The organism is Aeribacillus composti, assembly GCF_007827555.1.
Classification (GTDB): Bacteria; Bacillota; Bacilli; order Bacillales; family Aeribacillaceae; genus Aeribacillus; species Aeribacillus composti.
This window is the reverse complement of record NZ_VISS01000001.1, coordinates 172,825-217,035: the sequence shown is the minus strand read 5'-3', so window position 1 is coordinate 217,035 and position 44,211 is coordinate 172,825. Positions and strand designations below refer to the sequence as shown.

At 38.5% G+C, this 44,211-nt stretch carries 47 protein-coding genes, 1 pseudogene, 2 riboswitches and 1 other annotated feature (1 of these 51 only partly in view); of the genes and pseudogenes, 31 read left to right on the top strand and 17 right to left on the bottom strand.

All coding sequences use genetic code 11. The annotated features are described in order from the left end of the window. Nucleotides 1-131: 131 nt before the first annotated feature. On the bottom strand, nucleotides 132-1,073 hold the full coding sequence (locus tag FB379_RS01045; protein ID WP_063386558.1) for a 1,4-dihydroxy-2-naphthoate polyprenyltransferase: 942 nt from the start codon (nucleotides 1,071-1,073) through the stop codon (nucleotides 132-134). Nucleotides 1,074-1,314: 241 nt separating this feature from the next. Between FB379_RS01045 and FB379_RS01040 the strand changes: the two genes are divergently transcribed. From FB379_RS01040 to FB379_RS01020, 5 genes are all read left to right on the top strand, one after another. Further along, nucleotides 1,315-2,736 carry an isochorismate synthase gene (locus tag FB379_RS01040; protein ID WP_158640145.1) on the top strand — a complete coding sequence of 474 codons (1,422 nt, stop codon included), beginning with the start codon at nucleotides 1,315-1,317 and terminating at the stop codon, nucleotides 2,734-2,736. Continuing rightward, entirely contained in the window at nucleotides 2,726-4,456 is a 1,731-nt protein-coding gene (gene menD, locus FB379_RS01035; RefSeq protein WP_144596700.1) for a 2-succinyl-5-enolpyruvyl-6-hydroxy-3-cyclohexene-1-carboxylic-acid synthase, read from the top strand. The genes FB379_RS01040 and menD overlap by 11 nt, the downstream gene beginning before the upstream one ends. After that, the gene (gene menH / locus FB379_RS01030) at nucleotides 4,453-5,274 is read left to right on the top strand and encodes a 2-succinyl-6-hydroxy-2,4-cyclohexadiene-1-carboxylate synthase (protein ID WP_412674446.1); all 822 of its coding nucleotides are present in this window, start codon (nucleotides 4,453-4,455) and stop codon (nucleotides 5,272-5,274) included. The genes menD and menH overlap by 4 nt, the downstream gene beginning before the upstream one ends. A 12-nt stretch (nucleotides 5,275-5,286) precedes the next feature. Further along, a complete protein-coding gene (gene menB, locus FB379_RS01025) occupies nucleotides 5,287-6,105 on the top strand; it encodes a 1,4-dihydroxy-2-naphthoyl-CoA synthase (protein ID WP_063386561.1) in 819 nt (272 codons plus the stop codon). A 67-nt stretch (nucleotides 6,106-6,172) separates the two neighbouring features. Further along, a complete protein-coding gene (locus FB379_RS01020) occupies nucleotides 6,173-7,627 on the top strand; it encodes an o-succinylbenzoate--CoA ligase (protein ID WP_144596696.1) in 1,455 nt (484 codons plus the stop codon). Between the two features lie 7 nt (nucleotides 7,628-7,634). Here the strand turns inward: FB379_RS01020 and FB379_RS01015 are convergent, their stop codons facing one another. Beyond that, nucleotides 7,635-7,823, bottom strand: a complete 189-nt coding sequence (locus FB379_RS01015) for a hypothetical protein (protein ID WP_144596694.1) — start codon at nucleotides 7,821-7,823, stop codon at nucleotides 7,635-7,637. A 58-nt stretch (nucleotides 7,824-7,881) separates the two neighbouring features. Beyond that, the gene (yidD, locus tag FB379_RS01010; protein WP_375338802.1) at nucleotides 7,882-8,115 is read right to left on the bottom strand and encodes a membrane protein insertion efficiency factor YidD; all 234 of its coding nucleotides are present in this window, start codon (nucleotides 8,113-8,115) and stop codon (nucleotides 7,882-7,884) included. Nucleotides 8,116-8,233: 118 nt separating this feature from the next. Here yidD and FB379_RS01005 point away from each other — a divergent pair, with 118 nt between their 5' ends. The 4 genes from FB379_RS01005 (at nucleotide 8,234) to ytkD (ending at nucleotide 10,207) form a co-directional block, all read left to right on the top strand. Continuing rightward, nucleotides 8,234-8,707: an S-ribosylhomocysteine lyase gene (locus FB379_RS01005; protein ID WP_063386565.1), complete on the top strand. Its 474-nt coding sequence runs from the start codon at nucleotides 8,234-8,236 to the stop codon at nucleotides 8,705-8,707. Nucleotides 8,708-8,803: 96 nt separating this feature from the next. Then, on the top strand, nucleotides 8,804-9,247 hold the full coding sequence (locus FB379_RS01000; RefSeq protein ID WP_063386566.1) for a Dps family protein: 444 nt from the start codon (nucleotides 8,804-8,806) through the stop codon (nucleotides 9,245-9,247). A gap of 94 nt (nucleotides 9,248-9,341) precedes the next feature. After that, nucleotides 9,342-9,668: a hypothetical protein gene (locus tag FB379_RS00995; protein WP_063386567.1), complete on the top strand. Its 327-nt coding sequence runs from the start codon at nucleotides 9,342-9,344 to the stop codon at nucleotides 9,666-9,668. A 65-nt stretch (nucleotides 9,669-9,733) separates the two neighbouring features. Next, nucleotides 9,734-10,207: an RNA deprotection pyrophosphohydrolase gene (gene ytkD, locus FB379_RS00990; protein WP_063386568.1), complete on the top strand. Its 474-nt coding sequence runs from the start codon at nucleotides 9,734-9,736 to the stop codon at nucleotides 10,205-10,207. A gap of 161 nt (nucleotides 10,208-10,368) precedes the next feature. Here the strand turns inward: ytkD and FB379_RS00985 are convergent, their stop codons facing one another. The 3 genes from FB379_RS00985 to FB379_RS00975 are packed head-to-tail and all read right to left on the bottom strand — an operon-like array spanning nucleotide 10,369 to nucleotide 12,960. Beyond that, complete coding sequence (locus tag FB379_RS00985) at nucleotides 10,369-11,175, bottom strand: ABC transporter permease (RefSeq protein ID WP_063386569.1); 807 nt, start codon at nucleotides 11,173-11,175, stop codon at nucleotides 10,369-10,371. Beyond that, nucleotides 11,153-11,932, bottom strand: a complete 780-nt coding sequence (locus tag FB379_RS00980) for an ABC transporter ATP-binding protein (RefSeq protein ID WP_066249444.1) — start codon at nucleotides 11,930-11,932, stop codon at nucleotides 11,153-11,155. The genes FB379_RS00985 and FB379_RS00980 overlap by 23 nt, the downstream gene beginning before the upstream one ends. A gap of 44 nt (nucleotides 11,933-11,976) precedes the next feature. Next, complete coding sequence (locus tag FB379_RS00975) at nucleotides 11,977-12,960, bottom strand: ABC transporter substrate-binding protein (protein ID WP_144596692.1); 984 nt, start codon at nucleotides 12,958-12,960, stop codon at nucleotides 11,977-11,979. Nucleotides 12,961-13,079: 119 nt separating this feature from the next. Between FB379_RS00975 and FB379_RS00970 the strand changes: the two genes are divergently transcribed. From FB379_RS00970 to FB379_RS00955, 6 genes are all read left to right on the top strand, one after another. Beyond that, nucleotides 13,080-13,862 carry an alpha/beta hydrolase family protein gene (locus FB379_RS00970; protein WP_063386572.1) on the top strand — a complete coding sequence of 261 codons (783 nt, stop codon included), beginning with the start codon at nucleotides 13,080-13,082 and terminating at the stop codon, nucleotides 13,860-13,862. Nucleotides 13,863-13,926: 64 nt separating this feature from the next. Next, on the top strand, nucleotides 13,927-14,169 hold the full coding sequence (locus FB379_RS00965; RefSeq protein WP_063386573.1) for a DUF2584 domain-containing protein: 243 nt from the start codon (nucleotides 13,927-13,929) through the stop codon (nucleotides 14,167-14,169). Between the two features lie 284 nt (nucleotides 14,170-14,453). Continuing rightward, nucleotides 14,454-14,636 (top strand): transposase, encoded by a 183-nt coding sequence (locus FB379_RS19155; protein ID WP_063386574.1) that lies wholly within the window; start codon nucleotides 14,454-14,456, stop codon nucleotides 14,634-14,636. Beyond that, on the top strand, nucleotides 14,573-14,728 hold the full coding sequence (locus FB379_RS18390; RefSeq protein WP_157727914.1) for a hypothetical protein: 156 nt from the start codon (nucleotides 14,573-14,575) through the stop codon (nucleotides 14,726-14,728). Before FB379_RS19155 ends, FB379_RS18390 begins: the two co-directional genes overlap by 64 nt. 285 nt (nucleotides 14,729-15,013) lie before the next feature. Then, the gene (locus tag FB379_RS00960; RefSeq protein WP_242009265.1) at nucleotides 15,014-15,247 is read left to right on the top strand and encodes a hypothetical protein; all 234 of its coding nucleotides are present in this window, start codon (nucleotides 15,014-15,016) and stop codon (nucleotides 15,245-15,247) included. Continuing rightward, nucleotides 15,213-15,395, top strand: coding sequence for an IS3 family transposase (locus tag FB379_RS00955; RefSeq protein ID WP_094245283.1), 183 nt, complete (start codon nucleotides 15,213-15,215; stop codon nucleotides 15,393-15,395). Before FB379_RS00960 ends, FB379_RS00955 begins: the two co-directional genes overlap by 35 nt. A gap of 74 nt (nucleotides 15,396-15,469) precedes the next feature. On the opposite strand, the gene pckA is transcribed toward FB379_RS00955, so the two are convergent. Continuing rightward, nucleotides 15,470-17,059: a phosphoenolpyruvate carboxykinase (ATP) gene (pckA, locus tag FB379_RS00950; RefSeq protein ID WP_063386648.1), complete on the bottom strand. Its 1,590-nt coding sequence runs from the start codon at nucleotides 17,057-17,059 to the stop codon at nucleotides 15,470-15,472. Nucleotides 17,060-17,327: 268 nt separating this feature from the next. Then, a riboswitch (SAM riboswitch) is annotated at nucleotides 17,328-17,519 on the top strand. 205 nt (nucleotides 17,520-17,724) lie between these two features. On the opposite strand from pckA, the gene metK reads away from it, so the two are divergent. Continuing rightward, entirely contained in the window at nucleotides 17,725-18,930 is a 1,206-nt protein-coding gene (gene metK / locus FB379_RS00945; RefSeq protein ID WP_063386575.1) for a methionine adenosyltransferase, read from the top strand. A gap of 49 nt (nucleotides 18,931-18,979) precedes the next feature. Here metK and FB379_RS00940 read toward each other — a convergent pair whose 3' ends face one another. Together FB379_RS00940 and FB379_RS00935 are read right to left on the bottom strand one after the other, a co-directional pair. Further along, entirely contained in the window at nucleotides 18,980-19,510 is a 531-nt protein-coding gene (locus tag FB379_RS00940; RefSeq protein WP_066249451.1) for a phosphatase PAP2 family protein, read from the bottom strand. Nucleotides 19,511-19,682: 172 nt separating this feature from the next. After that, a complete protein-coding gene (locus tag FB379_RS00935) occupies nucleotides 19,683-20,210 on the bottom strand; it encodes a gamma carbonic anhydrase (protein ID WP_063386577.1) in 528 nt (175 codons plus the stop codon). A 68-nt stretch (nucleotides 20,211-20,278) separates the two neighbouring features. On the opposite strand from FB379_RS00935, the gene FB379_RS00930 reads away from it, so the two are divergent. After that, complete coding sequence (locus FB379_RS00930) at nucleotides 20,279-21,058, top strand: alpha/beta hydrolase (RefSeq protein ID WP_144596690.1); 780 nt, start codon at nucleotides 20,279-20,281, stop codon at nucleotides 21,056-21,058. Nucleotides 21,059-21,094: 36 nt separating this feature from the next. Further along, nucleotides 21,095-22,174 carry a tetraprenyl-beta-curcumene synthase family protein gene (locus FB379_RS00925; protein ID WP_063386578.1) on the top strand — a complete coding sequence of 360 codons (1,080 nt, stop codon included), beginning with the start codon at nucleotides 21,095-21,097 and terminating at the stop codon, nucleotides 22,172-22,174. Nucleotides 22,175-22,205: 31 nt separating this feature from the next. On the opposite strand, the gene mnmM is transcribed toward FB379_RS00925, so the two are convergent. Both mnmM and mnmL read right to left on the bottom strand, forming a co-directional pair. Then, the gene (mnmM, locus tag FB379_RS00920) at nucleotides 22,206-22,781 is read right to left on the bottom strand and encodes a tRNA 5-(aminomethyl)-2-thiouridylate-methyltransferase MnmM (RefSeq protein ID WP_066249456.1); all 576 of its coding nucleotides are present in this window, start codon (nucleotides 22,779-22,781) and stop codon (nucleotides 22,206-22,208) included. Next, the gene (mnmL, locus tag FB379_RS00915) at nucleotides 22,778-23,743 is read right to left on the bottom strand and encodes a tRNA modification radical SAM protein MnmL/YtqA (RefSeq protein ID WP_066249458.1); all 966 of its coding nucleotides are present in this window, start codon (nucleotides 23,741-23,743) and stop codon (nucleotides 22,778-22,780) included. The genes mnmM and mnmL overlap by 4 nt, the downstream gene beginning before the upstream one ends. Nucleotides 23,744-23,901: 158 nt before the next feature. On the opposite strand from mnmL, the gene FB379_RS00910 reads away from it, so the two are divergent. From FB379_RS00910 to FB379_RS00875, 8 genes and pseudogenes are all read left to right on the top strand, one after another. After that, complete coding sequence (locus tag FB379_RS00910; RefSeq protein WP_063386581.1) at nucleotides 23,902-24,165, top strand: YtzC family protein; 264 nt, start codon at nucleotides 23,902-23,904, stop codon at nucleotides 24,163-24,165. Between the two features lie 454 nt (nucleotides 24,166-24,619). Further along, nucleotides 24,620-25,009, top strand: coding sequence for a GntR family transcriptional regulator (locus FB379_RS00905; RefSeq protein WP_144596688.1), 390 nt, complete (start codon nucleotides 24,620-24,622; stop codon nucleotides 25,007-25,009). A 477-nt stretch (nucleotides 25,010-25,486) separates the two neighbouring features. Beyond that, the gene (locus tag FB379_RS00900; RefSeq protein WP_063386583.1) at nucleotides 25,487-26,638 is read left to right on the top strand and encodes a diglucosyl diacylglycerol synthase; all 1,152 of its coding nucleotides are present in this window, start codon (nucleotides 25,487-25,489) and stop codon (nucleotides 26,636-26,638) included. An 89-nt stretch (nucleotides 26,639-26,727) separates the two neighbouring features. Next, nucleotides 26,728-26,948, top strand: a binding site (T-box leader). 67 nt (nucleotides 26,949-27,015) lie between these two features. Next, nucleotides 27,016-29,430 carry a leucine--tRNA ligase gene (leuS, locus tag FB379_RS00895; protein ID WP_063386584.1) on the top strand — a complete coding sequence of 805 codons (2,415 nt, stop codon included), beginning with the start codon at nucleotides 27,016-27,018 and terminating at the stop codon, nucleotides 29,428-29,430. Between the two features lie 30 nt (nucleotides 29,431-29,460). Then, nucleotides 29,461-29,781, top strand: a complete 321-nt coding sequence (locus FB379_RS00890; RefSeq protein ID WP_063386585.1) for a rhodanese-like domain-containing protein — start codon at nucleotides 29,461-29,463, stop codon at nucleotides 29,779-29,781. Between the two features lie 213 nt (nucleotides 29,782-29,994). After that, nucleotides 29,995-30,180, top strand: a complete 186-nt coding sequence (locus tag FB379_RS00885) for a sporulation protein Cse60 (RefSeq protein WP_063386586.1) — start codon at nucleotides 29,995-29,997, stop codon at nucleotides 30,178-30,180. A 505-nt stretch (nucleotides 30,181-30,685) separates the two neighbouring features. After that, nucleotides 30,686-31,258: pseudogene (locus tag FB379_RS00880) on the top strand (NAD(P)-binding protein); the annotation flags it as partial. A 1,015-nt stretch (nucleotides 31,259-32,273) separates the two neighbouring features. Then, nucleotides 32,274-32,435 carry an IS3 family transposase gene (locus FB379_RS00875; RefSeq protein WP_158640144.1) on the top strand — a complete coding sequence of 54 codons (162 nt, stop codon included), beginning with the start codon at nucleotides 32,274-32,276 and terminating at the stop codon, nucleotides 32,433-32,435. Between the two features lie 43 nt (nucleotides 32,436-32,478). Here the strand turns inward: FB379_RS00875 and FB379_RS00870 are convergent, their stop codons facing one another. Further along, entirely contained in the window at nucleotides 32,479-33,753 is a 1,275-nt protein-coding gene (locus FB379_RS00870) for a BaiN/RdsA family NAD(P)/FAD-dependent oxidoreductase (protein ID WP_144596684.1), read from the bottom strand. A 208-nt stretch (nucleotides 33,754-33,961) separates the two neighbouring features. On the opposite strand from FB379_RS00870, the gene FB379_RS00865 reads away from it, so the two are divergent. Together FB379_RS00865 and FB379_RS00860 are read left to right on the top strand one after the other, a co-directional pair. After that, complete coding sequence (locus tag FB379_RS00865; RefSeq protein ID WP_144596682.1) at nucleotides 33,962-35,575, top strand: putative polysaccharide biosynthesis protein; 1,614 nt, start codon at nucleotides 33,962-33,964, stop codon at nucleotides 35,573-35,575. Between the two features lie 5 nt (nucleotides 35,576-35,580). Continuing rightward, a complete protein-coding gene (locus tag FB379_RS00860) occupies nucleotides 35,581-36,327 on the top strand; it encodes a pseudouridine synthase (protein WP_094245293.1) in 747 nt (248 codons plus the stop codon). 179 nt (nucleotides 36,328-36,506) lie between these two features. On the opposite strand, the gene FB379_RS00855 is transcribed toward FB379_RS00860, so the two are convergent. After that, nucleotides 36,507-36,728: a DeoR family transcriptional regulator gene (locus FB379_RS00855; protein WP_063386591.1), complete on the bottom strand. Its 222-nt coding sequence runs from the start codon at nucleotides 36,726-36,728 to the stop codon at nucleotides 36,507-36,509. Nucleotides 36,729-37,625: 897 nt separating this feature from the next. Between FB379_RS00855 and FB379_RS00850 the strand changes: the two genes are divergently transcribed. Then, complete coding sequence (locus FB379_RS00850; RefSeq protein WP_066249485.1) at nucleotides 37,626-37,892, top strand: hypothetical protein; 267 nt, start codon at nucleotides 37,626-37,628, stop codon at nucleotides 37,890-37,892. Between the two features lie 508 nt (nucleotides 37,893-38,400). After that, entirely contained in the window at nucleotides 38,401-39,171 is a 771-nt protein-coding gene (locus FB379_RS00845) for a trypsin-like serine peptidase (RefSeq protein WP_144596680.1), read from the top strand. 536 nt (nucleotides 39,172-39,707) lie between these two features. On the opposite strand, the gene FB379_RS00840 is transcribed toward FB379_RS00845, so the two are convergent. Further along, entirely contained in the window at nucleotides 39,708-41,009 is a 1,302-nt protein-coding gene (locus FB379_RS00840) for an NCS2 family permease (RefSeq protein ID WP_063386600.1), read from the bottom strand. 159 nt (nucleotides 41,010-41,168) lie between these two features. Here FB379_RS00840 and pepV point away from each other — a divergent pair, with 159 nt between their 5' ends. Then, a complete protein-coding gene (gene pepV / locus FB379_RS00835) occupies nucleotides 41,169-42,563 on the top strand; it encodes a dipeptidase PepV (protein WP_144596678.1) in 1,395 nt (464 codons plus the stop codon). A gap of 7 nt (nucleotides 42,564-42,570) precedes the next feature. Here pepV and FB379_RS00830 read toward each other — a convergent pair whose 3' ends face one another. From FB379_RS00830 to cysK, 3 genes are all read right to left on the bottom strand, one after another. Further along, nucleotides 42,571-42,885 carry a DMT family transporter gene (locus FB379_RS00830; protein ID WP_063386602.1) on the bottom strand — a complete coding sequence of 105 codons (315 nt, stop codon included), beginning with the start codon at nucleotides 42,883-42,885 and terminating at the stop codon, nucleotides 42,571-42,573. Beyond that, nucleotides 42,882-43,220: a DMT family transporter gene (locus FB379_RS00825; protein WP_130157146.1), complete on the bottom strand. Its 339-nt coding sequence runs from the start codon at nucleotides 43,218-43,220 to the stop codon at nucleotides 42,882-42,884. Before FB379_RS00825 ends, FB379_RS00830 begins: the two co-directional genes overlap by 4 nt. 56 nt (nucleotides 43,221-43,276) lie before the next feature. Then, nucleotides 43,277-43,377: riboswitch (guanidine-I (ykkC/yxkD leader) on the bottom strand. Nucleotides 43,378-43,429: 52 nt separating this feature from the next. Continuing rightward, a protein-coding gene (gene cysK, locus FB379_RS00820; RefSeq protein ID WP_063386604.1) for a cysteine synthase A crosses the window boundary here: on the bottom strand, nucleotides 43,430-44,211 show its 3' portion. It continues 151 nt past the right edge of the window; the window shows 782 of its 933 coding nt (coding positions 152-933); its start codon lies off the right edge, out of view — the gene reads right to left on this strand; its stop codon occupies nucleotides 43,430-43,432.

Here is a 44,211-nt window from a genome sequence, read left to right as displayed (position 1 = left end):
ATCGTCCTTTCTGTAATGTTGTGTGGTAACTTCATTTTACTAGAAAGGACGATTTTTTTGTGCATTTTTTTTAAAAAGTGAAAAAATGAGGGGCTCCAAAAAGTCAGTTACCCTGACTTTTTGGACAGCCCCTACTGAGATATGATGGTGCTTATGAGCAAACCTGCAGCAAGCAAAAAGCCTAATAAAGTGTTTGTTTGCGATGTTGCTTTCATGGCCGGCATCATTTCAATAGGCTTTGTTTTGCCGACAAATCGCTTCACCGCTTGAATAGCTTTTGGAATGCTAAGAAAAGCAAGAATAGACCACCATGTGGAATAATCAAAAATGATCATAATAAAAATGAGACAGTAAGAAACAATAAACATAATTGCTAAAAATCGAATTGCATTCTGGCGGCCAAGCAAAATTGCTAATGTTTTTCTTCCGTTTTCCTTATCGCCGTCTAAGTCTCTTATGTTATTCGCAAGCATGATGGCGCCGATCGTGATCGCAATCGGGATCGAATGAATGAAAGCTGTTGAAGTTAGATAACCTGTCTGAATAAAAAAGGAAATAAGGATAATAACGACTCCCATAAATAAACCTGAAGCTAGCTCGCCAAACGGCGTGTAAGCGATTGGATATGGACCTCCAGTATATAAGTATCCTACTGCCATACAAATTGAACCGACTAATGCCAACCACCAGCTTGACTGGAGACAGATGTAAATTCCCAATAGGATAGAGACAACAATACATGTGATTGCTAAATTTAAAACGGTTTGGGGCTTGAAGCCATTTCGGACAATTGCTCCTCCAATTCCGACAGATTCTTCTGTATCAAGACCTCGTTTATAATCGAAATATTCATTAAATAAGTTTGTGGCTGTTTGAATTAACAACGAGGCAGTAAGCATTGTAAGAAAAAGTCCAATATGAATGGGTCCTACTTGCAGTGCCAAAAGAGTTCCGACAATCACGGGGACAAATGCTGCAGTTAATGTATGGGGTCTTAAAAGCATCCACCAAGCCCGAAACCCTCGTTCAGCTTTTATAATGGGTACATTATGTGACTCCGTTTTAGGATGCATAATATGTTCTCTCCTTTATTTCATTCTGAAAACGAAAGCTATTCCCCACAACCTAGTCTAGAAAAATGTCGAAAGAGTGTCAATTGTTTTTCATTGGAATAAATGCTCAAGCCCCATCAAAGAGCTGAGGCAGTTTGTTTGCTTGTTGTTTTGCATTGTGTCATTCTATAATATAGTTGACATAAATTTTGAACAGGTGTATCTTAATATAAGCTATTTTTCGGTTATGGAGGGATCATCTTTGGTTTCAATTCCATGTTCAGATACATTGAGGGATAAAGTTGCGAATGCTGTCAATCATGTCAAAAAATATTCCCATCCAATCATTTTAAGTTATGTATTTGAAATCAAGGAGAAAGATCCGCTCCAGATTTTCTCAAGCTTTCAATCGGCTTATGCAGGGAAAAGATTTTATTGGGCGACACCTGATCGTACATTTATCCTTTGTGGAATTGGTGTTGAGCTCGAATTGACGACAGACAAAAAATTTTCCAACCGTTTTTTTGACATTTATTCAAAGTGGAAAGATTGGAAAGAGCATATACAAATTGAAGGCGCCCATCCGATTGGAACGGGTCCGCTTCTTTTTGGGGGTTTTTCTTTTGACCCTTTAAAAAATGCGAATTCTTCAAAATGGAAACCGTTTCATGAAGCACGATTCACTTTACCTTCTTTCATGATTACAAAAATTGGCCGTCACACACTTGCTACTATAAACAGGTTAATTCAATCAACTGATGATATAAATGAAATTATAAATCATTTCAATACATATGAATACACCTTAAAGAAAAAAAATGAAAACACAAATTCTTTTTTGAATTTTACCATCAAAAAAGAAAGTTTGTTTTATAAAAAAGAGTGGATGGCAGCTGTTGAAAAAGCAACAGAACAAATAAAACAAAACCGTTTTGAGAAAGTCGTATTGGCAAGGGAAATGCTGCTGGAGTTTGAGGGATCGATTGATATACATTATGTTTTATCAATGTTAAATGAACATCAGCCTAATTGTTATTTATTTGTTGTTGAAAATGAAGGAAAAACGTTCGTTGGCGCAACTCCTGAGCGGCTTGTAAGCAAGAGAGACCAAAAGGTTCAGTCTGCATGTGTAGCAGGATCAATTAAAAGAGGAAAAACAGTGGAGGCAGACGAAGAATACGCTCAGATGCTGCTTTCAGATACAAAAAACATTCATGAACATCAAATTGTTGTAAAAGCGATCGAAAAAGTGTTCCGTGAATATTGCCAAGAAGTGCAACTACAAAACAATCCAACGATTTTAAAAACGCCGAATATTCAACATTTGTATACACCTGTTGAAGGAACCGTAAAAAAAGGTTTTACGTTGATTGATTTTGTAGAAAAATTGCATCCGACCCCTGCGCTTGGCGGCTATCCGAAAGATGCTGCTCTAGCATTTATTCGCAATGAAGAACCTTTAGAGAGAGGCTGGTATGCTGCTCCGGTTGGATGGATGGATGATCAGGACAACGGAGAATTTGTCGTTGCGATCCGTTCAGGTCTGCTGGATGAGCAAAAAGCTTATTTGTACGCAGGATGCGGGATTGTTGGAGATTCAAAGCCGGAAGAGGAATACAGGGAGACAGAAATCAAATTTGGACCTATGCAGCATGCATTAGGGGGAAAACTGAATGAAAAATAAAAATCTATCTGACTATGTCATTGCATTTGTAAATGGATTAATTACAAAAGGTATTTCTGAAGTTGTGATTAGCCCAGGTTCACGATCTACCCCGCTTGCGATCACATTTGCAGAGCATCCGAAAATACATACTTATATTAATATTGATGAACGATCTGCAGGTTTTTTTGCTCTTGGATTGGCTAAAAAACAAAGAAAACCTATTGCTTTGCTTTGCACATCAGGAACAGCTGCAGCAAACTATTATCCAGCTATCATAGAAGCCCATTATTCACGCATCCCTCTTGTGATTTTAACGGCTGACAGACCTCATGAGCTGCGGGATATTGGAGCTCCACAAGCAATTGATCAAATTCATCTGTATTCGAACTATGTGAAATGGTTTGTTGATTGCGCTCTTCCTGAAAGCAGTCAAACGATGCTGTTATATATAAAAAATATCGCTCAACGGGCGGTCCAAACTGCAAATGAAAATCCGAAAGGACCAGTCCATATCAATTTACCTTTCCGAGAGCCGCTTTTGCCCGATCTATCGAAAATCCATCAATTGCAGAAGTCTCTTCATATTGAGCCAGTGGTGGAAACAAAAAAGCTAGTCGAACATGAGCAAATTGAACGGATTGTGGATGAAATCGATTCAAGCGAGAAAGGACTTATTGTATGCGGGGAATTACATAACAAAGAGTTTCGTGAACAAGTTTTGGCACTAGCAGAGAAATTGAAATTCCCGATATTAGCGGATCCGTTGTCCAATTTACGCTTTGGCGAACATTCTAAACATTATATTATTGATTGTTATGATTCCATTTTAAAAACGATGGGAAAGAAAGCGTATCTGAAACCTGATGTCGTCCTTCGTTTTGGTGCAATGCCCGTCTCAAAACCGCTGTTTCTATTGTTAAGAGACCATCCTGAAATAAAGCAAATTGTGGTTGATGGTGATGGCGGTTATCGCGATCCTACTTTATCAGCAGAACATGTTCACAGTGATGAAGCCTATTTATGTGAAATGCTGATCAAAAAATGTAAAGATAAACAGGAAACATCCTGGTGCAAAAAATGGAAACAAGTAAACAATCTCTTTCGAGAGTATTTGTCAACGCCGGTCATTGAGGAAGATTCTTTATTTGAAGGAACGGTATATGTCGAATTGCAAAAATTGCTCCCGGATCGCTGCAATGTATTTGTAGGAAACAGCATGCCGATTCGAGATGTCGACACGTTTTTCCATAACAGTGATAAAAATATTACGGTTTATGCCAACCGGGGAGCGAACGGAATTGACGGAGTCGTTTCGACAGCCCTTGGGGTTTCTGCAGCTAGTCATGAAAAAACTATTTTAATCATAGGGGATTTATCATTTTATCATGATTTGAATGGACTCCTTGCTGCAAAACAAAATAAATTGAACTTAACCGTTTTATTAATTAATAATAACGGCGGCGGCATTTTTTCATTTTTGCCGCAGGCGGATGAAAAGACGCATTTTGAACAATTGTTTGGCACCCCGACCAATTTAGATTTTCAATATGCAGCCAGCTTATATAGTGCACATTATAAAAAAATTTCCACTTGGGAAGAATTCAGAAGCGAGTTTCAATTCTGCATGAATAGAGATGGATTAAATATTATTGAAATTCCGACCAATCGACATACACGAGTCAACGAACAGAGAAAATGGCTTCGTTCTGTTTCCTGGGAAATAGAAAGGATGTTATGATGGGAAAATTGGCCGTTCGAAATGTGAATTATTTGGTTGAAACGTTTGGAAAGGGGGAGCCACTTGTTCTCCTTCATGGTTTTACAGGAAGCGGAGAAACCTGGGGATTTTTGAAAAATTGTTTAAAAAAATACCAGCTTATACTTATCGACATCATCGGCCATGGTCAAACAGATTCGCCTGAAAATCCTGAAAGATATCGGATGGAAGAAGCAGTTGAAGATCTAAAAGAAATATTGCTTTCATTAAATATTCGAAAAGCGCATGTGCTCGGGTATTCAATGGGCGGAAGATTGGCATTGAGCTTTGCAATGAGACAGCCGGAATTTGTGAAGACTTTAATATTGGAAAGCAGTTCTCCTGGATTAAAAACTGAAAAGGAACGAGAGGCGAGAAGGCTGCAGGACGAACGACTTGCCCAAATGATTTTGGACGAAGGGGTTGCGGCATTTGTACAACATTGGGAAAATATCCCTTTGTTTTTAACGCAAAAGTCTCTCCCGCCTGCCGTCAAGGACAAAATAAGAAAGGACCGGCTGAAAAATAATGCAATTGGATTGGCAAACAGTTTAAAAGGAATGGGAACTGGCGTTCAACCTTCATGGTGGGGAGCATTAAAAAGTTTCAACATCCCTACATTATTAATTTGCGGTGAAAGGGATCTTAAGTTTTGCAAAATTATGAAAGAAATGAACCAATTGATTCCTTGCTCTGAATTAAAGGTCGTGCCGCAGGCCGGACATGCAGTTCATGTGGAACAGTCAAAATTTTTTGGTAAAATAGTAGATGAGTTTCTCCAACATTTTTCTACATATTAAAGGAGGATAAAAATGGGATTTCCTTGGGTAAAAGAACGAGAATATGATGAAATCATTTATGAAACGTACAATGGGATAGCAAAAATTACGATGAATCGTCCTCATGTACATAATGCATTCACACCAAAAACGGTCGCGGAAATGATCGATGCTTTTTCCTATGCGCGGGACGATGATAAAATTGGTGTAATTATTTTGACAGGTGCTGGTGATAAAGCGTTTTGCTCAGGCGGAGATCAAAAAGTGCGGGGGCATGGCGGATACGTAGGTGATGATAAAATTCCTAGATTAAACGTTTTGGATTTGCAACGGCTTATTCGGGTGATTCCAAAACCGGTTATTGCGATGGTGAACGGATATGCAATTGGAGGAGGACATGTTCTGCATGTCGTGTGTGATTTAACGATCGCATCAGAGAATGCAATTTTCGGACAAACAGGCCCAAAAGTCGGAAGCTTTGATGCAGGATATGGAGTGGGACTGCTTGCCCGGCTTGTTGGTACGAAAAGAGCTCGTGAAATATGGTATTTATGCCGTCAATATAATGCGCAGGAAGCTTATGAGATGGGCTTAGTCAACAAAGTTGTCCCATTAGAGCAGCTTGAAGAGGAAACTGTCAAATGGTGTGAAGAAATTTTGGAAAAAAGCCCAACTGCTATTCGCTTCTTGAAAGCTGCTTTTAATGCAGATACAGATGGTCTCGCCGGTCTCCAACAATTTGCGGGGGATGCGACATTATTGTATTATACAACAGATGAAGCGAAAGAAGGACGAGATGCATTTAAAGAGAAAAGAAAACCTGATTTCAAACAATTCCCGCGTTTCCCATAAAAAGAACAAGCAGCTTGATGGCGATGCATCGAGCTGCTTTATTGTGCAATAATCGAGGTGTCGAGACATGAGTGCAAATCGAAATGAAACACCGAATTGGCTTAAACAGCGAGCTTTTTTGACTCCGGACCGATTGGCCATTCGTTATGAGGGGAAAAATTATTCATTTTTGGACTTGCATCAGCTTGTTGAAAAAAGAGCAAGACAGCTGCATCAAATAGATATCAAGCGTGGAGATACAGTCGGGCTTTTAATGAAAAACAGCTTAGAAATGGTCATTAATATTCATGCTTTAATGTATCTCGGTGCGGTCAATGTTCTTTTGAATACTAGACTAACAGCTGGAGAATTATTATGGCAAATAAATGATGCGAATATAAAATGCGTTATCTGTGATGATGAATTATCGGTTCATTTTCCCGGTAAAAAAGTTATTACATTATCAGAGTTGAAGCTTTGTGATGAAAAGGAAGCAGCATTAGATGACAGCTTTATTTTAGATGACGTGGCAACGATTATGTATACGTCTGGAACAACAGGAAAACCGAAAGGAGTTCAGCAAACATTTGGGAATCATTGGTGGAGTGCGATCGGTTCTGTGCTGAATCTTGGACTGAAGGACGGCGATTGCTGGCTTTTGGCAGTTCCTCTTTTTCATATAAGCGGACTGTCAATTTTGATGCGCAGCGTCATTTATGGAATCGGAATTGTTCTCCATTCTTCATTTTCAGCGAAAGAAGCAAACAGAGCGATCAAAAATGAAGGAGTTACGATTGCTTCCGTCGTTACGGCCATGCTGAATGACATGCTGCAGGAATTAGGAAGTGACACGTATCCGAAATCGTTTCGCTGCATGCTTTTAGGAGGAGGTCCTGCCCCGCGGCTGATTCTTGAACAATGCCGTGAAAAAGAAATTCCCGTTTTTCAAACATATGGGATGACGGAAACGTGTTCGCAAATTGCCACATTAGCCCCTGAATTTTGCTTTTCAAAACTCGGATCTGCGGGAAAACCGTTGTTTCCAGCTCAAATTCGGATCGTAGCAGACGGCAAGGACTGCTCCCCTAATGAAGAAGGAGAAATTGTAGTAAAAGGACCGAATGTTACACCGGGGTATTTACATCGTCCAGACGCAACAAACGAAGCTATACGTGACGGCTGGTTTTATACTGGAGATTTAGGCTATCTGGATGAAGAAGGATTTTTATATGTATTGGATCGCCGATCCGATTTAATTGTTTCGGGAGGAGAAAACATTTATCCGGCGGAGGTTGAAGCAGTTATTTTGTCGCATCCTTCCGTAAAAGATGTAGGAGTGGTAGGAAAAGAAAATAAAAAATGGGGAAAAGTTCCCCATGCTTTTGTCGTCCGAAGCGAAGAGGTGTCTGAAGAAGAATTAAGGCAATTTTGTTTGAAAAAGCTGGCAAAATACAAAGTTCCAAAAGGATTTACATTTGTTGAATCTCTGCCACGAAATGCATCTAAAAAGCTGCTCAGGAGAAAACTAAAAGAATGGCTGTAGTTTTTGGCTACTCATGATCGATAGTTAAAATATCATATTGGCTAATATGCAATAAGTGATGGATTTCGTTTGGCAAATGTTCGAACGAGCCGTATTCATAGCTCCACAAATTTAAAAAAGAACAAACAGAAGAATGGAACGTCTCTTCTGTTGCATTATTCACTTCATGTTTAAATTGAGCGATCATATTTTCCATATCTTTTGCTCCCCTTTAGCTTTATTTGATAATTGTAGTATTTTGCATTATTTTTCATTTATTCACTCGTTTTTTTATTTATATCTTTTTCAATTTCCGGGACAGGGTCAAATCCTCCCGGGTGAAACGGGTGGCATTTCAAGATTCGTTTTACTGTCAGAAAGCCGCCTTTGACAGCTCCGAAACGCTTCACTGCTTCAAGCCCGTATTCAGAGCATGTTGGGTAAAAGCGGCATGAAGGCGGCTTTAACGGGGAGATAAAGATTTGATAAAAACGGATAAGGGCGATCATGACAGATTTCACAGCAAGCACCTCTTTTTTCTGGAATCTTGACAACATTTTAACATAAATGTATGTTATAAAATTTTGTGTTAAAATGGAAACTAAGAAAATGTAAGGAGTGATGGGAATGCCTTCAGTGGAGAGTTTTGAACTGGATCATACAAAAGTGCAAGCACCGTATGTCAGACATTGCGGAGTACATAAAGTCGGCACGGATGGAGTAGTTAACAAATTTGATATCCGCTTCTGCCAGCCGAATAAGCAGGCAATGAAACCGGATGCTATTCACACATTGGAGCATCTTCTGGCATTTACAATTCGCAAATATGCGGAAAAATATGATCACTTTGATATCATTGATATTTCTCCAATGGGGTGTCAAACAGGCTTTTATTTAGTCGTTAGCGGGGAACCGACCGTAAAAGAAATCATTGATTTATTGGAAGAGACAATGAAAGATGCTGTAGAGCAGACAGAAGTGCCTGCCGCAAACGAACTGCAATGCGGCCAAGCGAAGCTTCATGATTTAGAAGGCGCCAAAAAGCTCATGGAATATTGGCTAAAGCATAGTAAAGAGGATTTGGAAAAAGTGTTCAGCTAACAGCTACACGCAATGATGCAACTTTTTTTATAGTTTTAAGAGTGCAAAAAAGGGGTACTGTATAACTAAAAGATTAAATAAAAAGGAGATGGGATTATGTCTAAACAAGATTTATTTCAAATCGTAAATAAACAAATTGCGGATTGGACGGTACTTTATGTAAAATTACATAACTTTCATTGGAATGTAAAAGGAGACCAATTTTTCGTTCTCCATGAAAAATTTGAAGAGCTGTACAATGAAGCTGCAGGTTATATTGACGAATTAGCGGAAAGACTTTTAGCTTTGGGCGCTAAACCTGTTGCTACGATTAGAGAAAGCCTAGAAATCTCCTCTATTAAAGAAGCAGAAGGCGTTGAAACTGCAGAACAAATGGTGCAGGCAGTTGTTGACGACTTTTCCGCCATCATTCAAGATTTGGACAAAGGAATCAAAGTTGCTGAAGAAGTGAATGACGAAGCAACTGGTGACATGCTTCTCGATATTAAAGTGAATCTTGAAAAACATAACTGGATGTTAAAGTCATTCCTTGGAAAATAATTATATCCTTCCTCTTTTGGCTGCGTTAGGCAGCCTTTTTTTATAAATATTTTTCTTTGATAAGGCAATACTTAAAAAGAGGAGGGGGATATAAATGTCCGAAAATCCAAAAAAAACCTATTATATATCAGTAGCTAGCGGTGAGATTTCCCAAAGCAGAGAAGCATCTCCGTGGGATTTTCAAATTTCTGCCAATGATGAGGAAATTACGGAGTTACGGGAGTATTTCGATCAGATTCATTCTACCAGCTGGCAAAATTTCTTCCGGGCGCATGTTCCGTATATACAGTATCATTATGACAAGGAAAATGATGCGATTGATGCTTTAACAAAAAAAGTATATGAATTCATTTATAAGCATGGCGACGAAGAAGCTAGAAAACATATTGCTTCAATGGGTCTTATGCATAATCAAGAATAAGTTATACAATCCTCTTTTCCATATGTTATGATGAAAACAGATAAATGGGAGTAGAGGGATTGATTATGTTTTATTTTAAAGATTTTTACGGCAATGATGTATACCTGTCTTTCCGTCAACACCCTTTTTCTGTTTACCCGAAGCATGTTTGGGTCATCTGCCGATATGAAAACAAATGGCTTTTAACTTTACATGAAGACCGGGGCTACGAGTTTCCAGGAGGAAAAGTCGAGAACGGCGAAAAGCCGGTTGAAGCTGCTGTCCGGGAAGTGAGGGAAGAAACGGGAGGAATTGTCCAAGATATCGTATATATTGGGCAATATAAGGTTATAGGAAAAGAGAAAACGATTGTGAAAAATATTTATTATGCGGAAATTGAGAGGCTCGAAAAACAGAGCACGTATTTTGAAACGTTAGGTCCAGTCCTGCTTGCGGACTTGCCTGAAAAAATTGAGGACGATCATCGCTTTAGCTTTATTATGAAAGATGATGTTCTAAAACGAAGCTTGGAAAAAATTTATGCCGATTACATAAAATAGCTTTTAAATTCCTGAAAGTCGGTTTAGAAATTGTTTAAGGGGGTGTCTAGTAAGTCGTTTTTACGGCTTATTGACGCCCCCATTAATGTGTTAGAAACGTTGATATATCGGTGTTTATGATTTTTTGTTTTCAATGGCGATTTGACTTTCTTGACAGCCTCTTATTGGCTTTTGATTAATGTTTTTTCAATTAGTTCGACAATTTTGTACATGATCGTTGCAAAGATGGCAATGATAACTAGGCTTAACAGCACAAGGGTAAAATTAAAAACTTGGAACCCGTAAATAATCATATAGCCTAATCCTTTAGCTGAAACGAGAAATTCTCCGACGATCACACCCACCCAAGATAACCCGACATTGACTTTCAAAGTAGAAATAATGGTTGGAAAAGATGACGGCAGGATCGCCTCTCTGAACACGTGCTTTTTGCCTGCCCCAAATGTTTGCAGCACTTTTATATAATTCGGATCCACTTCTTTAAAGGAAGTATAGACTACAATTGTAGTAATAATAACCGAAATGATTGTTCCCATCGCGATAATTGAGGTAAATCCGGGCCCAAGTACAACGATGAAAATCGGCCCAAGAGCTACTTTCGGCATTGCGTTTAAAACCACTAAATACGGATCTAATATTTTAGACAGCCTTGGAAACCACCATAATAGAGCAGCAAGTAATGTCCCGAATAATGTCCCAAAAATAAACCCCAAGACCGTTTCAAAAAGCGTCACGTTCAAATTGGCAAGTAATGTACCGTCCTGCAGTTTTTCAACAAATAAGTGAAAAATTTTTGTCGGCGAACTGAATATGAGCGGGTCTATCCATTTTTGGCTGGATGACACCTCCCATATGAGAAAAAAAGAAATAAAAATTAAGATTTGATAAAAGGTAATCCATTTCTTTTCTTTATGCAATCTTTGCAAATATTGTTTATGGAGGAGATCAATTGTTGTTGTTTGTTTCAAGCTGATCTAACTCCTTCCAGATTAAGTCAAAAAGTGAAGTATACGTTGGATGCTGCCTTGTTTTAAACGGGGATGTATCCCGCAATTCTTTTGGGACAGTAAATATTTTGGCAATTTTGCCAGGCCTTTTGGATAGCAGGACAATCCGATCGCTCATGGCGATTGCTTCCCCAATATCATGCGTGACTAGAATGGCTGTTTTTTTAAAATCCTTTAATGTTTGAAAGACTAAGTCTTCAAGCTTTAATTTCGTTTGATAATCGAGGGCGGAAAAAGGTTCATCCAATAGCAGCATTTTCGGATCTGTAGAAAGAGTGCGGACTAAAGCGGCTCTTTGTCTCATTCCGCCTGATAATTGATTCGGATATAGCTTTTCTACATTTTCGAGACCCATTTGGTGCAGAAGCTGAAATGTCCGCTTTTTCTCATTTTCATTCAGTTTGTTCAATAATTTTAATCCAATTAAAATATTTTCCTCTATCGTTTTCCATGGAAATAAATAATCTTGTTGCAGCATATAACCGACAGACGGTGTTGCGGAAGATATTTGCTTTCCGTTCAAAATAACTTGCCCTTCTGTCGGTTTCATGATACCGGCAATGATGGAAAGCAGCGTTGTTTTGCCGCAGCCGCTAGGACCTAGAAAGGATATAAATTCCCCTTCCTCTACTTCCAAATGGATGTCCTCCAAAGCTGTCGTTGCCGATTTTTTTGTAAAATAAGTATGGCTGACATGATCGATCGTTAAAAATGACAATCTCCTCCCCCCTTGTCGATAAATTTACTCCTTTTGAAACAACATTATTTTGCCACTTCGTTTGCTATGGACGTGTTGACTAATAGTTCATAATCAATTTTCTCCGGCAGTTCTCCTGCTTCTTCCACAATTTTTTGCAAATTGTTCCATTCGTCCTCATCTAACAGCGGGGTTTTTGCATAGGATCCTTGGCTTTTATAACGGTCAATGGAAGATATTAAAATATCGATCGGCGTATCTTTAAATTGCGGCGCTATCGTTTCGGCAATTGTTTCGGCGTCATGTTCTTCCACCCATTTTTGCGCTTTGTAGAGCGCTTTTGTGAATTTTTTCACCGTTTTATCATTTTTCTTAATATAGCTTTCTTTTGCCATAAATGTTGTATAAGGAACTTTGCCCGATTCCTTGCCGAAGGATGCGATAATGTGACCTTTTCCTTCTTTTTCAAAAATACTTGCGGTTGGCTCAAACAGTTGAACATATTCGCCTGTACCGGAAGCAAAAGCATTTGCAATATTCGCAAAGTCGATGTTTTGGATAAGGTTTAAATCTTGATGCGGATCGATGTTATGCTTTTTCAGCACAAATTCCCCTACCATTTGCGGCATGCCGCCTTTACGCTGTCCTAAAAAAGTGCTTCCTTTTAAATCTTCCCATTGAAAATCATCCAACTTGGCTCTGGAGACAAGGAAAGTGCCGTCCGTTTCGGTCAGCTGGGCGAAGTTAATGACTGGGTCATTTGCTTCTTGGGCATATACGTAAATGGACGTTTCCGAACCGACAAGACCGATATCAGCGCCGTTTGATAAAATGGCGGTCATTGTTTTATCTCCGCCCCAAGTAGTTTTTAATTCTACGTCCAGTCCTTCTTCTTTGAAAAATTCTTTTTCAATGGCCACGTACAATGGTGCGTAAAAAACAGAATGAGTGACTTCCGCCAGCCGAATTTTTTCCACTCCTCCGCCGCAGGCTGAAAGAGGTATGATGAAAAGGATCACCAATACGATGGAAGCAAGCCTTTTTTTCATGTGAAATCCTCCCTAATGATGTTCATATTAAAGGAAAAATGTTTAAATATATTTATCTAGGATAAAGTATGAAAAAAAAATATAATGTGTGATTGCCTACCTAAATGGAGGTTGAAAAGATGCTGAGAAACGGAGAAATAGTTGACAAACAAATTTTCCCATCACCGAACCCTTCGATTAAGCTTTCCATCGTGACATATATTTCTGAAGGACTAAAAGTGAAAGGTCTGTTAGCAGAGCCTGTTCAAGAAGGTGTTTATGATGGCTTTTTATATTTGCGCGGAGGGATTAAAAATGTTGGTATGGTTCGGGCAGGAAGAATTATACAATTTGCATCAAAAGGCTTTATCGTGATGGCTCCCTTTTATCGAGGAAATTTAGGAGGAGAAGGGAATGAAGATTTTGCGGGGAATGATCGTTTTGATGCGGTCAATGCATTCTATTTGTTGATGAAACATCCGCAAGTGAATCCGGATCGCATTCACGTTTTTGGCTTTTCAAGGGGAGGAGTCATGGCCTTGCTTACTGGGATTATATGCTCAAATGTTCGATCTGTTGTAAGCTGGGGCGGGGTGTCTGATATGTTTTTAACTTATGAGGAGAGAAAGGACTTAAGAAGGATGATGAAAAGAGTTATTGGAGGGACACCGAAGAAATATCCTGACCGCTATAAATGGCGGACACCGTTGTATTACCTTGAAAAAATGCAAGCACCCGTTTTAATCATTCATGGGGGAAAAGATGAAAACGTGTCAATTGAACATGCATATCGATTGGAAAGAAGGCTGAAAGAATTGGGAAAGCAAGTGGAAAGCTGGTATTTCCAACATTTTAGTCATCATTTTCCGCCTCGGCATAACCGGATGGTTTTAGAACGAATGATAAAATGGATGAAAAATTGACCATTATATTTTTCATATGATACATACTAAAAAATGATCGATCAAATGAAAGGGGATTGGAGAAATGGGCATGCCGCTTGAATTAAATACGATGATTATTACAAAAGGGAAGGAAAAGCGGATAGAGGAAAACGTATTTCAGCTTGTCAAAGATGGCTATCGCCTTTATCCTATGAATATTCCTTTGGAAGTTCGAAAAACGTTGATAAGCGATCCTACAGGAACAGCTGAAATTATTAAATTGGAATGGGCTGATAACAAAACCGTGCTTACTTATAATCTCACTTCATTGTACTCAACCAATTAACCGTCATCATATTTCCGTTCATTTGTTGAACGGATTGTGGAAGGAGGAATTTGCTTAATTTTATCGAGTACGGCTTCCATTTGTCTTATCATAAAAAATCGCGTAACCCCTTTTTCATAAAAGTTCGTTGAAAAAGGGGTTTTCGTCTAAAAATCTGCGTATGCCGATTTGTTTTGCCAAACCACATAAAAATATTAAAAGGCTATCGACAAAGTGATATGCTCCCCTTAAGGTAGACAGATTAAAATATAAAAAATCTGTTTTACCTTAGGGGGAGTTTTTCTATGTATAAGCAATATACAACAGAGCTCAAACTTGAAGTTTTACTTGCATATGAAAACCGAGAATGTACTATTCAAGAGCTTTGTAAAAGGTATCAAATTACTAAATATTCTTTAAGGCAATGGATAAAGACAAACGAGGAAGAAAAAAAGAAGAAGCAGAGTTATCTCCAGAAGAGAAAATGAAACTGGAGATGAAAAAGTTAGAAAGAGAAAATGAGCGCTTACGTGCGGAGAATCTATTTTTAAAAAAGTTAGAGGAAATCGAAAGGAGGTGAAAGTAAACCAAATCCGTTTTGAAGACAAGTATATCGCAATCCGGGAACTTCATGAGAAAGAAAACTAAGCATAATCTTATATGTGAAATCGCCGGTATTTCACGAGCTGCTTACTATAAGTGGTTAAAACGTTTTCCCTCAACATGTTGCAGAAAATATATTGAATCGTGAATTTACAGCGGAAAAGCCAAGTGAAAAATGGGTAGCTGATGTCACAGAATTAAAATAGGTTCATCAAAGAGAGCCTATTTAAGTGCTATTCTTGATCTATATGATGGATCAATTGTGAGCGATGTTTTAGGACATTCCAATCATCATCATCTTGTATTCAAAACGTTGGATGAAGCTACCGTACTTTTAAAAGGAGAGCATCCACTTATTCATAGTGACCGTGGGTTCCAATATACCTCTCATGGTTTTAAACGTAGGATAGACCAAGCAGAGATGACACAAAGTATGTCAATAGTAGGTAGATGTATTGATAATGGGCCAATGGTATCTTTTTGGGGAACGCTTTAAATGCGAGAAGTATTATTTACATAAGTATCAGACATTTAAAGAATTAGCTCTTGCGATGGATGAGTACAACCGCTTTTATCATTATGAAAGGTATCAAAAAAGATTAAGCGGCTTTAGCCCCATGGAATATAGAGCTAAAGCCGCTTAGGTATATTTTTATTATTTCTACAGTCTACTTGACAGGGGACAGTTCAAAGCTGTAGCCGAAAGTAAGTAATTTTTTTATATGATTGGACCGCCAAGTTCTTCAATTTCCTTCGGAACGTTCGAGAATTTTTTGAAGTTCTCTTTGAATGCTTTTGCTAATTCATACGCTTTTTGTTCATAAGCGTTTTTATCACTCCATGTTTTAATAGGCTGTAAAACTTCATCAGGCACTCCTGGAACATGAGCAGGAATCGCCAGCCCGAAAATAGGGTCTTTTACAGTTTCCACCTCATCGAGTTCGCCTTCCAATGCTGCCTGAACCATGGCTCTTGTATAAGCAAGTTTAATTCGTTTTCCTACTCCGTATTCTCCGCCGGTCCACCCTGTATTGACTAAAAATACTTTCACATCATGTTCTTCGATTTTTCTTCCGAGCATTTCAGAGTATCTTGTAGCTGGAAGCGGAAGAAATGGTGCGCCAAAGCATGTGGAGAACGTTGTTTTAGGGGAAGTAATACCCCTTTCCGTTCCAGCAAGCTTGCTCGTATAACCGCTTAAGAAATGATACATAGCCTGTTCTTTCGTTAATTTGCTTATTGGCGGCAGAACACCGAACGCATCAGCTGTTAAAAAAATAATTGTGTTAGGGTGACCCGCAATGCTCGGTTTAGCAATATTGTCAATCGCTTCAATTGGATAAGCCGCACGGGTGTTTTCTGTTAATAAGGAGTTGTCATAATCAGGAATTCGTGTCGATTCATCAACCACAACGTTTTCCAAAACGGAACCGAATCGAATCGCGTTATAAATTTGAGGTTCTTTTTCTTCAGACAAACCGATGCATTTTGCATAACAGCCGCCTTCAATATTAAAAATACCAGATGAAGACCAGCCGTGTTCATCATCACCAATTAATCGGCGTTTTGGATCGGCGGAAAGTGTTGTTTTGCCTGTTCCCGATAAACCGAAAAAGAGCGCGACATCGCCTTCTTGACCGACATTGGCGGAGCAGTGCATTGAAAATATATCTCTTTCTGGAAGCAGGAAGTTCATGACGGAAAAGATAGACTTTTTCATCTCGCCTGCATATTCAGTTCCGCCGATCAGGATTATTCTCTTTTCAAAAGAAATAATGATAAATGCTTCTGAGTTCGTTCCATCCACAGCTGGATCTGCTTTAAAGGAAGGAGCGGAAACAATCGTAAACGGATTTTTATGCTCCTTTAAATCGTCTTGGCTTTTCGGACGGATAAACAGTTGGCGAGCAAATAAATTTTGCCACGCCAATTCATTGACCACTTGAATTGGAAGACGATATTTTTTGTCAGCTCCGGCAAATCCGTTAAAAACATAAATTTCATCTCTATTTTTTAAATATTGTATGACTTTTAAGTACAGTTTTTCAAAAACTTCTGATGAAATTGGCTTGTTGACGGGTCCCCAATCAATTAAATGCTTGACAGAATCTTCTTCAACGATGAATTTATCTTCTGGTGACCGGCCGGTATATTTGCCTGTTGTAACCGAAACTGCACCTGTATTTGTTAAAAAACCTTCTTTCCTAGCTAAAACTTTTTCTACAAGTCGTGCGACTGGTAAATTATGATATGCATTTGGTCCGCTGATCAACGAAGCTAATTCATTTGATACATCTACAATATTCATATACATACCATCCTTTTTTTGCATATTTGAAATGGTTTTATAGAAATAGTATAACACATTCGCAAAAATAATCCATCCTATTTATCGATTTCTGAAAATAATGTTTTTACTATATATTTTGCCTTCATTTTTGGGCATCATACGAATCATGATTGATCAGCTGATACTGAAATAATGGATATCAGATGATTTGGAAAATTACAGAGAAGCTTTATTTATTGTTGACAAGTACTTTTTTGCTCCTGTATGATATACATTTGAACGGATACTCTTATCCCGAGTTGGCGGAGGGACAGGCCCTATGAAGCCCAGCAACCGGCTCGTTGAAAGAAGACAGTAGAATATGGCTTTCAAAATCCCGGTATTCTATGGACATACAACATGATGCGAAAGAATTCCATATTCATAGACGAGCAATGGTGCTAACCTGATGCAAGGTTATATCCTTGAACGATAAGAGTGAAAGGCAATGATGTTTATAACAACCTTTCCTCTGGCAGGGAAGGTTTTTTCTATGTATAAGAGAAATCTCGTTTAGCCAAGTTTTTCTTATCGTACGCAATTTTGATATGTTTACAACAGTGGTGAGGGAATGAGTTCCGTGTCAATGTCAAGGAGTGTAGCACTCCATAAACATCATTTTAAGTTTGAGGAGGAAGCAGTAAATGACAAAAAAGCGCCGTCTGTTTACATCTGAATCCGTAACGGAAGGGCATCCGGACAAAATTTGCGACCAAATTTCAGATGCGATTTTAGATGCCATTTTAGAAAAAGATCCGAACGCACGTGTAGCTTGCGAAACATCTGTCACCACCGGACTTGTATTAGTCAGTGGAGAAATTACGACAAGCACGTATGTGGATATACCAAAAATTGTGCGAGAAACGGTCAAAGAGATCGGCTATACGAGAGCTAAATACGGTTTTGATGCTGAAACTTGTGCTGTTTTAACATCAATTGATGAGCAATCACCCGATATTGCTGCAGGGGTGGATAAAGCTTTAGAAGCGCGAGAAGGACAAATGACTGATGAAGAAATTGAAGCGATTGGCGCTGGAGATCAAGGGTTAATGTTCGGTTTTGCATGCAATGAAACGAAGGAATTAATGCCTCTCCCGATTTCCATTGCCCATAAGCTTTCACGCCGGCTTACAGAAGTTAGAAAAAGCGAAGAAATTCCTTATTTGCGTCCGGACGGAAAGACGCAAGTTACGGTAGAATATGATGAAAATGAACAGCCGGTTAGAATTGACACAATTGTCATATCGACTCAACACCATCCGGAGGCAACTTTAGAACAAATTAAGCAGGATATTAAAGAAAAAGTAATTGATCCGGTTGTGCCAAAAGAACTGATCGATGAAGAAACAAAATATTTCATCAACCCTACCGGACGTTTCGTTATTGGCGGACCACAAGGAGATGCAGGATTAACGGGACGAAAAATCATTGTCGATACTTACGGAGGCTATGCGCGCCATGGCGGAGGAGCTTTCTCAGGAAAAGATCCGACGAAGGTAGACCGATCTGCAGCTTATGCGGCTCGTTATGTAGCGAAAAATATTGTCGCAGCCGGACTTGCAGACAAATGCGAGGTTCAGCTGGCCTATGCAATTGGTGTGGCGAAACCTGTCTCTATTTCTGTTGATACGTTCGGTACTGGCAAAGTAAGCGAAGATGTTTTAGTTGAATTAATTCGCAATAACTTTGATTTGCGCCCAGCTGGCATTATAAAAATGCTTGACTTGCGCCGCCCGATTTACAAACAGACAGCTGCTTACGGTCATTTCGGACGCAACGATCTAGATTTGCCATGGGAACGCACAGATAAAGCGGAAGCTTTGCGCGAACAAGCTCATCAATATTTGTAAAATAAAAAAGGTGTCCAATGCGATGCATGCATTAGACACCTTTTTGCTTTTATGGTCCGAATGCGACAAAACAGATGGTGCCTGCTGAAGCTCCTAGAACTATTCCCGCCAGCACATCTGAAGGGTAGTGTAGGCCAAGAAAAATTCTTGATAGTGCTACACTGAATGCGAGAGGAAGCAAAATCCATGTTAAGGCTGGAAAAAAGAGCAAAAATGGTGTAGCCACTGAAAATACAGCTGTCGTATGTCCAGAAGGAAATGAATGGTCAGTTAACGGATTTTCTAACACTTTTGTTTCAAATAATGTAAGATAAGGCCGTCTGCGTGGATAAATTCTTTTCACAATGAAAACCGGAATATGACTGAAAAAAAGAGCAGCTGAACTTGCCAAGGCAACAGTTTTTACAGGTTCATTAAAAAATAACATCAGCATTAAACATGTTGCAATTGAAAAAACAGCCCCTCCTAAATGAGTAATATACCGAAAATAAACATTCAGTCCTTTTCGTTCAAAATGCGAATTAATCAGTTTGAACAACTTGCACTCAAATTGGTAAAGCTGATTCAGCAGTCTGCCCATGTTAAAGTTCCTCTTTTCAAAAAGCAAAAATTCTTATAAAAAATTTTCTCTCATATTTATGTAAACTTCAACAAATCTAATAAAAATTTTACAAAATTTTAAAAATGCATGAAGCTGCCCGGTAAAGAATGACATTTGAAAGAGAAAGTTTTAAAATGTTTTTATAAGCAATTTATATGTTGTTCATACGAGCAATATTTTTATAATATTGAGCTTTTTCGATATACTCGCGACGGATGCGCTCCATATCTTGAAGATCTTCTTCTGTTAATTCTCTAATCACTTTGGCGGGTCTTCCGAATGCTAAAGTTTTCTCAGGTATCTTTTTGCCTGGCGGGACAAGACTGCCTGCACCGATAAAAGCGCCTTTTCCGATTTCTGCTCCATCCAGAATAATCGAACCCATTCCAATTAGAGCTCCTTTCCGCACAATCGCACTGTGGAGCAGAACTTGATGGCCGACGGTTACATCATCTTCAATAATTAACGGTTTATTTGGGCTCTGGTGCAGACAGCATTGGTCTTGAATATTGACCCGATTTCCAATAATAGTTGGGGCAACGTCACCGCGAATAACCGTCTGAAACCAAATGCTTGATTCATCTCCTATTTGAACATCGCCGGTGATTGTGACAAAATCAGCTATATAAGCCGAATCGCTAATTATAGGTTTTTTGTCTTTATATGGATAAATAACCATGGGAACCATCCTTTTCTTTTTTTCATATTATAACAAATTTTCCGTCATGTTCGGAAAGGAGTTAATTTATGTGGAAATGGGTAAGTTCTAGTCCTAAAGCTGCGATTGTCATCATTCATGGAGCTTTAGAACATCATGGACGTTACAAATGGCTGATAAAAAAGTGGCAAACAAACGGGTACCATGTTGTCATGGGGGATTTGCCAGGACAAGGAAATTCATCCTCCAGACGGGGACATGTCCAATCGTTTGATGAATATATTGATGAAGTTGACCGTTGGATCAGGGAGGCTCAATCTTTCCAATTGCCGCTTTTTTTGCTGGGGCATAGCATGGGCGGTTTAATAGCCATACGTACGCTGCAGAGAAATAAAATTCCGTTAAACGGGGTCATTTTATCTTCGCCATGTTTAGGAATTTTGCAAAAACCGAGTAAAGCGCTCGATCTTTTGGCAAAAGGATTAAATATTTTCGCGCCTAGGGTACGCTTTGATTCCGGTTTGACAGTTGAGATGGCAACGAGAAATAAGGAAATTCAAGACATAAACAGAAACGACTCCCTTTACGTAAGAAAAGTTTCTGTGCGCTGGTACAGAGAGCTTCTTCATGCTATTGAACTAGCATTTCAGCAGCTTCCGCAGTTTCCAGATGTCCCTCTTTTCGTCATGCAGGGAGGAGAAGACAAAATTGTTGATAAATCAGCAGTTCAAAAATGGTATAGTCAGTTGAATCTCACGGAAAAGAGCTATAAAGAATGGGAAGGACTATATCACGAAATTTTTAATGAACCGGAAAGAGAACTTGTTTTTCAAGATGCGTTGAGATTTACAGAAAGCCATTTAACATAAACACTGGAATTTTACAATGAAGAGGTGAGTTGATCTTTGAGTATACCTGAACACCCTATCAGCCTTATGTCAAGAGTTTATAGGGAAATTCTTCCGACCGTCCATTATTACTTAGATGGGTGGAAAAAAAAGGCTGAGGAAATACCGAATCCTGAATTGAGAAAGCAGGCGCTTGCAAGCATAAATACGAAGGCATTTCATTGCGAAGGAGGAAGCATTTTAGCGCTTTTGTCGAACTCTCATATAGAGGAATGCATAGAGTTTATCGTTGCTTATCAAACGATTAGCGATTACTTGGATAATTTATGCGACAGAAGCACTTCTTTTGATCCGGAAGATTTCCGCATGCTGCACCAATCAATGAAGGACGCACTGTCGATTCATGCAGAATTAAAAAATTACTACCAATTTCGTGAGGACCAAGATGACGGCGGATATTTAAAAGAGCTTGTCATGACATGCCAAAGAATGCTGAGCCAATTGGAGAACTATCCGGTTATAGCTGGCTATTTGATGGAGCTTTGCGAATATTATTGTGAACTGCAAGTACATAAGCATGTAATAGAAGAGGAAAGAGTGCCAAGGCTAGTACAGTGGTTCGAACAATATAAATCTTCCCTCCCGGATATGCGGTGGTATGAATTTTCTGCCTGCGCTGGATCGACATTGGGCATTTTTTGTTTAGTCGCCTATGCATTTCAGCCCAGCTTTAACGAAGCGATTGCCAAAAAAATTAAAGACGGTTACTTTCCATATGTGCAAGGGCTTCACATTTTATTGGATTACTTTATTGATCAAGAGGAGGATCAATTGGAGGGCGATTTAAATTTTTGCAGTTTTTATGAAAGCACATCAGAAATGATGGAACGATTAGCTCATTTTGTACATGAAGCGGACAAAAATTTAAAAGGTATTCCGAACGAAAATTTTCATAAATTAATTAACCGCGGATTGCTCGGCATTTATTTATCTGATGACAAAGTATTAGTACATAAAGATTTAGGAAAGCTGGCTAAAAAATTAATAAAAAAAGGAGGAACAACCTCCGTTTTCTTTTATGTGAATGCTAGGGCATATCGAACGTTCCGAAAATGGAATTTGATTAAATCTTCTTGATGGATAAAGCTAGCCGGGATATTATTCCCGGCTATTTTGCTTTTTCGATTGCTACAATAAACGGAGGGGAATTTTTTTGGTTTAAAAACCGGTATTCAAGTACATGAGCAGTATGTTGATCGATTTGTTCGGCAAATTTAAGAAGCTCATCTCTCTCACGTTTTCCTTCCGGATGGCCGTGATAAACGACCAGCACGATCATTCCACCGGGTCTTAGTATGGATAAAAGCTGCTTTACTGCTTCAATAGTTGATTCTGGTTTTGTCACAATGTTTTTTTGGCCACCGGGCAAATAACCGAGATTAAACATCGCACCGGCGATATGATTGTGATGTTTTTTCGGAATCGTATTGAAAATGTCATCATGGCTGGAATGAAACAAAGTAACACGGTCGATTAAACCGGATTCCTTCAACCGTTTTTTTGTCTCTTCAAGCGCTTGTTTTTGAATATCATATCCAAACACATGACCTTGTTCGCCAACGAGTTGTGCTAAAAAGACGGTATCATGTCCGTTCCCGACTGTTGCATCAATAACGATATCGCCGTTTTGGACAGCGGAAGCCATCAATTTTTTTGCAAATGGAAGAATGCGAATGAGGTTCATTTTGACATCACTCGATCTTTTGTATAATACTTCCCTTGGTAGCTGTTTCGTTTTTCGAGTTCGGCATCAATGGCATTCAGCACTTCCCATTTGTTAACGCTCCACATCGGCCCTATCATTAAATCGATCGGACCGTCGCCTGTAATGCGATGAACGATCATTTCAGGAGGCAGTACCTCTAGCTGATCGCAAACTAATTGTACATATTCATCAAAGGATAAAAAGCGCACCATCCCTTTTTCATATTGCTTAACCATCGGTGTACCTTTTAACAAATGGAGCAGATGAATTTTAATTCCTTGAACATCCAGCTTAGCAACTTCTTTTGCAGTTTCCATCATCATATCGTACGTTTCAAGCGGAAGACCGTTTATGATGTGTGTGCAAACTCGGATTCCGTGCTTTCTGAGCTTGTTAACTCCTTCCACATAACATTCATAATCGTGCGCACGGTTAATTAAATCAGCGGTCCGCTGGTGAACGGTTTGCAATCCTAATTCAACCCAAAGATATGTCCTCTCATTTAATTCCGCCAAATAATCAACAACATCGTCAGGCAAACAGTCAGGCCTTGTAGCAATGGACAAACCGACAACTCCTTCGAGACCTAATACCGTTTCATATTTCTCACGAAGAACTTCCACGGGTGCATGAGTGTTTGTAAATGCCTGAAAGTAAGCAATATACTTTCCGTTTTTCCATTTCTCATGCATTTTGCTTTTAATGTCGTGAAATTGCGTAACAAGATCATCAGCTCTGTTTCCGGCAAAATCGCCCGACCCTGCGGCACTGCAAAACGTACACCCGCCATGTGCTACCGTACCGTCGCGGTTTGGACAGTCAAATCCTCCGTCTAAAGCAACTTTAAACACTTTATCTCCAAATGTATTTCGTAAATGGTAATTCCATGTATGATACCGTTTGTTGTCATTCGTATACGGAAATGGATTGTGGTTCGCCAATTCCTACTCCTCCTGTTTCGATATACTATCAAGACATTTTACCATGATTGCCAAACCAATCTCAAATAAGAATTTACCAGCTTTTTTCATGATGGAGCTTGCAGAAATAGCGAAAAATACAGTTGATGAAGAAATTCTTCATCAAGGAGGGGATTTGTTTGGCTACTAGACAATCCGTGGAAGAGTGCATTCAACATTGCCAGCAAGCATTGGAATATGCAAATGAGCAATATATTGAAGGACTGAAACAGGAGCATTACAATGATGAAGAATATACAAATGCACAGCAAAAGCTTCAAGATGCGCTTGCAGAAGTGGAAAAACTCAGTTTAAGCGCAAATGACCAGCAGCGGGAGCAGCTTCACCGCATGCGCCTTCAACTGCAGCACCTTCAAAATGAGATGATTTTGCTCGATCATTAAAATTCCAGGGCAAAGCCTGATTGTAGGCTTGCCCTTTAATTGCAATTATGATTTTTCATTTATTCTTTAGCCGATTTGATCTTATATATAAATTTGCATAAGGAAAGAATGGTTTTTGGAATAAAAACGAAAATATAGAATAAAAATATCTTTCAACAGATTGCGCTATTACCGATATAAAAGCTCGGCTCAATGCGAATGAACGATTACATTTTAAAACAAAATCGGGATCAGTTTGTTGAACATCAGCCAAACTTCTAGCAAAAGCTGCTATACGACTATGTACATCATAATTTTTCCCTAAGATCAAGAGCCCCCGAACGAGTGAAATCATTCAGTGTTTTTTATATGCGGAATCAGAAATGTTGATTGCATCTTTTCTGTATTATGTGTACTATATAATGTAGTACACATAATACAAAAGAGTCCTTTTTGTAAGAAAGAAGGGTATTTGATGTTTGAAATTGACCCGAGAAGTGCCACTCCGATATATGAGCAGATCATAAAAAAAATGAAAGAACTATGTATCAAAGGTGTGTTAAAGCCTGGCGATAAACTGCCCTCTGTAAGAGAGATGTCTTCCATGATTATCGCTAATCCTAACACGGTTTCAAAGGCTTATAAAGAGCTGGAAAGAGAAGGCTTGATTGAAACGATGAGAGGACGGGGGACATTTGTATCGAAAATGGTGCAGAAAAAGCTGGATGAAGAGAAAATTGAAATAATTAAAGAGGAGCTACGGCAAATTATGATCGATGCATTTTATGCAGGAATCAGCTTTGAACAAATATACCAATGGATGAAAGACATGAATAACGAATTTGCCAATGCTTTTCATAAATAAAGTTTAGCAAAGAAAAAGTATTTGAATCTCTGCAGCGTGAGTTTCAGCTTGTTTGGCTAAAACGGTTCAGAAAAGATAAAGGAAAAACTTTGTTCGGAGGGCATATCTTATTCTTCTCGGTGTTATTCATGCAGCTTTGGCTGCCCATTAGCTAGGTAAAAAATCCCGGAAAAACGGCATAAATTCAATTAAACCAATGCGTATCGGTAAGATTCTTGTATGAACCATGCGAGTAAACGGGCAGAATTATTTTTTGTTGGAACCATTAAAAAATCCCAATCCATATATTTGTCATTTTAGCTATTGCAACCAACAAAAAAAACGAAAATTTCCAGTGAAATGTAAATGTAATAAAATAATAAAGGATTCTTAATTTTTTTCTCCTAAAATTATAAAAGGAAATATACATTTAAAGTGAAACTATTTTGATTTTAGTTCGTTCTAATTGTTGAGCTGCTTTAAGTTGAGGTGAATAAAATGTTAAAAGACCCAAAGATATTAATATTAACGGCAAATTATGGAAATGGTCATATCCAAGTTGCTAAAACATTGGAGCAGTCTTTGCATAAGATGGGAATCAACAACGTAAAAGTTTCTGATTTAATTAGCGAGTCTCATCCAATTATGGCGGAAATTACAAGATATTTATATTTGAAAAGTTTTTCCATCGGTAAGCAATTTTATCGGTTATTTTATTATAGTGTGGACAAAATGTCTAACAAACGCATTATGAATTTGTATTTGAAGCTTGGACACCGCAAGTTGAATCAGCTAGTAAGGGAGATAAATCCTGACATCATCATTAATACATTTCCTATTTCAGTTGTTCCTGAATATCGCACGCGGACAGGCGTGTTCATCCCGACATTTAATGTGCTGACCGATTTTTGTCTTCACCGAGTATGGGTTCATAAAAACATTGATAAATATTATGTTTCGTGCGACGATGTGAAGGAAAAACTGACAATGCTCAACATCCATCCAGCGCTTGTCAAAGTAACCGGAATTCCTATTCGGCCGCAGTTTGAAGAAAAAATGGAAACGATCGATTTATATAAAAAATACAATTTGGATCCGAACAAGAAAACTTTGTTAATTGCTACAGGCGCTCATGGAGTTTTAAAAAATGTAAAAGATTTGTGTGAATCATTTTTTACACGAGATGACATGCAAATAGTCGTTGTATGCGGAAATAACCAATCGCTGAAAGATGAGCTTGAACCGCTTCAGTATATTCACCCGGATCGAATAAAAGTTTTTGGCTATGTCGAAAGAATCGACGAGCTCTTTCGCATTTGTTCCTGCATGATAACAAAGCCTGGAGGGATTACTCTCAGCGAGGCGGCCGCATTAAAAGTTCCGCTTATTCTCTATAAACCTGTTCCGGGGCAGGAAAGGGAGAATGCCGATTTGTTTGCAGCAAAAGGGGCGGCGGTTGTCATCAATAAGCTTGAAAAAGTTCAAGAGACGGTCAATGATTTATTTAACCACCCTGAAAAAATGGAAAAAATGAAAATGAGCATTGCTGAATTATATAGACCAAACGCTGCTGACACGATCTTGCAGGACATTTTAAATGAAGCAGAAATGCTGCTTGATTCAAGCTTGAAAGGGTCTGTCAATTATTAATTATTAGACTGAAATCCAAATTTTTCGACATTGACTTGCATGAACTCATAAAATTCATTAAAATAACAATATGATAAGTGGATGAAAAAGCAAGAACGGTGAAAAGGATCAGTAGTGGATAAAGGCGTCTAGAGAGTTGACGGAAGGTGAAAGTCAATCGTTGTTTATTCACGAACTCCCCTTTGAGTTGCGGGTGTGAAATGTATTCCGGTACAGACTAATGCCCGACGTGTTTCCACGTTACGGAACAGAGTGAGTGCATTTGCGCTAATTTGGGTGGTACCGCGGGAAATTGTCTCTCGTCCCTTCGTCGTGGGGATGGGAGTTTTTTTATTATTTGACGCTTATACATATATATAGCAAAGGAGGATTTTTACATGTCTTACAACCATCGTGAGATTGAGAAAAAATGGCAAGATTATTGGCTAAAAAACAAAACATTTAAAACAGAGGATGATTCCGATAAACCGAAGTTTTATGCATTGGATATGTTTCCGTATCCTTCGGGAGCTGGTCTTCATGTAGGCCATCCTGAAGGTTATACGGCAACCGACATTTTGGCGCGAATGAAACGGATGCAAGGATACAATGTTCTCCATCCGATGGGATGGGATGCATTTGGACTTCCGGCTGAGCAATATGCTTTAGATACCGGCAACGATCCTGCGGAATTTACGAAAAAAAATATTGATAATTTTCGCAGACAAATTCAATCACTAGGATTTTCCTATGATTGGGATCGGGAAGTAAATACAACTGATCCGGAATATTACAAATGGACGCAATGGATCTTCTTAAAGCTTTATGAAAAAGGACTTGCTTACATTGATGAAGTGCCCGTCAACTGGTGCCCAGCACTCGGAACTGTTCTTGCAAATGAAGAGGTCATCGACGGAAAAAGCGAACGGGGAGGACATCCTGTTGAACGCCGTCCGATGAAACAATGGGTGTTAAAAATTACCGCATATGCTGACAGGCTGCTGGAAGATTTAGAAGAGCTTGATTGGCCGGAAAGCATAAAGGAAATGCAGCGAAATTGGATCGGCCGGTCGGAAGGTGCGGAAGTTCATTTTACAGTCGATGGAACTGATAAAACCTTTACTGTTTTTACTACTCGTCCAGATACGCTTTTCGGTGCTACGTATACAGTGCTTGCGCCTGAACATCCGCTTGTGAAAGAAATTACAACCGAGGAACAAAAAGAAGCGGTGGAAGCCTATTTAGATCAAATTAAAAGTAAAAGCGATCTCGAAAGAACGGACTTGGCGAAGGAAAAAACAGGCGTGTTTACCGGAGCCTATGCTGTAAATCCTGCCAATGGAGAAAGATTGCCGATTTGGATTGCCGATTATGTTTTAATGAGCTATGGTACAGGTGCGATCATGGCCGTGCCTGCCCACGATGAACGGGACTATGAATTTGCGAAAAAATTTGACCTGCCGATTAAAGAGGTTGTCGCTGGAGGAAACATCGAACAAGAAGCTTATACAGGAGACGGCGAGCATGTAAATTCCGACTTTTTGAACGGATTGAATAAAGAAGAAGCAATTGAAGCGATGATCAAATGGCTGGAGGAAAACAAAAAAGGACAAAGAAAAGTGACATACCGTCTTCGAGACTGGTTGTTCAGCCGTCAACGTTATTGGGGTGAACCGATTCCGATCATCCATTGGGAAGACGGCACGATCACAGCTGTTCCTGAAGAGGAGCTGCCGTTAGTGCTTCCGGAAACAGATGAAATTAGACCTTCGGGAACCGGTGAGTCACCTTTAGCGAATATTGAGGATTGGGTGAATGTCGTTGACCCGAAAACAGGCAAAAAAGGGCGGCGCGAAACAAACACAATGCCTCAATGGGCGGGAAGCTGCTGGTACTATTTGCGCTATATTGACCCGCACAATTCAGAACAATTAGCTGATCCTGAAAAATTGAAAAAATGGCTGCCTGTGGACATTTATATCGGCGGGGCTGAGCATGCTGTTTTACACTTGCTGTATGCACGTTTCTGGCATAAATTTTTATACGATATCGGAGTAGTTCCGACGAAAGAACCGTTCCAAAAATTGTTTAACCAAGGAATGATCCTCGGCGAAAACAATGAAAAGATGAGCAAATCAAAAGGAAATGTCGTCAATCCTGATGAAATCGTTGAAAGCCACGGAGCGGATACTCTCCGTTTATATGAAATGTTCATGGGTCCGCTTGATGCATCCATTGCATGGTCAACAAAAGGACTCGACGGCGCAAGAAGATTTTTAGATCGTGTATGGCGGCTGTTTGTAATGGAAAATGGCGAGTTGAATCCGAAAATCGTCGATGAACCTTCTCAAGAGCTTGAACGCATTTATCACCAAACAGTGAAAAAGGTAACGGAGGATTATGAAAATCTGCATTTTAACACAGCTATTTCGCAACTGATGGTATTTATTAATGAAGCTTATAAAGCGACAATTCTTCCGAAAGAATATATGGAAGGCTTTGTAAAGCTTTTATCGCCGGTTGCTCCGCATATTTGCGAAGAGCTTTGGGAAAAACTCGGCCATTCTGAAACGATTGCTTATGAATCGTGGCCGGCATGGGATGAATCAAAGCTTGTCGAAGATGAAGTGGAAATTGTCATTCAAATCAACGGAAAAGTGCGGGCAAAGCTGCTTGTACCAAACGATGCTTCTAAAGAGGAAATGGAAAAAATCGCGATGGATGATGAAAAAATAAAAGAACAGCTTGAAGGCAAAACCGTTCGTAAAGTGATTGCTGTTCCTGGCAAGCTTGTCAACATCGTAGCCAATTAAGCTTGAATATCAATGAAAGGATGGCCATTCATGGTAAAAGAAATCACACCAAATGATCTCAAAACGAAGCTTGAAAACGGCGAAACATTAGACATTATTGATGTCCGCGAGGAAGAAGAAGTAGAAGAAGGCATGATTCCACAAGCAAAACATATTCCGATGGGAGAAATCCCGGACCGCATTGAAGAATTTGATAAAGAAAAGGAATATATTTTCGTCTGCCGCTCAGGAAGAAGAAGTGAAAATGTTTGTTTATATTTACAGGATCTTGGTTTTAATGTCATCAATATGGTTGGCGGAATGCTCGAATGGACAGGGGAAACCAAACCGAAGAGCGAGATAAAAAAATAAGTGGAAAAACCGCGCTTATGTAGGCGCGGTTTTTTCCTTATAAAGGAAGATTAGCGTGGCAAAACAGTAAACCATACCGCATGTAATACCCTCAAAATCCCCATAAAAACTGCCGACAAGAGCAAATCTGTTCCCTTTATTAAAAGTGTCATATTTGTACAAGCATAAAAGTATATTGGAAGCAACGAGATAAATAAAGGGAGTGTGAAGAAATTGAGCTATAAAGTCGCCATTTTTGACGAAGAGCATGAAAAAGATTTAGAAGAGGAAGTGAACGCTTTTTTAACTGCGCTTCCAAGTCAAAAATATATCGACATAAAATATCATGTAGCGGTAACATGCGATCAAAAAGGTGAACAAATTTACTGTTTTTCAGCGATGATTATTTACAAAGAATAAGAAGACTTTCACATTAATAATGAAAAGTCTATTATATTTAGTAAGAATGTAAACAGAATTAGACGTGAAGCGCAGGTTGATTGTAATTTTAGAGAATCTTCGTCAATGCATCAATGTTCGCATGCGCTCCAAGCAGTTGCTATGCCCAGTGGATCTTGAAAGCTTATAAGCACTGATCCAGATAGGAAACACTTTATAAATTGTACCTGATGTGAGAAAGTCAAATAAAACTGAAATGATCGCCATCGTTTTGCAGGATGGAAGACGGACTAACTCATGAAAAAGCTTTTTAAAACAAGCTTTGGACCCGCTTGAAAATCCTTGTTTATGGGGAATCTAGGTCTTTTTTTATTGGAAAAAAGATTTCAATGCCGTTCCGAAGCGACTGCACGAAAAAAAGGATGGCCAATTTTTTGAAGTTATCCTAGAACCTTTTGATTTGAAAGGAAAAAACGCTTCGCATCAACCAGAAATTGTAAGCGCTAAGACAAAAAAGGGTGATCATATGTACTACAGTGCGATGTTGAATATAAAAGGAAAAAAGACAGTCGTTGTCGGCGGAGGGAAGGTAGCGGAAAGAAAAATAAAAGCTTTGCTCGATGCATGTGCTGATATAACGGTTGTCAGTCCCGATCTATCAGATCATCTTCTTCGAATGCATCAAGAAAAAAAAATATCGTGGAAACAAAAAACGTTTGAAAAAGACGATGTAAACGGTGCGTTTCTAGTCATTGCGGCAACGAATGAAAGGGAAGTTAATGAGCAGGTCTACCAGTCATGTGAAGCACATCAGCTGATCAATGTAGTGGATGCACCTGAAAAAAGCAATATCATTATGCCGGCAACATTTAAAAGGGGCGATTTAATCATCAGTGTATCAACGAGCGGGAAAGTTCCGGGGCTCGCCAGAAAATTAAAAAATAATTTGGCAGAGCAGTTTGATGAACATTTTGCTGACTATGTTGAATTTTTAAAGGAAGGTCGAAAACGTGTCTTAGAAGAAATCAACGACCCAGAGCAAAAAAGGATTGTTTTACATCAATTATTAGACAAGAGCTTTTTAGAAGCTTCAAATGAAGAACGGTATAAGCAGCTGGAAATGCTTTTGAATGCGAACAGGTCTAGCGAATAGCTAAACCGGATCGCACATGGCCGTTCAACGGGATAGCGATTTGTGCAAAAAAAGAAGCGCCCCCAAAAGTCAGCTGCCCAGTTCATAAAAAACGTTCTTTCTGCAAAATTGGGCTTGTCACCTCACATTTTACTAGATAGGACGTTTTTTTGTGTGTCTTTTAAAAAAAAGAGTAAGTTATCCTGACTTTTTAGACAGACCCATCAATTTATGCGCTTTGAATGAAAAAGGTAAGGTTTAAAAATGCAATTTGATACTATGACATCCAAAACGTTCCATTTAATACCATGACATTAAATACGGATTAATTAGGTTCTTTAGTTATAACTGTTATTGTCACTAAAACTAAGATGGAAATTATAAATAAACCAATTGTAATAAAGGTATCTTTGAATAAAAAACTAGTGAATGCAGTCCATAATAATATTCCTATTGATAGAACTAACATTGGTTTAAAATTTTTAAACTTAACTAAATAATACAAAAGGAAAAATATCGGATATGTGTATCCAAGGAAAATTAGGGCATTTATTCTATCAGTCTGTATAGATAAATCAAAAGATGTGATTAACATATAAATCGGAATACTAAACACTGCTAAAAATACGGATTTGTTACAATTCATTAGAATTATCCTCATTTCATATTAAATTATACCATTATTATACTATTTTAATACAAAAAATGTTAAATATGTATTTTTTTGATATTATACTATTGTATTTAAAAATATAAGAGTAAGATGAAATGATGTCTTTAGCATTCTAATAATAATAAGCTAGTGTTTTACCCGTTAGTCAAGGGAATTTCTTCTATTCATGGTAAACATTATTTACTATATAGTGATCGAGGATTTCAATTTACTTCACATGGATTTAAAGGAAGGGTTGATCAAGCAGGGGTAACACATAATATGTCTCGTGTAGGACGATGTATAGAATAATGGTCCAATGGAATCCTTTTGGGGAACATTAAATGTGAAAAATATTATTTACATAAGTACGATACATTAGAAGAACTAAAGAATGCGGTTGATGAATACATCCAATTTTTCAATTACCATCTGTATCAAGAAAAATTAAACGGTCTCAGTCCTTTGGAATATAGAGCCAAGACCGCTTAGATCAATTTTTATTATTTCCACTGACTACTTAACAGGAGGCAGTTCAACTTATCGGTTCGCCCTTTTCCACGTAACGGCTTGCGTACAAGCCTGCCAACCGTCCGGTTACGAGCGCAGCCGTGATGTTGTAGCCGCCCGTGTAGCCGTGAATATCCAATATTTCACCGCAAAAATAAAGACCGTTCATTAGTTTAGAGGCCATCGTCTTTGGATCAATTTCCTTTATAGAAACGCCTCCGCCGGTCACAAACGCTTTTTCGATTGGAAGCGTGCCGTTTGCTTCGAAGCGGAAATCTTTCACTAAGCGAACAAATTGACGCAGCTTATCTTTTGAAAGCTGGGAGAATGTCATCGAATGGTCGATTTCGGATTCTTCCAGCAAAAATAGTAAATATCGTTCAGGCAAGAGACCTTTTAATACATTTTTAACAGCCTTTTTCGGTTCGCCTTTCAAATTCAGCCAAATATGCTGAAAAAGATTTTCTTCATTTTCAGTAGGCAAAGCGTCAATTGACAACGTCACCGTTTTTTCTTTTTTCAATTGTTTTACAACAAATTGGCTGCATCTTAGTGCAGCAGGACCTGATAAGCCGAAATGGGTAAAAATAAAATCCATTTTGTGCGTAATAATCGGTCTGCCCTTTTGATTCAACACACTTAAAGCCGCATCTCTTAACGACAGGCCTTGCAATTGTTTTGTTCGGATAAACGGTTCATTCGAAGTAATCGGCACTTCAGTTGGAAATAATTCCGTCACAGTATGACCGGCTTTTTTGGCCCACACGTATCCGTCTCCAGTACTTCCGGTATGAGGGACAGATTTTCCTCCTACAGCTACGATAACAGCTTTGGCAGGAATAAAGGTTTTATTTTTCAACCAGATTCCTTTTACTTTGCTTTCACTGTATTCGATGTTTTCAACCGGATGATTTGTTTTAATTGTAACGTTCAGCCTTTTTAGTTCGGAAAGTAGCGCATTGACTACGTCTTGAGCTCTGTTTGATACTGGAAACATCCGGCCATGGTCTTCCTCTTTTAAACGAACTCCAAGGTTTTCGAAAAAGCGTATAATGTCTTCATTATTAAATTGCGAAAAAGCGCCATACAAAAATCGTCCGTTGCCGGGAATATTTTTGATAATTTCTTCAATTGACCGGCGATTTGTTACATTGCACCGTCCGCCACCGGAGATCGCCAGCTTTCTTCCTAATTTTTCTCCTTTATCGACTAACAGCACGTTCGCTCCGTTTTCAGCGGCGGCGATGGCGGCCATCAATCCAGATGGTCCTCCTCCAATTACTGCTACATCATAATTCATATTCTCACAACCTTTAAGAAGTTGATGTTGCTTGTCCAATTTATTCGTACTTTTAGATTGATCCTAGTTTCGTCTACATCCTAGTCTTATATCATTATAAAAAGATGAATTTTTGAATTCAATGAGTGATGACTATATCTTAGTTCCTAGTGAATGTGGTAAAATGTTATAGTTGAAAATTTTTGTTAGAAACAATGGTGAGCAAAAGATGTCGGATAAATTATTAAGAGGGACGTTTATTTTAACATTAGGTACATATATTTCAAGGATTTTAGGAATGATTTATGTCATTCCGTTTTTCGCGTTGGTTGGAGAAACGGGAAGTGCTTTGTATCAATATGGATATGTTCCGTATACGATTTTTTTAAGCGTTGCGACAATGGGATTTCCTATGGCCATTTCAAAATTTGTCGCAAAATATAATTCCATTGGTGATTACGAGACAAGCCGCAGAATGTTTCGATCTGGGATGCTGTTTATGCTTCTTGGAGGAATTTTCACTTGTTTTATTTTATTTGTGACTGCGCCTTTCTTTGCGGAACACCAGCTTGGCCAACAGGAGCTGCAAGGTGTGACAGTTGAGGATGTCACATATGTTATACGAATGGTCAGCCTTGCGCTTATAGTTGTTCCGATCATGAGTTTAATACGAGGTTTTTTTCAAGGGCATCAGTCAATGGGCCCGACGTCCGTTTCCCAAGTAATAGAACAGCTAGTGCGCATCATTTTTTTGCTTGTTTCCAGCTATATCATTTTAAAAGTATTACATGGCGATATCATTACAGCGGTGGGTTATGCGACATTTGCCGCCTTTGTTGGCGCCATCGGCGGGCTGTTCGTCCTTTTTTTGTATTGGATGAAAAGAAAAAATTCCTTATTGGCGATGCAGGAGAACAAAATTGAACCTTCCGGCATTTCTACGAAGCAAATGTTTCTCGAGGTGTTCAGGTATGCCGGTCCGTTTGTATTTGTCGGACTAGCTATTCCTTTATATCAATTTGTCGATTCTTTTACGTTTAATAAAGCTATGATTCAGGCGGGAGAAGGCGAAAGAGCGCAAGAATTATATGCCATGGTCAATTTTTTAGTGAATAAAATTGTCATGATTCCTGTTTCTTTAGCAACTGCTTTTGGCTTAACGCTCGTGCCGGCCATTACAAATGCGTTCACGAATCAAAACTTTCCGTTTGTTAGAAGACAAATTGACCAAGCGTTTCAAACATTAATGTTTCTCGTTCTCCCTGCATCCATTGGGATCATTATTCTTTCCGAACCAATCTACATGTTTTTTTATAATGACAATGAAACAGGTGCGAGCATTTTAGCTGCCTATGCACCGATCGCTTTGCTTTTTTCTTATTTCACTGTTTCAGCCGCCATTTTGCAGGGGATTAATAAACAAAAATTGGCTGTCATCAGCCTTGCATTCGGTCTTCTGCTAAAAATTTGTTTAAACAGCTGGCTTATCACGCAGTTTGGTGCATACGGTTCGATTATGGCAACTGCGATCGGGTTTCTTGGCTCGCTCATATACGGATTAATGATGATTCGCCGTCATACAGGCTACTCGTATAAAAGATTTTGGAAAAGAACAATATTTACGGGAATTTTGGTCATCTGTATGTCAATTGTCGTTGTAGCGTTTTCCTCTCTCTTCACTGTCTTTTTTGATTACCATGCAAGTAAAACAAATGCCGCCATCATGGTTGGAATTGCTGCATTATTAGGAGCAGGCTCGTATTTTTGGCTGGCTAAGCAATCAGGATTCCTAAAAGTTATTTTTGGAACTAGATTTTTAAGTAAGAGGAAGGAAAGGGGGTAGATAATATGCGTATTGATAAACTATTAGCACATGCTGGCTACGGCAGCAGAAAAGAAGTAAAAAAGCTGCTAAAGGAACGGGCCGTTCATGTTAATGGAGAAGTGGTGACGGATCCGAAAACAAATGTCGACCCGAATAAACAAGAAATCATCATTCACGGTGAACAGGTGTTGTACAAAGAACATGTTTATTTCATGATGAACAAGCCAGCTGGTTTTTTATCTGCTACAGAAGACAACGTCCAAAAGACTGTGGTCGATTTGCTTGATCCGGAAGATCTTCGCTATAATCCCTTTCCTGTCGGCAGGCTTGACAAAGATACCGAAGGGCTATTGCTGTTAACATCGGACGGACAGCTTGCCCATCAATTAACATCGCCCAAGAAAAATGTTCCTAAAAAATATTTTGCGGAAGTTATTGGTCTAGTGGCAGAGGAAGATGTCGAGCGGTTCAAAGCAGGTGTAAAACTTGATGACGGTTATGTTACAAAGCCTGCCTTGCTTGAAATTATTAAGGCAGACGACATTTCTGAAGTTTTTGTCACCATAACGGAGGGGAAATACCATCAAATTAAGCGGATGTTTTCTGCTGTCGGAAAAAAAGTGAAATATTTAAAACGAATCCAAATGGGAACGCTTGAACTAGATCAAACATTGCAAACAGGGGAATATCGAGAACTGACAAAAGAAGAATTAGAACAACTGCGATCGATTCAAGGGCAGCCGGGCGATTCAGCCGATTTTCCTTTGTAGTTTGAAAAACGTTCAAATTGAACTTCCGTTTTTTAAAAAGGCGGACAAACTGGCGCCGAAAAAGGTGGAAATTGCTTGCAACAGCAGACAAAAAGGGGCTGAGACCAAAAGTTATGTAACTTTTGGATCAGCCCCATATATGTATGTGAACGAATAACCAAATTTTCTTTTTTTAGTAGCTAGGATGACATCTTGACCTTCTTGTTAGTTGTTGCCCATTTTCCTCTTGCAGGACTGTGCACTAAATCGTTATATGCTAACACGTTTAAATCCCTCTGAATCGTTCTGGGGGTAATACCAAATTCATCGACAAGCTCTTGAGTTGTTACTGTACCCCTTTCATGAATGAACATGTAGACGGATTTGATTCGGGTTAGCATACGGTTTGTTGAAGGTTTCAAAAAACCACTCCCTATCATTTAATGCATCGAAATCACAAACCTACATACTCTTCAATGTCCATGCATTAGATGTCAAACTCCTAAAGTGGTACAATTCCATTATACACAATTTACATGTAAACTTTCCAGTGTGTTCATAAAATTCACATAATATTTACAATACTTACCTCTCATAGGCCGATTTAACAGCTTGAACTGACCCCAGTCGAATAGACAAATAGTGAAGTGATGATTCCTTCAACCGGTAAAAAAGGTTCCATTGGTGATTAGATTTTCAAAAATTCACAAATTATCTTTGTCTAAGCAATACAGATGCAAATAAAAAACGTTGTATGAACAAAGGCAAATTTTTGCTGTCAAAATTGATGATCATAAAAAAGATGAAAGGAACTAACCTTACAAATGTTGGAAATCTTATGCATAAAAATACTTCAATGATGATATATTTCTTTTTACTACTTAGATAACATTTACAGTAAGAATACAAATAAAATGTAACATTGTTGTCTAGGAAAAATGTGCGTTTGGCATAGAAGAACGAACACGATAAGCCCTATTAAGATGGTGAAACTTTCTCGAACAATCTCGATACGTGTTACGATATAAGTATAGATTTTTATTGAGATAGGAGGATATGGATAAAGAGATGAATTGGCAGTATTAATGTTGTGCTATTAGAAAAATATTTACATTATTGGTATTATATGTTATAATTTTAGGTAAAAATAATATAGAATTTTTAAAATTTTAAAAAGAAAGGGGGAAGAAAATGAAAATTATGAAATCGAAAGTGTTACTGCAGTAATAAGTCTTAGTATATTAATCTTAGGAATTGGACCAATAGGAGCATCGGCAGCTACTCATAGTAAGACAACTAAAATAGCAACATCTAAAGTAGTGAAAGATTCAGTCGATGAAGAAGCTAAATTAAAAGTTCTTGCATCAATATTAAGAGCAGGTGGATGGGTACTTGAGAAAGCTCTCGCACCTTTAAGCAAATCAGCAGCTAATAAAATAAAAAAATATCGATTAAAAATAGCCGATGGACTGGAAAAAGCAGAAAAAACAACAGAAAGCGGAATATCTAAAGGTCTTCAAAAAGCTGGTATACCAGAAGATGTTGCAGATGATATTGCTAAAATTATCGTTTCATTTCTATTATAAACTTAAGAAATAAGGAGGGAGCAGAACAGTCAACTGTTCTGCTTTTAATTGTTGACATGAAAAAAGATTTTTTTTTAGTTCCTATATTTATAGTAATTGTTTTAATTATCATTATATGTTTCATAATGGGTTTACAGTATGTAGCGAGTATAATTGTTAGTTTCGAGTTTTTAAGTTTTTATGGACCAATATTTTTATCTTTGAATGTACTTGCTGGATTTATCTTACTTATTCCTTTAAGTATCTTATTGGAAACTATTGTTAATTATACGGGGTTTAATAAAATTGGAGGAATTTTCATCGTTCACATAATCGAGTTATCATTATTTATTTTTTATATGAAAATTACAGTACCACGTATGAATATTGTTAAATTCTATTCTGATACAGAGATAATTTTTTATACAATTATGTATTTTGGTTTTTTGGGAATTGGAACAATTGGGAAAATGATAGAAAGAGAAGATAAGCAATCCCAAAATACAAATAAGTGAAAGGAATTTATAAAATGAAAAATAGTCGATGTTTTTTTATTTTAAAATTTACTATTCTATTTATTTTTCTCTTTAATAACAATATTAATGCGGGTGCTAAAGAAGGAAACATTAATACAATCATTACTCCTTTTTCAATTATTGGGAAAGATGAACGATCTGAAGTAGAAAATTCAGAAAAAAAACCCTACTCATCTATTTCTTTCATATACTCTCTTGACTCAATCTGTACAGGAACGATTATTGACGATGATAAGGTTTTGACCGCAGCCCATTGTGTATATAATCCAGACACAAAACAGTTTTATAGAAATAGTACAATATATCCAGGAGTAAATAAGGATGAATTTCCTTTTGAATCTGCAGATTCTATAGAATATATTGTTCCAGAACCATATATTCATTCAGGGAATTCTAAATTTGATTATGCCATTATCAAATTAGATAAACCCATTGGGCAAAACATAGAAAAGTTGGATATTAAAAATATTAAGTATACCAAAGGAAAGCCTATTAAAGTTATTGGCTATCCAGTTGATAAACTGGAGGAAACTGGTACAGTCTCACAATATGAAATGAATGGAAGGGTATTGAGCGAAGATATCTTTAATCTTTATTATGATATAGATACGACATCAGGTCAATCGGGATCTCCGATTTTAAATAGTAAAAATGAAGTTATAGGAATACATATAGGAAGTTACAGAACGAATGGCTTAAATGGAGGAATTAAGGTAAATAAGGTAATGAAAAATTTTATAAATAAAAATTTAGAAGAAAAATAGGAAGGGAATAAAAAAATTGCAAATAAAGGTACTGTCAAGAATTTTGTGTAACGTTCAATAGAATATCTCAGATTATGCTTTATTCGGTAATAAAGTCATTTATCTCTTCTGATCCCCTTACACACTTACAAATTTATGGACGTTCCTTTTCTTGTTCACCTACACCTCATACCGTTACGATCATGATGATATTTTAACTGTGGTTGCCTAAAAAGTCGTTTGTAAGGATTATTGACAATCCTATCGACGTTTATGACTTAATAGGACTTGAATTTCTAGATAAACCCTTATGATGATTAATGCTCCACAAATTTAATAGTTCGTTCCAACTATATAGAGGTGCAGCCTGCGTCCAATCTTAATACATGGAAAGACACTTTAGAATGGATGACATACATAGAAAAACTCCCCTTAAGGCAAAACAGATTGCTCTACCTTAAGGGGTGCATATCAGCTTAGAGAGGCATCTCCAATTTCAAAAGCCCGATATCCATTTTTTATTTTTAATAGATTTTCCTTTTGGGAAAGCCTCTTAATTAATGACCTCCCAGGAAAAAGAGCTGGATGAAAAATAGTACGGCGAAAATGTACAAAAATGGATGAACCTCTTTCCATTTTCCTTTCATGACTTTCATGAGAGGATAAGAGATAAATCCGAGCGCAATTCCAGTTGCAATACTTGATGTAAGCGGCATGCTTAAAATGACTAAAAAGGCCGGAAATGCTTCATCAATTTCTTTCCAATTAATTTCGGCAATTGAGCCCATCATTAAGCTTCCAACTATAATTAACGCAGGTGCTGTAATCGCTGAAATGCCGGACACAGCTGCAACGATCGGACTGAAAAATGCAGCAACACCAAACAATACGGCAACGGTTAAAGTTGTCAAACCAGTTCTACCGCCAGCAGCTACTCCTGAAGAAGACTCAATGTAAGCACTCGTCGGAGTTGTTCCGAGCATAGCCCCTGCTGTTGCTGCTATTGAGTCAGCTAGAAGGGCTTTACGTGCGTTCGGCATTTCATCCCCTTTCATTAAACCTGCTTGTTTGGCAACGCCGATCATTGTTCCAGTTGTGTCAAAAATGGTCACTAATAAAAAGGAAAAGACGACTGCAAATAAACCATGTTGAATCACATCCCCAATTGCATCAATCGGGTTGGCGATTATAATGCCTTCCGGCAGTTTTGGAATTGAAACAATTCCTTGGTCAAACGATAATTGTCCGGTAAAAAATGCGATGATGCCGGTACAAATCATTCCGATAAAAAGTGCACCATGAACATTCAAGCTCATTAAGATAAGAGTTATAGCAAGGCCGACCAGAGCGAGAACGACGGAAGGAGAATGCAGATCCCCAAGAGTCACTAAATTTTGCGGATGATCGGTGATCAGCCCGGTCAATCTTAGTCCGATAAACGCAATAAATAAACCGATGCCGGCGGTAATTCCATTTTTTAAATTGCTTGGAATGGCTTCGATTATTTGTTTACGAAACGGAGTTAGCGAAAGAATAATAAACAGGATGCCTGCAAGAAATACTGCTGAAAAGGCAATTTCATAATTAACTTTTTCCGCCCCAACAACAGTATAGGCAAAATATGCGTTCATTCCCATACCTGGAGCGATCGCTATCGGATAATTTGCCGAAAGCGCCATCCATAAAGTACCGATGATCGTGGCAACAACTGTCGCTGTAAACACTTGATCAAACGGAACGCCTGCTTCCGATAAGATAATTGGGTTGACAACAACGATATATACCATTGTTAAAAAGGTGGTTAAACCGGCAATAATTTCAGTTTTAACATTTGTTCCGTGTTCTTTTAGTTTAAACATATGATACCTCCAATTAAATACGAACATTTTATAAAAACATATATATAATATTCGTTTTTTGACTTTTTTGCAAGAAGACAACCACATTTTTTTGCTGAAAAAAAAGAGAATCTTTATGTTACACTTAAATAATAAGAGAAAGAAAGGATCGAACGTATCATGAACTGGATGGATGAAGTGTTAAAAAGAAAAGAAGAAATTATTTTAGAAACACAAAAATTTCTTCAAATCAAAAGTGTGCTCGATGAAAAAACAAAACAAATTGGAGCACCGTTTGGCAAAGGAATTAAGCAAGCGTTAGAACATCTTTTGCAAAAAGGGGAAAAAGACGGGTTTCAAGTCAAAAATTTAGACGGATATGCCGGTCATATTGAAATGGGAAAAGGAAAGGAAATCGTCGGCGTCCTCTGCCATGTTGATGTCGTGCCAGAAGGGGACGGCTGGTCATTTGATCCTTACGGCGCAACGATCCATGATGGGAAAATATATGCCCGCGGTGCGTTGGATGATAAAGGGCCGACGATGGCAGTATACTACGCCATGAAAATTGTAAAAGAATTAGGTCTTCCGTTATCTAAGCGGGTGAGAATGATCATTGGCACTGATGAAGAAAGTGACTGGCGCTGTGTCCATCATTACTTTAAGCATGAAGAAATGCCTGACATCGGATTTGCGCCAGATGCTGATTTTCCAATTATTCATGCAGAAAAAGGGATAATCGATGCAGTGTTTTCGGTGAACAGCGTGAATAAACATGCAGCAGGAAAATATGTGTTAAAAAGCTTTTCTTCCGGCAGACGGTTTAACATGGTTCCTGATTTTGCGAAAGCTGTGCTTGGAAATGTCCAAAATTTCTCAGAGGTTGAAAAAAGCTTTAAGCAATTTTTATCAGCATCACAATTAAAAGGTCGAATGTATCAAAATGAAGAAGGTGCAGTCGCCGAGCTTGAAGGGATATCCGCTCATGCGATGGAGCCTGATAACGGAAAAAATGCCGGGATTTATTTGGCGAATTTTTTGTCAGCATTGCCGCTAGATGGCGAAGGAAAAGGCTTTGTTGATTGGATTAATCGTTATTTTTATCAAGATACAAGAGGGAAAAAACTGGATATCTCAACACAAGATGAAGTAAGCGGTGAGTTAACGGTGAATGTCGGAATTATTCATTACGAAAAGGGGAAAGAGAAAACCGTTAGCATTAATATCCGCTATCCTGTAACAAAAAAAGGGAGCGAGATTAAAGAAAAATTAGAAAAAATAGCTGGTTGCCAGCTTATTCACTTTTCCGATTCAGCTCCCCATTACGTAGAACAAAATCATCCGCTTATTCAAACATTGAAAAAAGTGTATGAAGAGCAAACAGGGCAAAAAGCGGAGCTCATCTCCATCGGCGGCGGCACTTATGCCAGATCTCTCAAGGCAGGGATCGCCTTTGGTCCGTTGTTTCCGGGAAGGGAAGACATCGCCCATCAAAAAGACGAATACATTTATATCGAAGACCTGTTAAAAGCGACAGCCATCTACGCTCAAGCGATTTATGAATTAGCCAAATAAGTGTCCTTTAGTCTACTAGCTTCAGACCAATAACAGAAACGATAATTAAGGCGATAAATGTTATTCTCCATTTGTCTTTCGGTTCATCGAATACATACATGCCGACGAGCGTGCTGCCGACAGTGCCGATACCTGTCCAGACTGCATAGGCAATGCTCATCGGAATTTCATTCATCGAAAGCGATAAAAAATATAAGCTTAAAATAAATCCGCCAATTAGCATAAAGAAGGATGAGAAGCTTGGCGACGTGTTCACTTTTGTTAATCCTGTTACGCCGATGACTTCGCAGCATCCTGCAATAATTAAAAATATCCAGCTCAAGATTTGTCACCTTCTTTTGCTTCCAATTTGCTTGTTTGATATTTCAGCCCGATGATTCCGCAAATTAGCGACAAAATAAATACCATTTTCATCGGGCTGAAATGGGCGTCGAATAAAATAATCTCACATAAAATTGTTCCTAAAGTGCCGAGTCCGACAAATATTGTATATACAGTTCCTGTAGGCAATTTTTTAGTTAAATAAAGAAGCAGCAAAAAACTTATGCAAATAGAGATCACGGTTAGCATCCATTCCAAAACATTGTCTGAGTGCTTTAAGCCGATGACCCACGCCACTTCAAAAATCGCCGAAACAACGATTAAAAACCAATTCATAAACAAATTCCCCTTTCCATCATAATCAAAAAAGCCTGCGAGAAACCATAAGGTCATTCTCCCAGGCTTTTATCCTTCCGTGTACACAGCAATTTGTGCGTTTTCTCTCGGACCAGTCCAAGCGAACGGCACTTGCGGAACCCTAGAAAACTTTACATAATTAGATTCAATTATCTCACAGAAACAGCAAGAAGGCAATTTATAAACGGTTATTCAAATAAGAACAAATCGCTTGATAAATAGCGTTCGCCTGTATCAGCCGTCATGCACACGACAACATCATCAGGAGATAATCTTTTTGCAACTTGAATTGCGGCAAAACATGCAGCACCTGATGAAGGTCCCACTAATATAGCTTCTTCCTTGGCGAGTCTGCGGGTGATTTCGTAAGCTTCATCGTCCTTCACTTTGTGTATTTCATCATAAATGTTCGTGTTTAATGTTTTAGGGATAAAGCCAGGACTTGTTCCGACAAGTTTATGCTTGCCAGGACTGCCCCCGGATAAAACAGGTGACCCAGCAGGCTCGACAACGTGAATGGTCATCTCGGGAAAATATTTTTTTAACGTTTCTCCCGTGCCGGTGATTGTTCCTCCTGTTCCAGACGTTGCAACAAAAGCGGAAAGCGGTTTTCCTATTTCTTTCATTGCTTCGACAATTTCTAAAGCTGTTGTTTTCCGGTGGGCATCTGGGTTGGCAGGGTTTTCAAACTGCATCGGTATGAAGCTGTTCGGTATTTCCTTTACCAGTTCTTGCGCCTTTTTAATCGCACCGGGCATTTTCTCGTCCCCAGGCGTTAATACAACTTCAGCTCCGTATGCTTTCAGCAAATTGATCCGTTCTTCTGTCATGGTGTCCGGCATGACAATAATTGCCCGATATCCTTTGGCGGCCGCATTCATGGCGAGCCCAATGCCAGTGTTGCCGCTTGTCGGTTCAATAATTGTAGCTCCCGGTTTTAACAAACCTTGTTTTTCAGCTTCTACGATCA

What these genes read in the sequence shown, in the direction of transcription:
- menH (WP_412674446.1), top strand. Translation starts at nt 4,453, where the DNA reads ATGATGGGAAAATTGGCCGTTCGAAATGTGAATTATTTGGTTGAAACG.
- FB379_RS00840 (WP_063386600.1), bottom strand. Translation starts at nt 41,009, where the DNA reads ATGTTTAAACTAAAAGAACACGGAACAAATGTTAAAACTGAAATTATT.
- menB (WP_063386561.1), top strand. Translation starts at nt 5,287, where the DNA reads ATGGGATTTCCTTGGGTAAAAGAACGAGAATATGATGAAATCATTTAT.
- FB379_RS00975 (WP_144596692.1), bottom strand. Translation starts at nt 12,960, where the DNA reads ATGAAAAAAAGGCTTGCTTCCATCGTATTGGTGATCCTTTTCATCATA.
- FB379_RS01015 (WP_144596694.1), bottom strand. Translation starts at nt 7,823, where the DNA reads ATGGAAAATATGATCGCTCAATTTAAACATGAAGTGAATAATGCAACA.
- ytkD (WP_063386568.1), top strand. Translation starts at nt 9,734, where the DNA reads ATGTTTTATTTTAAAGATTTTTACGGCAATGATGTATACCTGTCTTTC.
- FB379_RS00865 (WP_144596682.1), top strand. Translation starts at nt 33,962, where the DNA reads ATGTCGGATAAATTATTAAGAGGGACGTTTATTTTAACATTAGGTACA.
- menD (WP_144596700.1), top strand. Translation starts at nt 2,726, where the DNA reads ATGAAAAATAAAAATCTATCTGACTATGTCATTGCATTTGTAAATGGA.
- FB379_RS01045 (WP_063386558.1), bottom strand. Translation starts at nt 1,073, where the DNA reads ATGCATCCTAAAACGGAGTCACATAATGTACCCATTATAAAAGCTGAA.
- FB379_RS00900 (WP_063386583.1), top strand. Translation starts at nt 25,487, where the DNA reads ATGTTAAAAGACCCAAAGATATTAATATTAACGGCAAATTATGGAAAT.
- yidD (WP_375338802.1), bottom strand. Translation starts at nt 8,115, where the DNA reads ATGATCGCCCTTATCCGTTTTTATCAAATCTTTATCTCCCCGTTAAAG.
- FB379_RS00965 (WP_063386573.1), top strand. Translation starts at nt 13,927, where the DNA reads ATGGGCATGCCGCTTGAATTAAATACGATGATTATTACAAAAGGGAAG.
- FB379_RS18390 (WP_157727914.1), top strand. Translation starts at nt 14,573, where the DNA reads ATGGATAAAGACAAACGAGGAAGAAAAAAAGAAGAAGCAGAGTTATCT.
- pckA (WP_063386648.1), bottom strand. Translation starts at nt 17,059, where the DNA reads ATGAATATTGTAGATGTATCAAATGAATTAGCTTCGTTGATCAGCGGA.
- FB379_RS19155 (WP_063386574.1), top strand. Translation starts at nt 14,454, where the DNA reads ATGTATAAGCAATATACAACAGAGCTCAAACTTGAAGTTTTACTTGCA.
- FB379_RS00825 (WP_130157146.1), bottom strand. Translation starts at nt 43,220, where the DNA reads ATGAATTGGTTTTTAATCGTTGTTTCGGCGATTTTTGAAGTGGCGTGG.
- FB379_RS00930 (WP_144596690.1), top strand. Translation starts at nt 20,279, where the DNA reads ATGTGGAAATGGGTAAGTTCTAGTCCTAAAGCTGCGATTGTCATCATT.
- FB379_RS00845 (WP_144596680.1), top strand. Translation starts at nt 38,401, where the DNA reads ATGAAAAATAGTCGATGTTTTTTTATTTTAAAATTTACTATTCTATTT.
- FB379_RS00995 (WP_063386567.1), top strand. Translation starts at nt 9,342, where the DNA reads ATGTCCGAAAATCCAAAAAAAACCTATTATATATCAGTAGCTAGCGGT.
- metK (WP_063386575.1), top strand. Translation starts at nt 17,725, where the DNA reads ATGACAAAAAAGCGCCGTCTGTTTACATCTGAATCCGTAACGGAAGGG.
- mnmM (WP_066249456.1), bottom strand. Translation starts at nt 22,781, where the DNA reads ATGAACCTCATTCGCATTCTTCCATTTGCAAAAAAATTGATGGCTTCC.
- pepV (WP_144596678.1), top strand. Translation starts at nt 41,169, where the DNA reads ATGAACTGGATGGATGAAGTGTTAAAAAGAAAAGAAGAAATTATTTTA.
- FB379_RS01005 (WP_063386565.1), top strand. Translation starts at nt 8,234, where the DNA reads ATGCCTTCAGTGGAGAGTTTTGAACTGGATCATACAAAAGTGCAAGCA.
- FB379_RS00940 (WP_066249451.1), bottom strand. Translation starts at nt 19,510, where the DNA reads ATGGGCAGACTGCTGAATCAGCTTTACCAATTTGAGTGCAAGTTGTTC.
- FB379_RS00970 (WP_063386572.1), top strand. Translation starts at nt 13,080, where the DNA reads ATGCTGAGAAACGGAGAAATAGTTGACAAACAAATTTTCCCATCACCG.
- FB379_RS01020 (WP_144596696.1), top strand. Translation starts at nt 6,173, where the DNA reads ATGAGTGCAAATCGAAATGAAACACCGAATTGGCTTAAACAGCGAGCT.
- FB379_RS00860 (WP_094245293.1), top strand. Translation starts at nt 35,581, where the DNA reads ATGCGTATTGATAAACTATTAGCACATGCTGGCTACGGCAGCAGAAAA.
- FB379_RS00890 (WP_063386585.1), top strand. Translation starts at nt 29,461, where the DNA reads ATGGTAAAAGAAATCACACCAAATGATCTCAAAACGAAGCTTGAAAAC.
- FB379_RS00955 (WP_094245283.1), top strand. Translation starts at nt 15,213, where the DNA reads ATGGGCCAATGGTATCTTTTTGGGGAACGCTTTAAATGCGAGAAGTAT.
- FB379_RS00870 (WP_144596684.1), bottom strand. Translation starts at nt 33,753, where the DNA reads ATGAATTATGATGTAGCAGTAATTGGAGGAGGACCATCTGGATTGATG.
- leuS (WP_063386584.1), top strand. Translation starts at nt 27,016, where the DNA reads ATGTCTTACAACCATCGTGAGATTGAGAAAAAATGGCAAGATTATTGG.
- FB379_RS00905 (WP_144596688.1), top strand. Translation starts at nt 24,620, where the DNA reads ATGTTTGAAATTGACCCGAGAAGTGCCACTCCGATATATGAGCAGATC.
- FB379_RS00935 (WP_063386577.1), bottom strand. Translation starts at nt 20,210, where the DNA reads ATGGTTATTTATCCATATAAAGACAAAAAACCTATAATTAGCGATTCG.
- FB379_RS01000 (WP_063386566.1), top strand. Translation starts at nt 8,804, where the DNA reads ATGTCTAAACAAGATTTATTTCAAATCGTAAATAAACAAATTGCGGAT.